This window comes from Lacisediminihabitans sp. (assembly GCF_043726815.1).
Taxonomy (GTDB): Bacteria; Actinomycetota; Actinomycetes; order Actinomycetales; family Microbacteriaceae; genus Lacisediminihabitans.
Genome location: NZ_JAYSJZ010000064.1, coordinates 1 through 54,871 on the forward strand (window position 1 = coordinate 1; position 54,871 = coordinate 54,871).

Consider the following 54,871-nt stretch of genomic DNA (forward strand, 5'->3'; position numbering starts at 1 on the left):
CGCGCTTCATGAACTCGTCGCTGATCCAGACCGCGGTGTTCGCGGTGCGAGTGCGCCGATACGGGTCGCCAGAGTTTTGACGCAGATCCAAAAACTCGGGGAAGTCGAGGTGCCAGTTCTCCATGTAGAAGCAGAGGGCGCCGAATTTCTTACCGCCGCGGCTGACCGCACGCAGGATCGAGTCGATCGTGTGCATGAACGGGATCGGCCCGGTCGACGTGGTGTTATTCGACCGGATCGGTGAGCCCTGGGCGCGCAGCTTCGTGACGGCGAGCCCGATGCCGCCGGTGCCCTTGGTGAGCCACATCACGTCGCGCGTGGTCTTAGCGATGTGCTCCATGTCGTCTTGCATTTCCATGACGAAGCAGTTCGCGAGCTGCGGGTAGACGGTGCCAGCGTTGACGAGAGTGGATCCGGCTGCCACGTATTCAAGGCTGGACATCTTCTCGTAAAACTTCAGCGCCGCCGCCGTGGGGTCGGCCTCGTTGAGGGACAACCCCATCGAGATGCGCATCCAGAAATACTGCGGTACCTCGAGCGCGTCACCGTTGCGGCCCTTGATGCCGTAGCGGTTGTTGAGCGTGACGACGCCGATGTACTTGAGAAGTTCGTCGTGGGCAGGCTCGAGCGCGTCGGCGAGCACGTCGAAGTCGAAGAGCTGGGTGAGGCGGGGGTCGAGCAGCTGCTCGTCGACGCCGCGTGTGACGTTCGCGGCGAAGTGCGCGCGGTGCAGCTCCTTGAGCTCCGCGGCCGTCTCGTAGTCGCCGAGCACGCGCTTGTAGATGGTCTTGAGCAGGAGCCGGGCGGCCACCGTGTCGAAGGCCGGGTCGTCCTTCACGTTCTGGAGCGCGACCTGGATCACGGCCTCATCCAGCTGCTGGGTGGTGATGCCGTCGAAGAGCGTCAGCTCGAGCTCGCTCGCGATCTGGGTCACCCAGGTGATGTTGTCGTCCAGGCCGGCACTCGCGTGCTCGATCGCCAGGTTGATCTTGTTGGCGTCATACTGCTCGCGTTGCCCGTTGCGCTTGACTACGGTGATGCCCACTTCTGCTCCCTTTGCGTTGTTAAAACGCGTCTACTGAAACCCACCCCGACCGGCGGTTTCTTGCCCCGAATGATCTCCGGCTGGTTCCGGAATCGACTGCGATACGCATCAGGCTGGGCCGCGCCGAGTGGGCGACCCAGGAGTTGCTCTCCCGCAGTTCCACCACTATATAGCGGGCATCCGACATTCCGGTAACCCCACATGTAGTGGGCGTGTCATCCACAACTGTGGATAAGTTCGCCGAGTTGTGCACAGCCTGTGGAGGGATCCGGCGCGCCCCGGAGCGCCGCGGGAGCGCCGCCCGACTCGCCCGGGAATACCCGCCGAAACGATAGGCTTGCACCCTTGTGAGCACCTATTTGAGCCTTCTGAAGACGCACGGCGTCGCGCGGCTCATGTCGGCCCAGCTCGTGGCCAGACTCCCCAACGGAATGCTGTCGCTCGCCTACCTCCTGCACATCGAGCAGCTTCACCATTCCTACGGCGCGGCCGGCCTCGTGCTCGCCGCCACGAGCATCGGCCAGGCCATCTCCGGCCCCCTGACGAGCCGCTGGATGGGCATCTGGGGAATGCGCCGCGTTCTGGTGCTCACGCTCGCGGTCTGCGCGGCGACGGTCGGCACCATCGCGCTCGCACCCACTCTTCCCGTGCCGGTCTACATGGCACTCGGACTCCTCGGCGGCCTGAGCACTCCGCCCATTCAGCCCGCTGTGCGCACCATCTATCCCAAGATGGTCAACTCGCGGCAGCTGACGCCCCTGTTCTCCCTCGACGCGTCGGCCCAGGAGATCATCTGGGTCGCGGGCCCCGTGCTCACCACCTTCGTGGCCACCCAGGTGAGCACGGTGGCGGCGATCCTGCTGGCCCTGTTCTTCATGATCGGCGGCGGAATCTGGTTCATCGCCTCGCCCGAGGTGGGCCGGGTGCGCATCCCGCGCAGTCGACGCAGCCTCGGCGTCGTGCTCAAGAAGCCGGCCGTGCTGCTCGCGACGGTCACCGGCTTCCTCCTCATCGGCGCGTGCGCCGCGATCGAGGCCGGAGTGGTCTCGGCGTTCGGCGAGAAGAGTCCGGAGTCCGGCGTGGTGCTGGCGATCTTCTCGCTCGGCTCGCTCATCGGCGGGCTCGCGCTCGGCCACATCCCGATCGGACCGTGGGCCATGGCCAGGCGGATCTTCATCGTCTTCGTGGGGATGTCCCTGGCCGCGTTCTCCCTCAACGTGTGGTGGCTCGCCGTGACGCTGCTCATCGCCGGCATCGGGATCGCCCCGGCCCTCGCGGTGATGTTCGCGATCGTCTCGTCGAGCGTGCGGTTCAGCGAGACCGCGGAGGCCTACGGCTGGGTCGGCACCGGCCAGCTCATCGGCGCCGCCCTCGGCTCCGCGGCCGCTGGGTTCCTCATCGACCGCTACGAGGCGCCCGGCGCGTTCTGGGTGGCCGTGACGCTCGCCGGCCTCGGGTGCCTCGTGCCGATGGTGTTCCGCCGGGCCCACCCCGACCTGCGCGGCCGGGATGCGAGCCCGATCCCCGACACCGAGCCGGTTCCGGTCCAGCCGAGCTGAGACCGCACCGCGGCCGGCCCGGGACCGCGGCGGCTATCTCAGGGGCACGAGCGCGCCGGCGAGCATGGTGAGTTCCGTCAGGACGCCGGAGAGAATCTCGTCCTGGCGCTGGGTGCTCACGAAGCGCCCGTCCTCCATCTGCTTGCCGGCGAACGAGATCTCCAGCGCTGCACCCGTCTTGACGAGGCCGAGCGCCACGATCACGTTCTCGATCGCGTTCACGCCGCGGCTCCCGGCCGAGACTCCGCCGTAGCTCACGAAGCCCACCGGCTTGCGCCACCACTCCGCGGAGAGGAAGTCGAGCGCGTTCTTGAGCGCGGGCGAGAAGCTGTGGTTGTACTCGGGGGTGACGAAGATGAAGGCGTCGGCGGCATCCACCCGTTCGCTCCAGCGGATGGTGTGCTCCTGCGTGTACTGCCGCAGCTTGGGGTGGTTCGGCTCGTCCATAAACGGCAGGCCGATCTCGGCGAGGTCGGCGAAGTCGATCTCGAACTCGCCCTTCTCCCGCACCGCATCCCGCACCCACTCCGCGATCGGCAGCCCGATGCGTCCCGGTCGAACACTCGCGACGACGATCATGAGCCTGGGCATGGTATCTCCTCTGTTTTGAATTCTCGCTGTATTCAATGTCTCAGCGCGGTGTTGAACCGATCCCGGGCTCCCGGCATTCCCGCTGGCGATCCGACCGGAAGTCCCGCCCACGCGACCGCGCAGGAGGGCATTCCCCAATAATGGAACGATGGCTACCCCCGAATCCCCCTCCCTCGCCCTGCTGGACGGCCACACCATCCCGCAACTCGGGCTCGGCGTGTACAAGGTGCCGGATGCCGAGGCGGCACGCGTGGTGGAGACCGCGATCGAGGCCGGCTATCGCCACGTCGACACGGCAGCCCTCTACGCCAACGAGCGGGGGGTCGGCGACGGGGTTCGGGCCTCCGGCGTGGCGAGGGAGGAGATGTTCGTCACGACCAAGGTGTGGGACGACGATCACGGCTACGACGCCACGCTGCGCGCCTTCGACGCGAGCCTCGCCTCGCTCGGGTTCGACTACGTGGACCTCTACCTCATCCACTGGCCCGTGCCGTCGAGGGACCTCTACGTGGACACCTGGCGCGCCCTCGAGGCGATCGCGCTGGGCGGCCGGGCCCGCTCCATCGGCGTCTCCAACTTCGCGCCGCACCACATCGACCGGCTGCTGGCCGAGACGCACACGGTGCCCGTGATCAACCAGGTGGAGTTGCACCCCTGGCTCCCCCAGCGTGCGGTGCGGGAGTACGACGCGGCACACGGGATCCTCACCGAGGCGTGGTCGCCGCTCGCCCGGGGCCGGCTCGTGGGCGACCCGGTGCTCGAGGCGATCGCGGCCCGGCACGGCAAGTCCGCGGCCCAGGTCGTGATCCGCTGGCACCTGCAACTCGGCAACGTGGTGATTCCCAAGTCGGTGACCGCGGAGCGTATTCGGCAGAACATCGACGTGTTCGACTTCGAGCTCGACGCCGACGACCTCGCGGCGATCGGCTCCCTCGAGACTGGCACGCGCACGGGCATGGACCCGGACGAGCACTAGTCCAGGAGCAGCCCCTCGGTCGGCGCGGGCTCGATCCGGTCGCCGTTGTCCACGTTCTCGGGGTTGGGCAGGCTCATCAGGAACCGGAAGAAGACGACGGCGGCGAGCGCGGATGCCGCCCCGCCGATGGTGAACGGCAGCGCGAGATCCACCCTGCCGATGAGACCGCCGATGATCGAGCCGACCGGCATGCTGCCCCAGAGAAGCGTGCGCCAGGTGCCGTGGACGCGCCCGAGAAGCCTGCCGGGGATGATGCTCTGCCGCAGCGACATCACCAGGATGTTCCACACCGTGACCGCGAAGGTCGAGACGAAGAAGCCGAGGCCGACCGCCCAGAGCACCGGCACGACGCCGGCGAAGAGCAGGGCGAGCGCATCGAGCAGCGTCGCGATCGCCATCGCGAGCCCGGCGCCGAGCCACGATCCCAGCCGGGAGGCGAGCGCGGCCCCGAGCACCCCGCCCGCCGCGCCGGTGAGCAGGAACACCCCGTAGAGCGCCTCCGGCAGGCCGAGCGGGCCGAGCAGGTAGAGCACGAAACTCGCGGTGGCCGCCGACACGCAGATACCGACGAAGGTGCTGAAGAACCAGAGGGTGCGCAGCATCCGGTTGGCGACGATGAAGCGGAAGCCGTCCACGAACTGTCGGTACCAGGCCACCGTCGGCTCGTCGCGCGTCGCCGCGAACTGCCTGCCGGAGGCCGCCTTCGGCAGCAGGAACGCGAGAACCACGGCCACGGCGAAGACGAGGGCGTTGGTGCCGAGCGGGATGAGCACCGAGATCGCGAAGAGGGCCGAGGTGAACGGCCCGGAGAGCAGGTTCTGCACGACGAGTTCGCCCGCCTCGATGCGGGAGTTCGCCCTGGCCAGGTCGGCCCGCCCGACGATGCTCGGCACCACCGCACGGATGGCCCCGTCGTAGAGGGTCTCGAACGTGCCGTAGACGAAGATCACGAGGTACAGCCACCAGATGGTGAGCGTGCCGGTGCCCGCGAGAACGGCGAGCGCGACGGCCAGCACCGTGCGCACCGTGTTAGCCAGGGCGAGGGCGCGGCGGCGGTCGATCCGGTCGATCAGGATGCCGGACGGGATGGCGAAGAGCAGCCAGGGAAGCAGCGCGAGGGCCGCGACGCCCGCGATGAGTACCGGATCGTGGGTGAGTCGCGCCGCGAGCAGGGGCGCCGCCGTGCGGGCGATGCCGTCGCCGAGGCTCGACGCGAGGTTGGCGGTGAAGAGGTTCGAGAAGGCCCCGCCGAGCCCCCTCCTGCTCACCATCGCCCGTGGACGGCCCCGCGGAAGTAGCGGTCGTAGATGTCGGTGACGCCGGCGGTGAACTCGGCGCCGAGATCCGCGGCGGAGCCCGCCGCGGCGTTGCTCTGCGCCTGTTCGACGTTCCGGGCCCCCGGGATCACGCTCGACACCCCGTCGAGCTGGGCGACCCAGGCGAGCGCCACCTGCGAGGTGGTGAGGCCCTGGGCGGCCGGCGTGCGCGCGGCGAGCTCCGCGAACTCTCGCGCGGCGATCACGCCCTGCTCAAAGTCGACCCCGGAGAAGGTCTCCCCCACGTCGAACGCCGAGCCGTCGCGGTTGTAGGTGCGATGATCGTTCGCGGCGAAGGTCGTGGTGGCCGTGTACCGGCCGCTGAGCAGGCCGGACGCGAGCGGCACCCTCGCGATGATGCCGACACCGGCGGCGATGGCCGCGGGCAGCACCGCATCGAGCGGCTTGAGCCGGAAGGCATTGAGGATGATCTGCACGCTCGCGACGCCGGGTCGCGCGATCGCGGTGAGGGCCTCGTCCGCCGTCTCGACGCTCACCCCGTAGTGGGCGATCGCGCCGTCGGCGACAAGGGTGTCGAGCGCGTCGTAGACCGCGTCGCTCGACAGCACGGAGGTCGGCGGGCAGTGCAACTGCACCAGGTCGATGGTGTCCACGCCGAGGTTCGCGCGCGACCGGTCGGTCCAGGCGCGGAAGTTGGCGAGGGTGAAGTTGGCCGGATCCTGCGCCGCGCGCCTGCCCATCTTGGTGGCGACGGTGATCGAGTGGCCGGGGTTCTCCGCCAGGTAGGCGCCGATGAACTGCTCGCTCCGGCCGTCTCCGTAGACGTCCGCGGTGTCGAAGAGGGTGACGCCCCCGGCGACGGCGGCGTCGAGCACCGCCCGGGCATCCGCCGCGCTCACCTCGCCCCAGTCCGCTCCGAGCTGCCAGGTTCCGAGACCGATGACGGACACGGTATGGCCGGTGCGGCCCAGGGTACGAGTTCTCATGCTTCCACCATACGGGTCGGGTCGGACACGCAAACGGACGGACGGGTCGCCCCGTCCGTCCGTCACGATTGCGGGCGCCAGGCCCGGGCGCTAGTCGCGCAGGTTCTCTTTGTACTCGTTCTTGGCCTTGGTGGCGTCGCGTTCCGCCTCGGCGTGCTTCACGGCGGACTCGGCCTGGGCCTCGTCCGCCTTGTCGCTCACGCGCTCCTTGGTGTCGTCGACCCACTCGCCGACCTTCTTGCCTGTCGCCTGCGCGGCGTCCTTGGCGTCGTCGATCAATCCCATGACTCCTCCTTCTTGTCGGTGTCGTCCCTGTCAGTGTCGCGAACGTGATGTCGCTGATGCCCCGCACGGTAGACCCGGAAGGCTCGGGAGCGGGGTTTCTCTCACCGATTTCCCAGAGTGCTCCGGGCCCGCTCCCCTCGGTGTGACGTTCGAATCGTGACGAACGTTGGGTAGTGGTGGCATCGGTCCGTGGCTACCGTGGTGACATGAGGCGAATTCTGATTCCCGCGGTGCTCGTGCTCGCGATGGTCGGCCTGGCCGGGTGCTCGGGGTCTAACTCGAGCAGCAGCGATTCCGGTGCGGCCTCCTCCAGCGCCCAGGCCCCGTCTGCCGTGCAGGGGAAGCCCTCGACCCAGGATTCGACCGGCGGCAAGGCCGAGGTCGGCACCGGGCGCCAGGTGATCACCAACGGCGACGTCTCCATCACCGTCGAACGCCCCATCGCGGCCGCCGACCGCGCGGTGGCCATCGTCGAAGCGTCCGGTGGACGGGTCGACGGACGAGTGGAACGCGCCCCGGTGGACGGCGATCGGGGCAGCGCCCAGCTGACCCTGCGCATCCCCTCGGCGAAGCTCACCTCGGTGCTCGACCAACTGAAGAGGCTCGGAACCGTGCAGAGCGTGTCGATCACCAAGCAGGATGTGACGAGCGAATCGCAGGACCTGGACGCCCGCATCACCGCGCTTCGGGCCTCTGTCGACCGCCTCCTCCAACTCATGGCCAAGGCCACGACCACGGCCGACCTCATCACCATCGAATCGGCGCTCTCCGACCGGCAGGCCAACCTGGAGAGCCTGCAGGCGCAGAAACGATCCCTGGTGGACCAGGTCGACCTCTCCACGATCACCCTCGCCCTCGGGTCCCCAGCCACCGCGCCGAAGAAGGTGCCGAACGACTTCCTCAGCGGCCTCGTCGCCGGCTGGAACGCCCTCGTCGGATTCTTCGCCGGGGTGATCGTGGTGGTCGGGGTGCTGTTGCCCTGGCTCGTGCTGGCCGCCCTTCTCGGCGGAGTCGTGCTGCTGCTGGTGCGGCGCCTCCGTCGCCGGCGCACCCCCGCGGCCGGGCAGCACGAACACCCGGACGAGTAGCCGGTCAGCGCTCGGTGAGGCGCCAGACGATCTTGAGACCGGACCAGTCATCGTCGATGGCCGCGACCTTGACGTCGACGAGACCGTGCGGCAGCACCGAGTCGCGGATGAGGTTCTCGGTGACGTCGCTCGTGTGGCCGGCCGCCCTCCTGGGCCACGCCACCCAGAGCGCGCCCGCCGGATGCACGAGCCGGCCCAGTTCCACGAGCAGCGACTCGAGACCGGCCGCCTCCCGAACGAAGACCAGGATGAGGTCGGCGCGGTCGCCGGGTGCGACCGTCTCGAGGGGAGGCGGGTCGTCGAGCGACCAGCCGGGAGGGGCGTCGAGAATCGAGACCCGCATCCCGGCCCTGAGGCCGAGCTTGCGGGCCTGCGGTGTCGGGGAGTAGCCGGCCACCCGCACACCTCCCGCCGCTGCACTTCCTAGACTGGCTCAATGATCTCAGCGAATTGGGCCGGAAACTACGAATACGTCGCGCGCGAACTCGCGACCCCCGGCTCGCTCGAGGAGCTGCAGGAGCTCGTGGCCGGTGCCGAGAAGGTGAAGGCGCTCGGCAGCCGGCACTCCTTCAACGACGTGGCCGACACGACGGGAGTGCAGGTGTCACTCGCCGGGCTGCCCCGGCTTGTCGAAATCGACGAGTCCGCGCGCACGGTCACCGTGAACGCGGGCGCGAAGTACGGCGAGTTCGTGGAGGAACTGGCCCGTCGGGGCTGGGCCATCCACAACCTCGCCTCGCTCCCCCACATCTCCGTGGCCGGGGCCATCGCCACGGGCACCCACGGCTCCGGCGACCGCAACGGGAGCCTCGGAACGGCGGTCGCGGCGCTCGAGATGGTGACGGCGAGCGGCGAGATCCGGCGGTCGAGACGCGGCGACCCGGACTTCGACGGGCTCGTCGTCTCGCTCGGCGCCCTCGGGGTGGTCACCTCCGTGTCCCTCGACATCGAACCCAACTTCGACATGCGCCAGGACGTCTTCGAGAACCTGGGCTGGCCGCAGCTGCTCGCCAATTTCGACCAGATCACGGCGAGCGCCTACAGCGTGAGCGCCTTCACCGACTGGGGCGACGGTGGTGCGAGCCAAGTCTGGCTCAAGAGCCGCGTCGACTCCGACATCGCCGCCGCGAGCCGGGCAGACCTGTTCGGCGCGCCCCGGGCGACACGGCAGCGTCATCCGCTGCCCGACGGACCGAGCGAATGGACCACCGACCAGGGTGGCGTGACCGGGCCGTGGTGGAAGCGGCTCGCGCACTTCAAACTCGAGTTCACCCCGAGCAACGGCCAGGAGTTGCAGAGCGAATACCTCGTGCCACGCGCGCACGCCGCCGGGGCGATCGAGGCGATGCGACGGCTCGGTCCGCGCCTGGCGCCGCTGCTCTTCGTGGGCGAACTGCGCACGATGGCGGCCGACGAACTCTGGCTGAGCCCCAGTTACGGCCACGACTCCCTCGGCCTGCACTTCACCTGGCGACAGGATGCCGCGGTGGCCGACCTTCTGCCCGAGCTCGACGCGGCCCTCGCTCCGTTCGACGCGAGGCCGCACTGGGGCAAGCTGTTCGCGACCACACCCGCCCGCCTCGACTCCCTCTACCCCCGGCTTCCCGACTTCCGGCGTCTCGCCAGGAACATGGACCCGGAGGGGAAGTTCCGCAACGCGTTCCTCGACCGCACGATCTTCGCCGGAGCCCCCGCTCCTCGCACCGCGCCCGTCGCCGTTGTGCAGGGCGGCGCGGTGCAGGGCGGCGCGGTGCAGGACGACCCGTCCTGAGGGGCCCGACCATGCGAAGTTGCGGTCTTCTGCTCTATCGCCGTACCGAGGCGGGCGTGCTCGAGGTGTTCATCGGGCACATGGGCGGGCCGTTCTGGGCGAAGAAGGACCTCGCGGCGTGGTCGATCCCGAAGGGCATCGCCGACGACGGGGAGCACGACCTCGACACCGCCCTGCGCGAGTTCGAGGAGGAGACCGGGCGGCCGGCTCCGCAGGCCGAGTGGCGCCCCCTCGGCGAGTTCGCCCAGCCGTCGCGCAAGGTCCTGGTGGTCTTCGCCGGCGAGTCCGATTTCGACGCCGAGCACATCGCCAGCAACCTGTTCGAGCTCGAGTGGCCGCCGCGGTCGGGGCGAATCCAGCGGTTTCCCGAGATCGACAGGGCCCGGTGGGTGCCCATCGACGAGGCCAGGGAGCTGGTGGTGAAGGGCCAGGTGGCCCCGCTGGACGCCCTGGCCGCGCTGCTCGCGGGGTAGTCGGCGCTAGCCGAGCGCGGGGGGACGAACCGACGCGTCCAGTCCGCGCAGCGCCATCGCCTCCAGGGCCGGCAGGGCCGCCTCGACCGCGGCGAGCTGCTCGGCGTCGAGCGTTGCGAGCAACTCGGTGACGAGCTCCGCGCGCGCCGAGCGCGCCCGCACGATGTAGTCGACCCCGGCCGGCGTCGCCTCGATCGAGAAGGCGCGGCGATCGCTCTCGTCGACCTCGCGACCCACGAGCCCTCGCGCCTCCAGGTCGGCCACGATTCGCGTGATGGAGGGCGCGGCGATGTCCTCGCGCTGGGCGAGTTCGCTGAGCCGGAGCGGACCGAAGCGCACGATGCTCGACAGCGCAGAGACGGTGCCATGGCTGAGCCCGGCGGTGGCCCGCAGCAGACGGCGATTGAGCCGACCCACGGCGAGTGCCAGCCGCGGCGCCGTGGCTTCGAGCCCGTCGGCGGCGGCATCCGGTTCGGTCACGTATCGGCCCCACTCGCTCGAAGTCGTCCAGCGGATCAGGGATGCCCTGTCGCTCCCACGACGATACCGCGCCCCGGCGAGCCGACCGGCCCGGTCGCGTGACTTTCGTCCCTGTCGCGACAGCACGGAGTTCCTAGGCTCGAATCCAGCCGGCACATCGTTCGAGATACCCCGGCGGAGGGGAACGGGCGAATGCACAACATTGACCTTCCGACTGTGGAGGACCTGACGAGACTCTCCGACATCCGCACCCCCGGCTGCGTGTCGATCTACGCCGAGGCCGTGCCGCAGTCCCAGGAGTCCGACAAGGCCCGGATCGAGGTGAAGAGCCGCCTGCGCGAGGCCGTCCAACAGTTGGAGGCGGCCGGTACGAGCGCCGACCTCGTCGAGTCGATCAACGCGGCGGTCGACGGGCTCCTCTCGGACCGGCACTTCTGGCGCCGCCAGTCGAACAGCCTCGCGGTCTTCGCGAACGGCAGCACGCTCACCACCTTCCGGCTCGCGAACCGGCTCTCCGGACTCACCGAGGTCTCCGATCGCTTCTCGATCACTCCGCTCCTGCGCGCGGTGACCGTCTCGCACTCCGCCCTGATCCTGGCGCTCTCGCAGAACTCGGTGCGACTCATCGACTCCTCGTCCTCGTCCGCGGCCACCGAGCTGGAGGTGCCCGGCCTCCCCACCGACCTCGAGACGACCGTGGCCCTCGACCTCACCAACGACCGGGACACGCTCGCCCACCTGCGCACCTCCGAGGACCCCAAGGTCCGCATGCGCGAGTTCTCGCAGGCGATCGACCGAGCGCTCCGGCCGGTTCTCGCCGAGTCGGATCGCCCGCTGATCCTCGCGGCCGCCGAACCCCTCGCGAGCATCTTCCGCTCGGTCTGCTCCTCCCCGCGGCTCGTCGAATCGACGATTGCCGGCAACCCGGAGGAACGATCGGCCGAGGAGTTGGCGGCGAGCGCGACACCGATCCTGGACGCCCAGCACTCCGCCGAGCTTGCCGCCCAGGTCGCCCGATTCGACGAGGGCACGTCCCGGGGGCTCGCCGTGGGGACCCTCGATCGTGTGGCCATCGCCGCGACGGCGAGGGCCATCGACACCCTCTTCGTCGACATCGAGCAGCGCATCCCCGGCTACGTCGACGAGGTCAGCGGCGCCATCACCCGCAGCGACGCCGACGACGCGGCCAACTACGACGTGGTGGACGAAATCGTTCGACGGGCGCTCGCCTCGGATGCCCGGGTGCTGGCGGTGCGAGGCCCCGAGGTGCCGGGTGACGGGCCGGTCGCCGCGATCCTGAGGTACGCGCTGCCCGCGTAGGAGAGGCCCATTGACGTGTTCGACAACCGCATCGACGCCGGTCGGCAGCTCGCCGCGCGCCTCGAGTCGCTGAGGGGCACCGACGCCGTGGTTCTCGGGCTGCCCCGGGGTGGCGTGCCCGTCGCCGCGGAGGTGGCCAAGGCCCTGCACGCCCCGCTCGACGTCATCGTCGTGCGCAAGCTCGGTGTGCCGTTTCAGCCGGAGGTGGCGATGGGCGCCATCGGCGAAGGCGGCGTGAAGGTGCTCGACGCCCGGGTGCTGAGAATGGCCAGGGTGAGTGACGCCGAACTCGCCGACGTCGAGCGCCTCGAGCGCGCGACCCTCGAGGCACGAAGCGCCCGATTTCGTCACGGGCGCGACCGCATCGACCTCACCGGCCGCACGGCGGTCATCGTGGACGACGGGATCGCCACCGGCTCCACCGCCCGGGCCGCCTGCGAGGTCGCGAGGCGGCTCGGAGCGACGCGGGTCGTGCTGGCGGTGCCGGTCGGGCCGAAGGACACCGTGGAGGGCTTCACCGAGGCGGACGAGGTCGTCTGCGTGTCGGCCCCGAGCCAGTTTCTCGCCGTGGGCTACCACTACCGGGACTTCTCCCCGACGAGCGAGGACGAGGTGATCGTGCTGCTGGATGCCGCGGCCCACCGCATGAAGGCCGGACTCGCCTCCGAGGCGGCGGACAGCGACGCCGACGTCATGATCCCGGTCGACGGCGTCACCGTCGAGGGGCGCCTGCACCTGCCGGAGCCCGCCGCGGCGGTGGTCGTGTTCGCCCACGGCAGCGGGAGCAGCCGACACAGCCCGCGCAATCTGTTCGTCGCCGACGTGCTCTACGAGGCCGGACTCGGCACGCTGCTGCTCGACCTGCTCACGCCGGCCGAGGAGGCGAACCGGGCCAACGTGTTCAACATCGAGCTTCTCGCCCGGAGACTCGGCGGCGTCACGGACTGGCTTGCCGCGCGCCAGGAGACCGCGGGGTGTGCCATCGGCTACTTCGGAGCGAGCACGGGAGCCGGCGCGGCGCTGCGGGCGGCGGGCGAGCTGGGTGAGCGCATCTCCGCGGTCGTGTCGCGCGGCGGTCGGCCCGAGCTGGCGGGCCCCATCCTCCCGGCCGTCACCGCGCCGACCCTCCTCATCGTCGGCGGCGCAGACACGATCGTGCTCGACCTCAATCGGCGCGCGCAGGCCGAGTTGCGCTGTGAGAACCGGCTGGCGGTCGTCGCGGGAGCCACTCACCTCTTCGAAGAGCCGGGCGCCCTCGCCGAGGTGGCCATCCTCGCCCGCGACTGGTTCGTGGTCCACCTGCTGTCCGACGGCGAAACGAATTCGAAGGGACCACACCCATGACCGACATCGGGCACATCGTCGTGAGCCACGACATCGTCGCCGACATCCTCGACCTGGCTCGTCCACTCCTCAGTGACAGCGATCTCGGCCCCCTCGTGAACCGAGTGGGAAGCTCGAGGTTCGTCTGCATCGGCGAGGCCTCCCACGGCACCCACGAGTTCTACGACTGGCGAGCACGCCTCAGCCGGCGCCTGATCGAGGAGCACGGCTACACCTGGATCGGGGTCGAGGGCGATTGGCCGGACTGCTGGCGCATCAACCAGTGGCTGCGCGGTCGGGGCGACCAGGATCTCGGGGCGCGGCAACTCCTCGGCCTGTTCGAGCGCTGGCCGACCTGGCTCTGGGCCAACGAAGACGTCGTCGACTTTCTCGAGTGGCTGCGCGACTGGAACTCCACCCGGCCGGAGAGCAAGCGGGTGGGCTTCTACGGCCTCGACGTCTACTCGCTCTGGGACTCCCTGGGCGAGATCATGGTCTGGCTCGAGAAGTACGCCCCGGAGGCGGTCGAGAGCGCGATGCAGGCCTGGCAGTGCTTCGTGCCGTACCAGGAGGATCCGCACCGCTACGCCTGGAGCACAAGGCTTGTGCCGCAGTCCTGCGAGGCCGACGTCGTCGCCCTGCTCATGGAGGTGCGCGAACAGGCCTCGCTCCGCGCGGGAGACGAGAGCGCGTTCGACGCCGAACAGAATGCCGAGGTGGCCGCCGGCGCCGAGCGCTACTACCGCACCATGGTGCGCGGCGACCGCGAGTCCTGGAACATCCGCGACATCCACATGGTCGACACCATCGACAGGATCGCCCGGCATCTCGGCCAGGACTCGAAGGGGATCGTCTGGGAGCACAACACCCACGTCGGAGACGCCAGGGCCACGGACATGGCCCAGGGCGGGCTCGTCAACGTCGGCCAGTTGCTGCGGGAGCGGCACGCGCAGGAGGGGGTCGCCTTGGTGGGCATGGCCTCCTTCCGCGGCACGGTGCTGGCCGGGGCGGAGTGGGGTGCGCCGGAGCTGGTGCTGCCGGTGCCGGATGCCCGGCCCGGCAGCCACGAGGACTTCCTGCACCGGGCGCTCGGCGAGCCCGCCGTGCTGATGTTCGGGGACGATCGGGAGCGGCCGTGGCTCGCCGCCCGGCTCGGACATCGCGCGATCGGTGTGGTCTACCACCCCGAACGGGAGTTCGCGAACTACGTTCCCACGACCATGGGCGGTCGGTACGACGCACTGCTCTGGTTCGAGCAGACCACCGCGCTGCACCCGCTTCGCCACGAGCCGCCGCCGCGCGAACCGGAGTTCGAGACCGAGCCGACCGGCTTCTGACCGGGACTAGCCTGATCGCATGGACGACGGCACGGCATCCGGAGCGAGTGTGCGCGTGCGCGTGATAGTTCGCGGGCGGGTGCAGGGCGTCGGCTACCGGTGGAGCGCGCGGATCGCCGCCGAGCGGCTCGCCCTGGGCGGTTTCGCCACCAACCGGCCGGACGGCTCGGTGCTCGTCGAGGCGGAGGGGCCGTCGGCCGACGTGGATGCCCTGCTCGACTGGCTGCGCCAGGGTCCGCCGGGCGCCCGGGTCACCGCGGTCGACGCGGAGTCGGTCCCGCCCGTCGGCGACACGGTCTTCCACATCGGCTGACCCGGTTCAGCTGGCCAGGGTCAGCGAGTCCAGGCCCAGGGAGAAGCCGGAACTCGCGGCGTTGCGGCCGACGACGGTGAACCCGATGCGGTGGGCGCCCGCCGTGTCGAACGTGACCGTGCCGAGCGGCACCGTCGCGAAGCCCGCGTCTGCCGAGTAGGTGTCGCGCGCGGTGCCCACCGCCAGGCCGTCCACCGACACCCGGAAGGTGCCTCGGTCGTCCGCCAGCTTCACCGCTGCGAGAAGCTCGTAGCCTCCCGCCACCGGCACAAAGACGGTGAACTCCGCCCGGTCACCCACCGCGGTGGTGTCGACCTTCACCAGGGACCCTCCGCTCGCCCGCGGATCGGCCACGAAGTACCACCGGAGGGAGGGCGGTACCCGGGGGTCACGCCCTCCGCCTCGACTCGCACGGGAATCACCGGCACGAGCTGCACCCGGTCGATGCCGAGGTTGAGGCCGGACCCGGTGGACCCGGTGACGGTGAACCGGATGCTCGACTGGCCGGGCGCGAGGGTCACCGTGCCGAGATCGGTCGTGCGGTAGCGCGAGCCGGCGGCGAGGTACGCGTCGTGCGTGTCGCCCAGGGCGGAGCCGTTCACCGACACCCGGTAGCGGGCGCGGTCGCTCGCCTCCTTCATGCGCACCTGCACCCGGAAGGTGCCGACGGCCGGCGGCAGCGCGTACTGGATGTAGTCGCCCGCCACGGCCCCGTCGAACCAGCTGTAGGCGGCACCGCTCGCGTCCGCCCCGGCCAGGTCGGCCGAGGTCGCCCCCGCGGACACGCTGGTGGGCAGGCTCTCCGCCTCGCCGTTCACCACCGGAGTGAGCACCACGAGCGACATCGCGTTCACGCCCAGGCGCACGGTGGTGCCGGCCGAGCGCGCGGCGGGCAGCACCGTGCTGTCGACGAGCTGCAGGCCGGCGCTCGTTCGATCGTGGCTGTAGTTGCTGTGCGTGGCATCGATGAGGTACCGCTCCACCCGGATCTGCCGCCCGGTGAAGACGGCCGGCAGGTGATCGACCGTGAGGGTGGTGTCGAAGGTCGCGGTTCCCGAGGTCGACTGGTAGTTCGTGGTGAGCACCGACACGCCGGAGTCGTCGGCCGTGGCGAGCGCGTTCACGCCGATCCCGTCGGCGCCGAGCGCGCTCGACACGGAGGCGACCCGGTCCCGTTTGAGCATCGACTGCATCCGCACGAGGTTGTAGTAGGGGTACGGCGCGCCGTCCTCGGCATCCACGAACATGGACTTTCGGTCGTTGCTGTCGTGGTCCCAGGTCCACGCGAACGACATGTCCATGCCGCCGCGCTGGTAGAAGTTGCCGAGCGTCGACATGGCCGCCGCGTCGGTGAGGGAGTCCGCTTCGAAGGTCGTGCCGCATCCGCTTCCCGGGCACGCCGCCCCCGGGAATACCCCGTACTCGGTGACGAAGATCCTCGGGCGCGTGCCGATTCCCGCGTCGGCGATCCAGCCGTCCAGATCCGACTTCTGCCGCTCGGCGTCGGCCGGATGCGTGCGCAGGCTGTAGCTGTGGAACGACACGAAGTCGAGGCGCTTCGCCGCGTCGCCGTCTGCGCTGTACAGGGCCAGGAAGTCCTTGATGTAGCGCACTCCGGAGTCGGTCGGCGTGGGCGTCTGGGTCGAGATCGAGCTTGTGGCCGGCCCGCCGACCCTCAGGGGAATCTGCGGCCGCAGCTCGGCGTTGAGCTGGTTCACCACGGAGTAGAAGACCCGGTACCAGGTGTAGTACTCGCCCACCGACAGCGCCGGCGGCATGTAGTTCGCCTCAGACTCGTTGAACACCTCGATGTATTCGATGCGCGGGTAACGCTCCTTGTAGTGGCGGATGCCGTCGATGAGCACCTGGCGGCAGGCCGCGGTGGACGACGGCGTCATCAGGGCGTCCGGGCAGCGGTAGACGTTGAGGAGGATGCGGTCGGAGTACCGGTCGGCCTGGTCGAGGTAGTCCTGCTGGTGGTCGCCTGCCATGTCGACGTAGTCGAAGTCGTAGGCCTTCGTGGCCGGGTCGTAGTACTCGGCGGGCTTCACCCACATGCGGGTGACCCGGGTGTCGAGTGCCGCGACCCCCCTGAGGTCGCCCGGTCCGAGCAGCGGGGCATAGTCGCCCTGGTCCTCATACCACGACGGGTTGTTGAGTGCGCCGAGGCCGGCCGAGGCATCGACGGTCACCGTGGCGGCCTGGGCGGCCGCGGCCGGCCCGGGCGCCCCGGCGATTGTCGCGCTGGTGATCGTTGCGCCGGTGAGGATTACCGTCGCGAAGACGGCGCTGAATCGTGTGCCCATGGTCAGACTTCCTTGTATGACGAGGAGTCCGACCGTTCATCGAGCGGGCGCGCCGATCAGCGCGCCGGGCGCAGGCGGGATTCCCGGCGCGACGTCGATGTCGCCGGGAGGCCGGGAGGCGACGCCTCGCGTCACCTCCGAGCCGTGCTGCTTCGCGGTCGCGACAGCAGCCATCCCTTCCCCATTTGCCTCAGTGCACCTGTGATTCCGCCCGGTGGACGGCCCCTCTGCACGCAGCGCGTCGACGGTGAAGTCGGGCTGGTGGGTCGAGTGTAGGAGTGCCAACCCCCGGTTTCAAGGAGTTGTCACTTCTTGCCATCGGGGCGGCGAACGCAGCGACGCCCCGCTCCCGAACCGCGGGAGCGGGGCGCCGTCTACGGCCGTGGGCTAGTCGTGCTGGGCGCTCTGGTGAAGCTCCCAGGTGACGTTGTCGCCGTGCTGCTGGGTCCAGAAGGTGCGCCAGCCGTCCGTGAACGCCTTCGGCAGTTGCGCACCGAGGATTCCGGCGGAGGACGGGTCGCCGTTGGACACGTGGATGCCGGTGATCTCGTTGTCGCCGTCGTTGTAGCCGGGGCTCGTGAAGTGGTCGTAGGTGGCCGACGCGTCACGGCCCTCCGCGAGCCAGCGAGTCGCGGTCGGAGCCTTCGCCCCGGTGCGGCCGACATCGATCACATAGCCGGAGTCGAGGGCGTCGCGCTGCGTGTGCAGCGTGTCGCCCGCGTCCTCGACCACGAGCAGCTTGTCCGGGGTCTGGAACTGGATGTTGTCGAGACCCGTGTGTGCCAGGTCGCCCACGAAGGCGGGAGACAGGGTGCCGGTCGTCGCGGACGGCGACGACTGGCTCAGGCGGAACACCGCGCCGAACGCCCCGGGGAGGGTGCTGGTCTTGTCGGTGTCACCGGTCTCGGTGAAGTAGAACTCGCCGAACTTGGTGCCCGGACGGAAGACGCCGTTCTCCGGACGCTTGAACGGGGTGGCCCCGGCCGCCGCGGCGGCGGCCGTCGCTCCGTTGTCCGCTCCCGGCGTCACGGTGACCCAGCGCGTGGAGAACGAGGAGCCGTAGGTGTGCAGGTCGGTGATGAACGGGTCGGACGGGTTGGCCGCGAGCTGCTTCGCCGTGACCGGGGTGCCGCCCTTCGCGCTCACCTGCAGCGCCTCCAGCTTTCCGGTGGAGAGGTCGGTGGGGGTGGTCGGGGTGAACCGGTAGATGTAGCTGTTGGGAACCTTGCCGCCGGACACCTTGGCGCCGCCGATGTCCTCCACCAGCCAGACGTTTCCGGCCGAATCGTTCTGCACGCCCTCGAAGCCGCCCGAACCGAGCGCCGGAAGCGGGATCAGCTTGCCGTCCACCGGGTCGCCCTTCGCATCCAGGCCCAGGGCGAAGACTCCACCCTTGGGCGCGGCGGACTCGGCGGTGAGCAGCAACTGCTTGGTGAACGGGTCCCAGGTGATGCCGTCGAAGTTGGGAACGGACGCGCCGTCGGAGCGCGCATCGGCGATGAGGGTGACGCGCTTGGCCGGGTCCTTCTCGTCGAGGTTGACGCGGGTGACGTAGCCCTGCGGCCCGCCCTCGTGGCCCTGGTAGAGGTAGTGGACGCCGCCGAAGACGAGGTAGACGTTCTTGTCCGGCTCGGTCTTGAATGCCTCGTGCGGGTCCTGGGTGAGCGGGCCGCCGTTGGCGGTGTTGTAGCCGTAGTGCGAGACGCCGCCGTGCGGGTTGGCCAGGGGGAGCTGGCCGTAGGCCACGGGGCTCTGGCTGAGGCCGCGAGCCAGGACGTTGTTCTGGATGCCGAAGGCGGCCGAGTTGGCCGCCACGGAATCGCGGGCGAATCCGTCCGAGTCCGACGCGGTGGCCGGCAGCGTGGCGCTGGCCAGAACGGCGAGGCCGAGGCCCAGGCCGATCGCGCCGGTGGCGCCGATCTTCTTGTGCAGGTTCATGGTTCCTCCTCTGGGCAGGACCGGCGTCCAGCCCGGCCACAACTCAACTCGCGGAGGGTGTCCGGCTGGTGACCTCGACCTGAACGTCCACCCCCCAAACGGGGAACATCCCGGGCGACGGTCGGTGGCCTCCGGTAGCGTGCGCGCATGAAGTCCCACGCCCGGTGTCTCGCCGACCTGCCCGACGGTGGACCCTGCCGGCGACCGGTCGACCCCGGCGCGCCCGGCGTCCTGTGCGACCGGCACCTCCTCGCGGCGTACGACTGGGTGGTGCGCGAGGTCGGCCTGACCGACCTGTTGCCCTCGCCCTGTCTGGCCTGCGGCGCGCGTCTCGGGGTGCGCTACCCGTCGGGCTGGCTCTGCGCGATCTGCGAGTGGCGGGTCGGCGACATCCCGGACGCCGGGGTGAGCGCGCTGCGGGTGGATGTCGTCTACTACCTCCGGTTCAAGGACCGGATCAAGATCGGCACGTCCGGCAATCCGCGCCTCAGGATCGCCGGCCTCCCCCACGACGAGGTGCTGGCGTTCGAGCGCGGCAACCGCCTGCTCGAGCAGCGCCGGCACTCTCAATTCGCGAGCCACCGCATCCCGCACACCGAGTGGTTCGAGGCGAACGACGAGCTCGCCGCGCACGTGAGTGGGCTGCGCGCCGGGGCGGAAGACCCCTGGGCCCAGTACGCCCTATGGCGAAGCCAGGAGCTCGCGTTGCGCGGCTGAATGACGAAGAACCCCACCCAGACTGTCGTCTGAGCGGGGTTCTCGGCACCGGTGTGGTGGACCCTAGGAGATTCGAACTCCTGACCTCCTCGATGCGAACGAGGCGCGCTACCAACTGCGCCAAGGGCCCTAGTGCGTAGCTACGTTATCACTTTCCGCTGCGCCGCCGAGACACCGGCACCCCGCCCGACTCGCGTTTCTCCGGAGGTCACCGCGCCCGCGGGGCACCAGCCGCAGAACAAGCCCGCCAACTCGGGCCACCGCGGCATCCGGTCTCTCGCTGCCGCCGAAAGCTCCGGAGAAACGCGTGCCGGGCCGGCGAACCGCGTGGCGGCGGGCATCACTGGCCGCCCGGGCGAACGCCCTCGGGGGCACCGCGCCCGACTCGCGTTTCTCCGGAGGTCACCGCGCCCGCGGGGCACCAGCCGCAGAACAAGCCCGCCGACTCGGGCCACCACGGCATCCGGTCTCCCGCTGCCGCCGAAAGCTCCGGAGAAACGCGTGCAAGAGAAACGCGTGCAGGAGAAACGCGCGCCGGGCGAGAAACGCCGAGCAGCGGACCGATCAGCCCGCCGCGGCGGTGCGGCGGCGGCGAAGTACGGCGTCGATGTCGGTCGTGGCGGCCTGCTGCTCGTCGATGATGCCCATCCGCGAAAAACGACTCGGGGTGGAGGCGGCGCGGATCGGCGTCACCTCGGGCTCCTGGTGCGCCTCGCGCAGAGCCCGCTCCGCGTCGGCCGCGGCCTGGCGCAGTTCGGCGGCCGCCTCGAGCGAGGCGGCGAGGGAACGCTCAGCGACCGGCATGGTCGCGTACAGCGGCTTCGGCACGGGCACGGGGGTCCAGGTGGACCGCACGGGCACCGCGGGGATGACGACCTGGCGCTGCACCTTCTGCACGACGGCCGGGCGGGACCGGATGGCGCGGGCCAGTTCGAGGCGCGCGCGACCGACCGCGGCCATCTGGCCGAGCATCACGAGGCTGCCGGCCGATACGAGACCGCCGCCGGCGAGCAGCGGCCAGGCCCCGGTCGTGAGCAACTGGGCGATGCCGATTGCGACTGCGGCGAGGGAGGCGAGGAGGATGAGGGAGGTGATGGCCCGGGAGCGACGCAGCCGACGGGAGGAACTCGAGGAGAGCGCGATGTCCGCGGCGATGGCCGGCTGGGACTCGGCGAGGCGCCTGGCTGCCGCCCGCGCCGCCGCGGCATCCTGGGCGCTGGCGACGGCGGCCTGCCGTTCCATCTCCTTCTTGAGGAGTCGCTCCTGCTGCGCGGCGCTGCGAGCAGAGAATTCGGCCCGCACCTCGGTCGGCACCTCGGCGGTCTCCGCCATGATTCGCAGCGTCTGCTGCAGGCGGATCGCGTTGCGTTCGGTGGCCAGGTATTCGCGCCGGCGCAGCCAGGTGGGCACGAGATAGACGAGCCAGAGCAGCGCGGCGGCCGCGATGATCATGCTCGATCCGAACCCGTCTGCTCCCATACCCATACGCTACGAGGGCGGCGCACGAAACACGCCGATTAGCGAGGGTGTGTTCCGGGCAGAAGTGCGGCATCCCGATCCGCCTGGGGCACCGTGCCGGCGCCCACGGGCACCCGCCCGTCCCGCCAGCGCCGCAGCACCCCGGACGGAACCTCCTCCGCCACCAGGGCGAAACAGAAGTGATCGCGCCAGTCGCCGTTGATGTGGATGTACCGCCGGCGCAGCCCCTCGTAGCGGAAGCCGAGCTTCTCCACCACGCGCAGGCTCGGGCCGTTCTCCGGCCGGATGCAGATCTCCATGCGGTGCAGGCCCACCTGGAAGAACGAATAATCGGTGGCGAGGGCGACCGCGGCGGGGGTGATTCCGAGGCCGGCGAAGCGCTCGGAGACCCAGTAGCCGACCGACGCCGACGAGAGCGACCCGTAGGTGATGCTCGAGACGTTCAGCTGGCCGGCGAGCTCGCCGTCGTACTCGATCACGAACGGCAGCCCGAAGCCGGCCCGTGCATTGGCCTGCAGGCTGCGGATGCTGGACCGCACGTCGAAACTCATCGCGCCGTGGGGATTGGTCGCCTCCCACTTGCGCAGCCAGCCCCGGTTGTCGAGAAGTTCCCGCTCGAGCGCCCGGGCATCCCGGAGGCGAATCGGGCGAATCGCCACGTTGCCCTCACGGAGCGTAGGTATCGGCGTCGCCACGGTCACCATTCTAGAGGCTGGCCGCCACGGCGCCCGAGCCGCCCGGGAGACCGGACGGCCGGGCGCGGACGACTACTCCAGGTCCTTGGCGAACTCCTTGAGCCACGGACGAAGGTCCGGACCCAGGTCTTCGCGCTCGACGGCAAGCTGCACGATCGCCTTGATGTAGTCGAGGCGGTCACCCGTGTCGTAGCGGCGGCCGCGGAACACGACGCCGTACACGCCGCCCGCGATGCTGGGGTTGGCCGCGAGGGTCTCGAGCGCATCCGTCAACTGGATCTCGCCGCCCTTGCCCGGCTTGGTGTGCTCGAGGATGTCGAAGATCTCCGGCTGCAGAACGTACCGGCCGATGATCGCGTAGTTCGACGGCGCGTTCTCCTTGGTCGGCTTCTCCACCAGGCCGGTCACGCGCACGACGTCGTCGGTCTCGGTCGCCTCGATCGTCGCGACGCCGTACATGTGCACGACGGACGGGTCCACCTCCAGCAGGGCGACGATGGTCGCGTTGCGCAGGCCCTGCTCCTCGATCATGCGGGCGAGCAGCACGTCGCGGTCGTCGATGATGTCGTCACCGAGCAGCACGGCGAACGGCTCGTGACCGACGTGCATCCTGGCCCGGAGCACGGCGTGACCGAGTCCCTTCGGGTCGCCCTGGCGCACATAGTGCACCTCGGCGAGGTCCGTCGCGTAGTTGACCTTGCGCAGGCGCTCGATGTCACCCTTCTGCAACAGGGTCGCCTCGAGCTCGCCGACACGGTCGAAATGGTTCTCCAGGGCGTTCTTGTTGCGGCCCGTGATCATGAGAACATCGGTGAGTCCCGCGGCGACGGCCTCTTCCACCACATACTGGATGGCTGGCTTGTCGACCACGGGAAGCATTTCCTTCGGCATGGCTTTGGTCGCGGGCAGGAACCGTGTTCCGAGGCCCGCTGCGGGAATGACTGCTTTTGTGATCTTAAACGACATGTGGACAAGGCTAACCTGTGCCCGTTTCGAGGGGGTTAACAAACGACACACACTTAGGATGTGAGCATGAGCGGGGATGTTGGCCACCATAAGCGGGCCCTGAGGGCCGAGATACGCGAGCATCGGCGCATCATGACCGCGCCGGAGCGGGAGCGGTCGACGACGGAACTGAGTCGGCACCTGATCGAACTCGCGACGAGACTCGGCGTGAAGACCCTCGCCGCGTACCTTCCCTCCCGTGACGAGCCGAACATCCGGCCGTTCCTCAACTGGGCGTCGGAGCACGGCGTGCGCATCCTCTTCCCGATCTCTCGCGACGACGGCCTCCTCGACTGGACAGTCGGAGACGGGGAGACCGAGATCGAGGGGCTCTTCGGAATGCCGGAGCCCGTCGGCGAGTTGTTAAGTCCATTCGCCATTAATGACGTCGACCTGATCATCGTGCCGGCCGCGTGCGTCGACCGAACGGGACTGCGCATGGGGTGGGGACGCGGATACTTCGATCGCACGCTCGGATCGATGGAGAAGTGCCCACCGGTCTATGCTGTGATCTTCGACCGGGAACTTGTCGACTCAGTGCCCAGCGAGGTGCACGACAAGCGCGTGGATGGTGCAGTCACACCGAACGCCCTCGTCACCTTCTGACTTTCACCCAGTACCGCCTACCGCACGGAGGACCGCGTGCCCACCTATTCGTACCGCTGCGCGAACTGCGACCACGCGTTCGACCAGTACCAGGCGTTCACCGACGACTCCCTCACGGTGTGCCCCAACTGCCACGAACCGCAGCTGCGCAAGGTCTTCAACTCGATCGGCGTGACCTTCAACGGCACCGGCTTCTACCGCAACGACGCCCGCGCGGATGCCAAGTCCAGCACGAAGTCGGCCTCCAAGGGGGCGTCCGGCGAACCCTCGGGCGGTTCGGCGACGAAGTCGGACACGAAGTCCGAGCCGAAATCCAAGCCTGACTCGGCCCCGTCAACTCCGGCAAAAGCCCCGGCTGCGGTATCGTCGAGCTCCAGCTAGTCCAGTTCGTCGCGTAGGGAGTCACGCAATGCTCAAGGGGTTCAGAGAGTTCATTCTGCGGGGCAACGTCATCGACCTCGCGGTCGCCGTCGTCATCGGCGCCGCCTTCACCGGCATCGTCAACACGATCGTCAACAGCGTCTTCAACCCGGCGATCGGCGCGCTCTTCAACGCCAAGTCGCTCGAGAAGGCCCTGCCGGTCTCGATCCCGACCACCGGCGGAGGCACGGCCACCATGCACTTCGGTGCGGTCATCGCGGCCGTCATCCAGTTCCTGCTGGTGGCGATCGTGGTCTACTTCGCCCTCATCGTGCCGATCAATTACCTCAAGCGCGTGTCCTTCCGCAAGAAGCAGGAGGAGCCGACGGCCGACGAGGAAGTACCGCCCACCGAACTCGAGCTCCTCGGCGAGATCCGCGACCTGCTGGCCAAGAGTCCGGCGTCGAGCGGCGCGCACTCCCAGCCCTCCGAGTAGCGCCGCCGGCAGCCCGCCCGGTCGCCTCGGCCGCCTCGGCCGCCGCGGCCACGGCGGCCACTCAACCGTCACCAACTGCTCGCCGGCAAGCCCCATCCGACACTTACTGACGGACGAGTGGACACCGGCCCGCCAAACCCCACTCAACCGTCACCAACTGCTCGCTGGCGGGCCCCAGCCGACACTTACTGACGGACGAGTGGACACCGGCCCGCCCAACCCCACTCAACCGTCACCAACTGCTCGCTGGCAGGCCCCAGCCGACAGTTACCGACGGTTGAGTGGGATTGCGAGCCGAGACGAGTGGGATGCTGAGCCGGCCTTCTCAGCCCCAGTGCGGCGGCTTGTCCACTCTCAGGCGCTCGTCGTTCTCGCCCTCGGCGTGGCGCTGCGGCTCGCTCGGCGGGCTGGGGTCCGCGCCGGGAACCGGCGTGGTGGTGACCCGGCGTCGCTTGCGCGGCGGCTTGCCGGGCGCGGGCTCGGTGCCATCCGTAGCGTCCGGCACCAGTCAGCCCCGCGGGGCGACGATCGGGATCGGCTCGGTCTTGGGCGCCGTGTCGAGGCCGAGCATGGTGACGATGCGATCGGCCACGGCATCCGGCTCGCTGAAGAGCTCGAAGGCGTGTACCCGAAGGTAGTGCCAGCCGAGCCGGCGCAGCATCTCGGGGCGCAGGCGCAGCGACTCGCGCAGGCTGGACCCTTGAAGCACGGTGTCGGTCTCGATCGTGAGGCACATCCCCTGGTGCGACGCCACGAGGCCGAGCTTGCCACGATGGCCGAGCGCGACCCGCAGACCGCGCACCTGAAGGCGGCGCGCCAGGTCGACGAGCATGGGCTCGCTGTCGTCCGGCACCGGCTGGATCGTGCTGCGGGCGCTCACGTCGGCGAGGATCTCCGCGAGGGCGACCGCGCCGTACTGCATGCGGCCCTCGTCGATGTCCTGCGGTTCGAAGCAGGTGACGATCACCATGGACCGACGTGCCCGCGTCATCGCCACGGCGAGGAGCCGTTCGCCGCCCGGCCGCCCGAGGGCGCCGAAGTCGCTGAGCACGCGACCGTGCGGGGTGCGGCCGTAGCCGATCGAGAGGATGACGCGGTCGCGGCTCTGGGCCACGGCCTGTTCGATGGTCATGACGGCGAAGGGCTCTGCCCGGTCGCCGAGCACGAACTCGCTCACCTCTGGACGCCCCACGGTCGCGGCGAGCACGGCCTGCTGCACCCGAACGGCGTGACGCGCGCTCGCGGTGATGATCATGAGCGACTCGTGCGGTCGGATCGTGGCGTGCTCGATCACGAGTTCCACCGCGCGGTTGACCTCGGCGTCCACGCTCTCCACTCCCCCGGATTCCGGATCGGGCATGCCCGAGCCGTCCGCGACGAAGTCAAGCCGGATGCTGCTGTGGCCGAGGAAGCTTCCGGCCCAGGGGAAGGACTCGATCTTGCCGGCATAGAAGCGGCGGTTGACGAGCTCGGCAAGATCCTCGCCGCCCGCACGGTAGCTGCGGGTGAGGGCCAGGGTCGGCAGCAGGGTTCCCAGCCTGGCGAGTGCGGACTCGGCGTGAAGCTCGTCGAGGGCGGCGGCGACGTCGTCGTCCTGCTCGTCCTCCGCATCCCCCAGGGCGATGTCGAATGGCGCCGGGGTCTGGGTCACGGGGTCGCCGAAGGCCACGGTCTGCTTTCCACGGCGGATCGCGGCGACGTTCTCGGCGAGCGTCGTGGCGCCCGCATCGACCAGGATCACGGTGTCGAAGTGCAGGGTGTCGGTGATCTGGGCCACCTCGTACGGCGACGCGAGCCAGATCGGCGCGACCGTGCGCGACAGGTGCGGGGCCGCCTCCTGCAGGACGCGGGCATCCATGCGCTCGGTGCGAAGGACGGTCTTGAGCTCCGCGGCCTCGTCCGGCCAGTCGACCAGGCCGATGCTCCAGCTCTCGGCGAGCTGCCAGGCCAGAAGTTGCGCGCTCCCGGCGGCGTGCGCCTCGTCGACGAGCCGGAAGTCGGCCTCGAGTCGGTCGAGCACGGAGGTGTTGGCGTTGAGCAGCGCCCGGTCGGTCTCGAGGAGGGACTCGAGGGCGGACTGCCACCAGGCGAGTTCGAGCTCGGCCGCGACCTGCTCCTCCGGCACGTGCCGGGAGGCGAGGTCTTCGAGCAGAGGGTCGAGCTGGAGGTCACGCAGCGTGGTGCGCAGGTGGGCCCGCTCCTGCAGGTTGTGCAGCACATCGGAGTCGGCGGCGAGGCCGGCGATCCGCTCAATGAGCACGTGGATGGGCAGGTAGACGAGCTGCGTCTCGCGCGTCACCGCGCCGAGCGGCTCGTCGAGGAAGGTCAGGTCCTGCGCCACCTGCTGGTACGCGACCTGCACGTCCGCGATTCCCACCGGCACCTCGGGGGTGACCCCGGCGGCGACGAATCGCTGCCAGAGGATGCGCTGCTGCTGGATGCGAACGAGCGCCTCGTTGAGGTCGCCCACGTGCACACCGGGCCGCACGTATTCGCGGGCGAGCCGCTTGAGCCTGCGTCGGTTCGCGCCGGACATCTCCGGGGAGTCCTTGCGGGATGACGTGGCCGCGATGAGCTCGCTGAGCGAGCGGTCGAAGACCACCGGCTGGAACTTGTCGAGGGTGTCGCGGATGTCGGTGAGCAGCCGCAGGTAGACGCCCAGCTCGTTGATCGACTCGAAGGGCCGCATCCGAGTGCCGGAGATGAGTTCGTTGGCGCGCTCGAGCAGGCGCGGCAGTTCGGTGTGGTGCAACTGCTGGGCGATGCCGTGGGCGCGGGTGGCCGCCTCGCTCGAGGAGAAGGTGGCGCCGTACCAGGGCGAGTCGCCCGGGCCGTACTTGAACTCGCCGAGGGTTGCCGCCTCGACCATGGCGGTCGCGGCGCGGGAGCGGTCGTCGGCCATCAGCTCGACCGACTGGCGGGAGAGGCGGGCGGTCGTCGCGGGAGGCGTCGGCAGGAGGGCGAGCCGGGAGAGCTCGGTGAGGCAGTCGAGCACCGACACGCGAAGGGCGGGGTCGCGACGGGCGACGGCGCCGCGGTAGTCGAGCAGAACCTTGCGCAGGCGCACGAGGGCGTCATCCACCTCGCCGACCTGGGGCGCCTTGGCCTTCTCGTTGCGGCCGATCGAGCGGATGAGGTCGCGGCGCAGCGTGGCCGGAGACACCGCGATGCCCGCGAGACCGATGTCGCCGAGGCGCTGGGCGATGCCGGTGAGCGAGGAGCGGCGAGCGCTCACCACCAGCACCCGCTTGTTCTGGCTCACGAGGCACCCGAGGGCGTTGACTATCGTCTGGGTGGCTCCGGTGCCGGGGAGGGTCTTCACGACCACGGAGTTTCCGGCCGCGATTTGGGCGATCACGTTCTCCTGCTCGGCATCCGCGTCCAGCAGCAGGGTGTCCGTCTCCGGCGTGCGCCGGTCAGGATTCTGCGGTTCGACCGGGGCGTAGCTCTCCTCGATCGTCCACTTCGCCGAGGGGTTGCCGGCGAGCGCGTCGAGGATGGGGTGCTCGAGGTCGGCGGCGTCCTCCACCATCGCGGTGCCCACGTCGGCGAACGACGAGACCACGAGTCGCGGCTGCACGTTGAACCAGTCGAGGTGGGAGGTCAGGCCACGCAGGCGGTCGATCACCGGGTTCGGCTTGAACGATCCGTCTTCCTCGGCGAGCGCCACGAAGGCGCCGGTGTCGAGTTCGATCTGGAACTGCTCAGCGAGGGCCTTCGCGAGCGCCGGGTTCAGGAACGGCGCCCCCTTGAGCTTCACCTCGAAGTCGCTGCCGTAGCGCCGGATGGCGAGCGGACGCAGCAGCACCGGGGCACGGTATTCGACGCCACCGTGCTGCCAGTCGGCGATTCCGATTCCCAGGTGGATGGAGTCGATGCCGCGGGCCGTGGCGAGTTCGAGGCCCTTCGCCGCGATCTCCCCGGCGGCGAGCTTGGCCGCGCGCAGGGCGACATCGTCGCGGATGAGGCTCGAGAGCAGGGTGCTCTTGCCGGTGATGAACTGGGCGAGTCCGCCCGGATGCGTCGCCCCGAGTTCGATGCGGGTGCGGGGCGAATCCACGAAGTGCAGAAGCGGCGACGGGCCGCCCACCGTCGCGAGCTGGCTGCGCCACTCGTGCCACACGGGCTCGGCGACATTGGCGAGCACGTAGTTCGGGTCACCGAAGGTCAGGGCATGAGGGGCGGTCACTTGCAGCTCCACGCGGGCACGGTCATCGCCAGGCTCGTCGAAGAGATCGTCCTGAGGTCTATTAGCACGCCACACACCGTTACCTTAAGCGTGCAACCCGTCAAAGCCGGGGAGATGCGGGGGAGTTTCGCTTCCGCGCTGCGGGAATCGGCCCTGGAGAGCCGTCGCGAGCAGTCAGTCGGCCGCCCCGGCGAGCAGCACGCAGGTGCACAGGGCATCGATGGCCGCCTCGAGTTCCGCGATCGAGGGGAAGGTCGGGGCGATGCGGATGTTGGAGTCCAGCGGGTCGTTGCGGTGCGGCCACGTGGACCCGGCCGGGGTCACCGCGACGCCGGCGTCCTTCGCGAGGGCGATGGCCGCGGCGGCGGTGCCCGGCGCGACGTCGAGGCTGATGAAGTAGCCCCCGGCCGGGCGCGACCAGGTCGCCACCCCGGTGAGTCGCCGCTCGAGAATGGCGAGCACGGCGGCGAAGCGGGGCTCGACGACGGCCCGGTGGGCGCGCATGTGATGGCGTACGCCATCCGCACTCTTCAGCAGCCGCACGTGGCGAAGCTGGTTGATCTTGTCGGGCCCGATGGTCTGGGCCGCGCTGTGCCGTCGGAACCAGGCGATGTTGTCCACCGAACCGCCGAGGAAGGCGACGCCCGCGCCGGGCAGGGTGACTTTGGAGGTCGAGGCGAAGACGAGTGGACGGTCGGGATGCCCGGCCGTCGCCGCGGCGCCCAGAACGTCGATCACCGGCGGCTCGTCGTCGGTGAGGTGGTGCACGGCATATGCGTTGTCCCAGAAGAGGCGGAAGTCCGGCGCGGCGGTGGGCATTCCGACGAGCGCGTCCACCTCCTCCTCGGTGTAGACGAGTCCGGTGGGGTTCGAGTACATCGGAACGCACCACATTCCTCGGATCGAGGCGTCCTCGGCCACGAGGCGGGCGATCGTCTCGAGGTCGAGCCGGCCGTCCACGAAGGGCACGGGGATCATCCGGATACCGAGCGACTCGCAGATGCTGAAGTGACGGTCGTAGCCGGGAACCGGGCAGAGGAAGGCCAGGTCCTCAACGTCGCGCCAGGGACCGCTGCCCCCCGGCACGCCGTGCAGGAGGGCGTTAACCACCGAGTCGTGCATCACGGCGAGGCTCGCGTTGCCGAGGGCGAGCAGCTGGGCGGCCGGCACGGCGAGGAGCTCGGCGAAGATCTCGCGCAGTTCTGGCAGGCCGTCCGCGCCGCCGTAGTTGCGCAGGTCGGTGCCGCTCGCGTCACGGTAGTCGTGCTCGCCGGGAAGGGAGAGGAGCGCGTTGGACAGGTCGAGCTGCTCGGGCGACGGCTTGCCGCGCGTGAGATCAAGAGTGAGGTTGCGCTCTCGGAGGCTGTCGTACTGGCGCTCAAGGTCTGTTCGTGTTTCGCTCACCCGTCAAAACTAGCGTGTGGATCCGCGCGATCCCAGTCGCGTGGGGTAGGCTCCTCAAGGTCACATTCTGGTAACGCAACGCGATATGGAACTTCTCGGATCTTGGCTTCTCACCTCGGCAGGCACTCGGCCCCCCGCACGCAACGTCCCACCATCTCCCTGCGACGGGCCGCCGCCACCGGCACGGCCATGGTCGTGGCCCTCGGTCTCGCCGCGACGATGGCCATCCCGGCCGTCTCTGCCTCGGCGACGGATGCCGACGCGCAGGTCTCGTCGATGATCGAGCGTTCGCAGCACCTCACGGTGAGCAGCACGGTCGAGACCGACGACGTGGTCCGCGACAAGTCGAGCGTCTAGTACGCGGCGACGCGGATCGCGCTCGGCGTGTACGGCGGCGGCGCCCTGCCAGCGACGCCCCTGTCGGTCGGCGCGAACATGTACATCAACCCGCCGGACCTCCAGGGCGGCGGGCCGGCCGTGGTGCAGTACGCGATGCAGTTCGTGGGCATGGTGCCGTACATCATGGGCGGCAACTCGCCGAGCACTGGCTTCACCTGCGACACCTTCGTGCGGTACGTCTACGCGCAGTTCGGCGTTCACCTCACCGGCAACGCCGTGGCCGAGGCGGCCCAGGGCACGGTCATTCCGCGCTCGGAGGCCGTGGCCGGCGACCTCGTCTACTACCCGCACCAGCACATCGGCATCTATGACGGCAACGGCGGAATCGTCGACGCGCCGAAGCCCGGCAAGGACGTGTCGCACCGTCCCATCTGGGGCAACCCGGAGTTCATCCGCCTGTAGCCGTTCGGCGGTCGGCGCGGTCAGACGACGATCAGCGCCGGCAGCGGCCGGGAGTAGACCCAGCGCCGGAGGATGTCGTCGACCGCCTCCCCGCCCCCTGACGCCGCGACGAACGCGGCGAAGTCGCGCGGCGTGACCGTGCGCCAACGGTAGGCGAGGGTGTAGCCGCGGAGGGCGGCGAAGAACGACGCATCGCCGAGGTGCCGCCGGAGCGCGTGCAGCGCGAGGGCGCCGCGCTTGTAGACCCGGTCGTCGAACATGGCCCGAGGTCCGGGGTCGCCGATCTCGATGTTCTTCGGCAGCTCGTCGAGGCGGTCCCACGCCTCCCGGGCGCTCTGCTCGGCGGTCGCCCCACCGCTAGCCTCCGCCCACAACCACTCCGCGTAGCAGGCGAAGCCCTCGTGCAGCCAGATGTCGCGCCAGGCGCCCGCGGTGAGGCTGTTTCCGAACCACTGGTGGGCGAGCTCGTGGGCGATCAGGCGGTCGCTGCCGTGCGCCCCGTCCACGTGGTTGCGGCCGAACACCGCGGTGCGGTGGGCCTCGAGCGGGATCTCCAGCTCGTCCGGGGTCACGATCACCGAGTACGTCTCGAACGGGTATGGGCCGAACAGTCTCGAGAACAGGCCGATCATCTCGCCCAGGCGCTCGAAATCCGTCGCCACGTTCCGCGCGAGCTGCGGGGGGAAGTGGATGCGCGTGGGCACCGGCGCCGCGAGCACGTCGAGAGTGCGGTAGCGGCCGATCTGCACGGTCGCGAGGTATGTCGCCATCGGCTCGGTGGCCGCGAACAGCCACCGGGTGCGCCCGGAACGCGTGGTCTGCGAGACGAGGGTGCCGTTGGAGACCACGGCGTATGACGACTCGCACGCCACGGCGAGGGTGAGCGTGGCCTTGTCGCTCGGGTGGTCGTTGCAGGGGAACCACGACGACGCCCCGGACGGCTGACTGGCCACGAGCACGCCGTCGGCAAGCTCCTCCCAGCCGATTTCGCCCCACTGGCTGCGGATCGGATGCGGGCTGCCGCGATAGCGCACCACCACCTCGAACGCCTCGCCGTCGGCCAGCGGCAGCGCGGGGGTGATCACGAGCTTGCGGGCCGTCTGGGAGACCTTGCGTGGGCGCTCGCCCGCCACCGTGATCCGGTCGACCACGAGGCCGGCGAGGTCGAGGCTGAACCGCTCGAGCGCCTGGTCGGCACGGGCCGAAATGACCGCGGTCGCCACGAGGCGATTGGTGCTCACCCGGTAGTCGAGGTCGATGTCGTAGTGCTCGACGACGTAGCCGCTGTTACCGCTCGTCGGCAGGTAGGGGTCTCCCGCGGACGGGGAGCCGTAGGTCGATCGCGGGGACTGGGGCATGACTGCCGTCAAGTATTCCATGGCGGCGACGGCCAGGGCGAAATGGGGTTGCCCGCCCAGAGCGAGCCGGGCGGCACCCGTTCGCCCCGCATCACGAGCGAGCCAGGGCCCACCGAGGCGCCCTCGTCGATCGATGCCGCCGGCAGGATGACGCTGTTCGGGCCGAGTGTCGCCCCGGTGCTGATCCGCACGGTGTCCAGTTGCATGATCCGGTCGTGGAAGAGGTGGGTCTGCACGACGCAGCCTCGGTTGACGGTCACGCCGTCGGCCAGGGTCACGAGGTCCGCCTCCGGCAGCCAGTAGGTCTCGCACCACACCCCGCGGCCGACCCGCGCGCCGAGGCTGCGCAGCCACCACGCGAGCGCCGGGGTGCCGGTGGCGTTCGCCGCGAACCACGGGCGCGCGACCATCTCCACGAAGGTGTCCGAGAGCTCGTTGCGCCACACGAACGACGACCAGAGCGGATGCTCGCTCGCGTCGATCCGCCCGGCCACGAGCCACTTGGCGCAGGTCGTGGCGGTCGCCGCCGCCGCGCCGGCGGCGAGCATCACAACGCCGGAGAGAACGACGCACCACACCCCGCCGGCCACGATCCAGAGCGACTCGAGGGAGCCGAGAACCCCGAGCGCGATCCACGCCGTCACGAAGACCGGCACGATGCGCAGGGCCTCCCAGGAGCCGCGGGCGATCCGCAGGGCGACGCTCGGCTCGAAGGTGCGCCCCTCGTCCACGTCGGTGACGGTGCGGCGCAGTCTCAGCGGCGGGTTGCCGATCCAGGGCGACCCGCGCTTCGCCTTGCGCGGCGTGGCCGAGAGCACGGCCACGAGACCGTTCCGCGGCACCGTGCGGCCGGGCCCCGCCATGCCGCTGTTGCCGAGGAACGCCCGTCGGCCGATCTTCGCCCGGCCGATGCGCATCCAGCCGCCGCCGAGTTCGTAGGTGGCCACCATCGTGTCGTCGGCGAGGAACGACCCGGGCGCGATGGTCGTGAGCGAGGGGATCAGGAGCACCGTGGATGCCTCGACCCCGCTGCCGACGGTGGCGCCGAGCATGCGCAGCCAGACCGGCGTGAACAGGCTCGCGTAGAGCGGAAAGAGCAGGGTCCGCGCACTGTCGAGCACGCGCTCGGTCGACCAGGCCTGCCAGCCGATGCGGCTGCGCACCGGGAAGTACCCGTCGCGGAGCCCCACGCCGAGGGCGCGCACGGCGAGGAGCACGAGGAACGCGTAGCTCGCCCCGCTCACCAGAACGGCGAGCGGCACGGCGACGGCCGCCCGCAGGAGCGCGACCCCGAGGGTGGACGCGTCGCCGATGGTCGAGCCGACGACGAGCGCCCCCAACGCCAGGCTCACGGCGGGCATCGCGGAGAGGGCGACCGACCCGGCCCCGTAGACGAAGAGCCAGCGCCGGCCGCGCGGCGGCCGTTCGATCGGCCAGGCGTGTCGTGCGGAGCCCACGCGCGCGGCGGGCGACCCGGCCCATCGCTCGCCGGCCGGCACGCGCGCGAAGACCGCGGCCCCCGGTTCCACCTCGGCCCCTCTCCCGACGCTGGCCCCGCCGAGAAGGGTGCTCCGCGACCCGATCACCGCGTCGGCGCCGATGTGCACGTGGCCGAGGCGCAGAACGTCGCCGTCGATCCAATAGCCGGCCAGGTCCACCTCGGGTTCGATCGCCGCGTGCGGGCCGATCGACAGCATCCCGGTGACCGGCGGAAGCGAGTGCAGGTCGACCCCCTCGCCGATCTTCGCGCCGAGCGCCCGCGCGTAGTAGCTGATCCAGGGCGCGCCGGCGAGGCTCGCCGGACCCACGAGAAGCGACACCTGCTCGGCGAGCCAGAGCCGCAGGTGCACAGAGCCGCCGCGCGGGTAGTCTCCCGGCCGCACCCCGGCGAGCAGGAGCCTCGCGGCGACCACGGCGATCGTCATCTTGCCGAGCGGGGTGATGAACAGCACGAACCCCACGGCGATCCACCACCAGGACACGGTGGGCACGAAGGAGACCCCGAAGACGAGGGAGAGCAGGTTGTTCGCCACGGCGAGGTAGACCAGCCAGCGTGCGCCGACCAGCACGTGCAGCGGGATGCCCAGCAGGGTCTGGGCGAGCTGGCTGGCGAGCGGGGTGCGCGCGACCTTCCTCGTCGCGGCGGGGGCGGCTGGCGCACGAGCGTCGAGCTCGTCGGCGAGCGACCCGATCCGCGGGTGGTCGTAGATGTCTGAGACCCTGGTCTGCGGATGCCGCTCCCGGATCGCCGAGACCAGCTGGGCGGCGGAGAGCGAGCCGCCACCCTGCGCGAAGAAGTCGTCGTCTGGGCCGGCCACCGGGGCTCCGAGGATCGCGGTCCAGCGCTCGGCGATCCAGGCGGCGGTGGGCGACAGCTGCTCGGCCGCGGGCTCGTCGGAGGCGGGGAGCGGCCAGGGCAGGGCGGCGCGATCCACCTTGCCCGAGGTGCGGGTGGGCAGCTCGTCCACCACGGCGAGGAGCGGAACGAGGGCGGCGGGGAGGGCATCCCTCAGGGCATCGCTCGCGACAGCGCGATCGAAGCCCACCACGCCGTCGACGAGGGCGAGGTAGCCCACGAGCACGTGGTTGCCGGCCGGGGTTGTCTGCACGGCGGCCGCGGCGCCGGCGACCCCCTCGAGCGACTGGAGCGCCGCCTCCACCTCGCCGAGCTCGATCCGGCGGCCGCCGAGCTTCACCTGGTCGTCCGCGCGCCCCACGAAGACGAGGCCCTCGCTCTCGAAGCGCACGAGGTCCCCGCTGCGGTAGGCCCGATCCCAGCCCAGTCCGGCGTGGGGCGCGAACTTCTCCGCGTCCTTCAGCGGGTCGAGGTAGCGGGCGAGCCCGACCCCACCGATGATGAGCTCCCCCGTCTCCCCCTCCGCCACCCGCTCCCCCGCGGCATCTACAACCGCGAGATCCCAGCCGTCGAGCGGAAGACCGATGCGCACGGGTCCCGCGCCCCCGAGCGGCGCGGCGCAGGCCACGACGGTGGCCTCCGTGGGGCCGTAGGTGTTCCACACCTCGCGACCGCGGGCCGAGATCCGCGCCGCGAGCTCGGGCGGGCACGCCTCGCCGCCGAAGATCACGAGTCGCACCAGCTCGAGCGACTCCTCGGGCCAGAGCGACGCGAGGGTGGGGACGGTCGAGACAACGGTGATGCCGTGGGCGATGAGCCAGGGGCCGAGGTCGACACCGGAGCGTACGAGCGACCGCGGTGCCGGAACGAGGGACGCCCCGTTGCGCCAGGCCAGCCACATCTCCTCGCAGGACGCGTCGAAGGCCACCGAAAGGCCGGCGAGCACCCGGTCGCCCGGTCCGATCGGCTCGCCCCGCAGAAAAAGCCGGGCCTCCGCGTCCACGAAAGCGGCCGCGGAGCGGTGCGTCACCGCGACCCCCTTGGGCACACCGGTCGACCCGGAGGTGAAGATCACCCAGGCGTCGTCCTCCGGGCGGGGAGCCTCGGCGGACGGCTCATCGGTCGACTCGCCGTCGGTGACGGAACCGCGCGTGCCGATGGCCGAGCCGATCGGCTCGAACACGCCGCCCGCCCCGATCACGCCCACCACGGCCGCCTCCTGGAACACGAGCAGCGCCCGCTCCTCCGGATCGTCGGCATCCACCGGAACGTAGGCCGCGCCCACCACGAGCGTCGCCAGGATCGACAGGTAGAGATCCCGCGTGCCCGAGGGGATGCGGATGCCGACGGCGTCTCCGCGGCGCACGCCGGCCCGGCGAAGCGCTCTGGCCTGCTCGTTGACGAGCCGCAGCAGCCGGCGGTAGCTGATCGCGCCGTCCGGGTCTTCGAGCGCCACGGCATCCGGATTGTCCCGCGCGGTCTCGGCGAGGATCTGCACGAGCGTGCGCGCCTGTGCGCGCCGAGAACCGGCCTCGAGCACGCTCTGGCCGGGGGCCGACTGGATCACTCACGCTCCTTGCGTGGTGCCCCACGCGATCTGTGCGGCTAGCTGGCCTCGCGCTGCTGCAGCGGGATCGACCCGGTCACGATCTTCGCGAGGGCGTCGCGCTCGGCCTCCAGCGACGCGACCGTCGCCTCATCGAGCCCGGGACGCAGAACGTCGTTGAACGGGCTGTCCAGCCCCGTTTTCGTGTAGACCGCCACGGAGTACGCACTCGCGGCTGCCTGGAGCTTCGCCGCGGCACGCTGGGACTTCTTGAGCGACGCGTTTCGGCCGCCAACGACTTTCGCGTGGTTCTCGAGGGCCTTGATCAGGTCCTTCAGAGTCGCGTCGATTTTCTTGGACATGGCTCTCATTCTCCACTACGTTTGCGGTCGCTCGCTAGGAGCGCCCGCGTCGCTCCGGTCGGAGCTCGCTCAGAGGTTGATGCCGCGGTCGCGGAGGTACGGCACCGGGTCGCGCGCCACGTTGTTGGAGCGCACCTCGAAGTGGAGGTGGCAGCCGGTGGACCACCCCGTGCTGCCGACCCGCGCGACCTGCTGGCCGGCGCTCACCGTCTGGCCGACGCTCACGAGGATGCCGCCGTTAACGATGTGGCCGTACCCGGTGGAGATTCCGCTTCCGTCGCTGTTGGCGATCTGCACGAAGTTGCCGTAGCCACCGTAGGGGCCGGCGTAGATGACCCGGCCGGAGTGCGCGGCCCAGATCGGCGTGCCACAGCCCGCCCCGAGGTCGGTGCCGGAATGCAGGGCGTTCCGGTGGGTGTACGGGTCGAGCCGGTAGCCGTAGACGCTCGTGATCCGACCGCCGGCCGGCCTGGCCCATCCGCTCGAGACGGTCTGTCCACCGCCGCCACCGCCGCCTCCGCCGCCTCCGCCGCCCGCTGCCGCCGCCGCCGCTGCCGCCGCCGCCCGGGCCGCTGCCTCGGCGGCCGCCTTCGCCGCCGCCGCGACGGCGACTCCGGTGCGATAGCCGGCCTCGGTCTGCTGGGTGTTGTTCACGAGAAGCGCGAGCTGGGCGTCGAGCTCCGACTTGTGGGCCGTCTGCTCGGCCAGCGCGTTGGTGGCGTTCGTCGCCGCAGTCTGGGCCTCGTCGAGGGCGACCTGGGCGGCCTCCGCGAGCGCCTTCAGCGCGGTCTTGGCGAGGGTGCTCTGTTCGGTGAGGGACTGCGCGCTGTTCTGCTCCTGCACCGCCTTCTCGTACAGGCCCTTCGACTGGTCGGTCACCTTGCTGGCGAGGCTGAGCTGAGACAGGAGGTCGGCTGCCTTGCCGCCGTTGAACATGAGGGTGGCGACGACCTCGGTGTTGCCGGAGCGTGCCATCTGGGAGGCCATGGCGCCCGCCCGCTCGCGCGACGTCTTGGCGCGTGCCTTCGCAGCATCCGCCTGGGCCGCGAGGGCGTCCGCCTTGACCGACGCGTCGTCGAGCTTCTGCTGGGCGACCTGGAGTTCGGTGCCCTTCTTCTCCGCCTCGGCCTGAGTGGCCTGTACCTGGGCGCTGAGGGCGTTCAGCAGGCCCTGGAGGCGGGCGATCTGCGCGTTCTTGGCACCCTCGTTGGCCCGAGCGGCCTGAACGTCGCCCCAGCTGGGGTAGGTCGTGGCCCACGCGGCCTGGCCGGACGCCACTGACCCGGCGGCGAGCAGGGCGAAGGCGATGAGCCCCGCGACCAGTCGGAGACGGGCCTTATCGGCGCTGCGCGGCATGGCGCTGGCGTGTTCGGTGTGGCTCATGATCCCCATACATGACGTGCGACCAGGTCGCGTGTAACACCAGTAACACTGGCAACATTCACCACATTAGCAACGACTGGCCCCCGATAGCGAGGATCCGGCGGATCTTGCTGCGGTCGGCGGCGGCCGCTCGGCCAATGTTTCGCTGGGTTACGGGCACGGGTGACTCTTCGCGCCGCCTCCCCTAACGTGAAGTGACCGGCGCCAGTTCGGCCCGGCTTCCCCCGTGATGAGGCCAGAATGTCCCACTCTCCCCAGCCCGCGCAGCAGCTCTCGGCATGCCAGAGCGAGCACGCGATGGGCTGCGAGAAGATCGGGCCGGGGCACGCGATGCACCTCATCCAGCAGCGCGTGGTCTCCGCGACGCCGAGCAAGTGGCTGGATGCCGTGGTCGGCGCCCCGATCGGCGACGGCTGGGTGCGTCTGCACCTCCTCGACGGCAGCGCCGTCACCGTCTGGCACCACGAGGCGCTCGAAAACCTCGCGACCGCGGGCGAGCCGGTCGGCATCCACGGCGTCTACAACGTCGTCGCGGTAGGCGATCGCTGGTTCAACGTGCTGGTCGAGGGTGACCTCGCGCCCTGACCGGGTTCAGTAGCCCCTGGTCTCAGCTCATCGACATCGACTTCATCGAACCGAGCATCGCCTCGCAGGCCTTCTGGCACTCCATGCAGGCCTGAGCGCACATCCGGCACTCCTCGCGCATGTCCGCGTGCGCCATGCACTCGGCCGCGCAGGCCATGCACATGGCGATCGTGGTCTCGAGCATCGACATCATCGCGGGCATGTCGTAGCCCGCCGGGCGCATCATCATGCGCATCATCGTGTTGCAGACGTCCGCGGTGCTCGCGCACATGCTCGCGCAGCGTGGCATGTCCATCATGCCGTCGGCGCACACGGTACAGGCCTGCTCGCACGCCGAACAGGCCTCGATGCAGGCCTGCATGCCCGCCATGTCCATCTTCTGGGTGTCCTTCATGTCCTTCATCGACATGGACATCATTTCGGCCATCATGCTCATCGCTCGCCACCCATCGTCCCCACCGACGACCGGCACGCTGCCCGGTTCACGTTGACGGCAGAGAATCTCTGGTACAAAATGTTACGCCGATTGAGCCGCCACGTACCCGATGATTCCGGGCGAATTTCTCCCCCGGCTAGCCCACCAGGTCGCGCCAGTTCGCCGGCACCCGATCGCGCGGACCGGGAGCCGTCTCGTCGACCGGGCGGTGCGTGGGCGGCGCCAGCGCCGGGCCGCTGATCATTGCGGACGTCCGGTAGTCCCAGAACCAGTCCTCGCCGGGCTCGAAGCTCTGAATGATCGGATGCCCGGTCGCCGCCGCGTGGTCCGTCGCGTGCTTCGCCGGTGAGGAGTCACAGCATCCGATGTGGCCGCATTCCGCGCACCGCCTCAGGTGCACCCACCAGCCACCGGCGGCGTCGCACTCCACGCAGCCGCTGCCGCTCGGCGGAACGGTCACGTCGATTCCGGTCGACTCCGCGCCGGTCATGCCGCCTCCAGGTCCTTGGTGAAGGAGTGGATCACGATCGCCTCAGCGCTGAGCGCGGGGTCGAACAGCGGGGTGTAGCCGGTGGCGAGGTACAGCCGCACGGCCTCGGGCTGGCGCGGACCGGTGCTCAGCACGACGGTGCGGAAACCGCGTCTGCGTGCCTCCGCCTCGAGTTCGGCGAGCACGAGCCTGGCGAGCCCCTGGCCGCGATGGTCGGCGTGGGTCCACATTCGTTTCACCTCGACCGTCGACTCGTCGATCGTCATGAATGCTCCGCCCGACACCGCCGCTCCGTCACGCAGCAGCAGGGCGAACGTGCCGCCCGGCGCGGTGAAGGCCTCGGCCGGGTAGCGGGAGATCTCCTCCGACGCCGGCTGGCCGAACATGGTGCCGTAGCGTCCGTCGTACTCGCGCTCGAGGTCCTCGAGGAGCGGCGCCACGAGCGGGTCGAGCGGGTCGGTGTGCACGAACCGGTCCCCCGGCTGGAGCGTCGGGGTGGATCGGTTGCCTGACTGCGTCACGATGGTGCTTCTTTCCTACGGTGTGGGGTTAATCGTGCCACCTCTCGGCGCCCCCTGCTGTTTCCCGCGGCCTGTTATGGTGCGCGGCATCGTCCATCGGTCGGAGGGAGGACCCCGCAGTGCTCGACACGACACACATCCGACCCGCGGAGGTCGTGGCGACGACCGGATTCCGGGCAGACATTCAGGGGCTGCGTGCTGTCGCGGTCGCGCTGGTCGTGCTGAACCACGCGGGCGTTCCCTGGCTCGCCGGCGGCTACGCGGGCGTCGATGTCTTCTTCGTCATCTCGGGGTTCCTCATCAGCGGTCATCTGGTGTCCGCCCTGCGCGACAACGGCCGCATCGACTTCGCGCGCTTCTACGCGGCGCGGGCGCGCCGCATCCTGCCCGCCTCGCTCGTCGTGATCGTCGCGACCACGGTGGCTGCCCTCCTGCTGCTCTCGCCGCTTCGCATCGCGACGATTGTGCGAGACGGGATCGCGTCCGCCCTCTACCTGCCCAACCTGCTGTTTGCGACCGAGAAGACCGACTACCTCGCCGGCACCACCCCGTCTCCGTTCCAGCACTTCTGGTCGCTCGGGATTGAGGAACAGTTCTATTTGTTCTGGCCGCTGCTGCTCCTCGCCCTGTACCTGGCGGCGAGACGCTCGACGGGGCGGCTCGCTATCGGCATTTCTCTCGTCGGGGCGCTGTCCTTCGTGGCCTGCCTGCTCGTGGCCAACACCTCCCAGCCGTGGGCGTTCTTCTCGCTGCCCACCCGAGCCTGGGAGCTCGCGGCCGGCGCGCTGGTCGCCTGTGCAGCGCCGGCACTCGCGCGGGTTCCGCCGCTGACCGCCCGGCTACTGGCGGCCACCGGGCTCGCCACGATCCTCGCCTCCGCGGTTCTTTTCGGCGCCGGGACGAGCTACCCGGGCTGGGCCACCGTGGCGCCGGTCGCCGGGGCGGCGCTCGTCCTCGGATTCGGCCGCCGCGTCGCGCGCGGCGGCGTTCTCGGCGCCCGCCCTCTCCAGTTTCTCGGTGCCCTCTCGTACTCCCTCTACCTCGTGCACTGGCCCATGCTCGCGATCCTGCACGAGAGGCTGCCGGCGGGAGAGCCGCTCCCCCTCGCCACCGGGCTGCTCGTTTCCGCCCTCGCGGTGCCCCTCGCCTATTGCCTGTTCCGTTTCGTCGAGACGCCGATGCGTGGCCGCTCGAGCATTCACCACCGTCGTGTCGTCGCCGTCGGCGCCGCGGCGTCGATCGCCCTGGCGGTCTGCCTGGCCGGGGCGGGCGCTGCCGCCTCCACCCTGCTTCCGCTGCACTCCGGCCGCGCGGCGCCGGCGACGGTGCTGTCGGCCCTCCCGGTGGGCACCGGCTTCGTGCCATCCGGCGTCTCACCCACCCTGGCCGCCGCTGTCGACGACACCGGCAAGCTCTACACCGACGGCTGCCAGCAGGGTCTCACCGGGTCCGCGGTCATCCGCTGCAGCTTCGGCGACCGCGGCTCGTCGACCGTCGTGGCGCTCTTCGGCGACTCGCACGCCGGCCGCTGGTTTCCGGCCCTCGAGGCCGCCGCCACCCGCCTCGGCATCCGGCTCGACACCTTCACCAAGTCCGGATGCCGTTCAGAAGACACCGACGGACTGTGGGACCGTACCGGCCCCTGCTCCACCTGGCGCGGCGCCGTGGTCACGGCGCTCAACGCCCACCCGCCCGACCTGATCGTGCTGGCCAACCACCTCGGCCCGCGCCCCGACCGGGACGCGGCCAGACAGCAGCGCGACTGGGAGGCGGGAATCGACCACGCCATCGAGCGGCTGCCCGCCGGCTCGCGAGTGCTCACCCTGGCGGACTCCCCGCAATTCGCGACATCGCCGGTGCTCTGCCTGGCCGAGAACCTCAACGACACGTCCGGCTGCGCGGTGTCGCGGGCGGAGGCCTTCAACCCGGCGATCGCCGCGGCGCAGAGGGCCGTGAGCGCACGCACTGGCTCCGGGTATCTGGACCTCGGCGACTACTTCTGCGACCGCACGACCTGCCCGCCGATCATCGGGTCGACGCTCGTCTACTCGGATTCGCACCACCTCACCGCAACCTACAGCCGCGCCCTCGCGCCGGTGCTCGAGCGGGAACTCCCCGCCTACCTGCCGAAGACCCGCTGACCGGGGTCGGGCCGAATCGAGATTCACGCCTCCCGCACAGCCGCAATTCATTCTCCCGTTAGCAACCGGGCGCAGGCTAGGCGGCATGCTCGCACTCACGGCGACCGTTCGCCCCACCGATTCGCCCCTCCCACTCGTGCTTCTGCGGGAGCGCCTCAACCGCTTCGAGCACGTTCCTGTCGCCTCGAACGGCACCATGGTCTTGATCCAGGGCGTGGGCCGGGTGCTCGTGCGTGACGAGGTGATCACGCTGCGACTGGATGCCGTGGCCAGCTACGAAGACATGCTGGACACGATCCGGGCCGTCATCACCAAGGAGGTGGCCGAGGCCGTCCGCCCGCAGAGTCGCGACGGGCTGACCCTCGCCTGGGAGCGACCGCAGACGGTGCCGGTGGAGCTGCGCTGATCGGCGGCCCGTGCTCACCCCCGCGAGGCGTGCCGGGGCGTGCTCGCGAGCCGCTGCCCCACCAGGTGAGCCTGCTCGAGAAGCAGCCGCCCCAGCTCCGGCTGCCGTTCGGCGCGAAACCGCGGCTCGATCCCGGTGATGCTCAGCGCCCAGGCCGGCCGGCCACGGTCGTCGAAGATCGCCGCCCCCATGCCCCAGCTTCCCTCGAGGATGAGCCCCGGATTGACCGCGAAGCCCGTCTCGCGGGTGAGCGCGATTCGCTGCCGGATCGCCTCCCCGGAGTGCTGCGGTCCCCAACTCGCCTCGAGCGGAACCCGCGCCAGGTATCGGTCGATCTCGTCGTCGGCCGAGAACGCGAGCATCGCCAGTCCCGCCGACGCCACGCCGAGAGGAAACCGCACCCCCTCGTACAACACGAAGGACCGCACCGGAAAGCTGCCCTCCTCGCGCACCAGGCACACCGTCTCGTTGCCGCGGCGGGCGGAGAGGAACGCGCTCTCCCCGGTCTCCCGCGCGAGGGCCTGCACGCTGTCGCGGGCGACATCCGTGATGTCGTAGCGTTCGGCGGCGAGGGAGCCGAGAACGTACAGCTCGGGACCGAGGTGCCAGCGAGCACGGCCGCTGTCGTTATCGAGCAGCCCCTCGGCGGCGAGCGAGGACAGGAGGCGATGGGCCGTGGGCCTGGTGAGCCCGGCCCGCCGCGCCACGTCAGCCGACGACACTCCGTCGGCGTTCTCGCTGACGATGCGCAGGATGCTGCTCGCCCGCGAGATCACCTGCCCGCCCTGGATCGGTTCCGCCATCGGCTTCTCCCTCGCTGACCACTATGTGGATAACTTTAGCGCGGCTGACCACGCTGTGATCGGATTCTTGGCTAACGCCCGGCAACTTTGACAGAAACAGATTGAGAACACTAGCGTGGGGTGCGGGCGTCTTCTGACCACTTTGTGGTCGAAAAAGCCCGGGCAATCACACGAGGGAGTGTTCATGTCAAAGGTCTGGCCATCCGCAGCGGAGGCGCTGCGCGACATCGTGCACGACGGGGCCACCATCGCGGTGGGGGGCTTCGGGCTGAGCGGCAACCCGTCCGACCTCATCGAGGCCCTGCGCGACACGGGGGCCACCGACCTCACCATCGTCTCGAACAACATGGGCGTGGACGGGAAGGGCCTCGGCGTCCTGCTCGAGAACCACCAGGTGAAGAAGGTCGTCGCCTCCTACGTCGGCGAGAACAAGCTCTTCGCCCGGCAGTACCTGGACGGCGAACTCGAGGTCGAGTTCGTGCCGCAGGGCACGCTCGCCGAGCGACTGCGGGCGGGCGGGGCGGGCATCGCGGGCTTCTACACGAAGACCGGCGTCGGCACCCCGGTGGCCGAGGGCAAGACGCTCACCGAGTTCGACGGCGAGACCTACCTGCTCGAGCGCGGCATCGTCGCGGACATCGCGCTCGTCCACGCGTTCAAGGCCGACCGCGAGGGCAACCTGATCTTTCGCCACACCGCGCGCAACTTCAACCCGGTGGTCGCCACCGCGGGCAGGATCACCATCGCCGAGGCGGAGCAGGTGCTCGACGCCGACTACCTCGATCCAGACGCCATCGTGACGCCGGGCATCTTCGTTCAGCGGCTCGTCGAGTCTCTGCCACGGACGAAGGACATCGAGCAGAGAACCCTGCGCCCCCGCGCGACGGTCGCTGACTAGAACTCCGCGGGAGGAGACGAACATGGCATGGACTCGGGACGAGATGGCAGCGATCGCCGCGCGGGAACTGCGCGACGGCGAATACGTGAACCTGGGGATCGGCATCCCGACCCTCGTGGCGAACCACCTGCCGGAGGGGGTGCGGGTGACCCTGCAGAGCGAGAACGGCCTGCTGGGCATGGGGCCCTTTCCGTTCGAGGGTGAGGAGGATGCCGACCTCATCAACGCGGGCAAGCAGACCGTGACGCTGCTTCCCGGCGGCAGCTACTTCGACTCGACGACCTCGTTCTCGATGATCCGCGGCGGGCACGTGCAGATCGCGATCCTCGGGGCCCTCCAGGTCTCCGGCCACGGGGACCTCGCCAACTGGACAATCCCCGGCAAGCTGGTCAAGGGCATGGGCGGCGCCATGGATCTCGTCGCCGGCACCCCGCGCGTGGTCGTGGTGACCGAGCACACGGCCAAGGACGGCAGCCCGAAGATCGTGGCGGAGTGCGACCTGCCCCTCACCGGCAGTCGGGTCGTGCACCGCATCATCAGCGATCTCGCGGTCTTCGACGTGACCCCCGACGGTCTCGTGCTGCGCGCCGCGACACCGGGCACCTCGGTCGACGACCTGCGCGCCTCGACCGGCGCCGGCTTCACCGTGGACCTCGACGAAGGCATCGTCTCCGGGGTCCAGGCGCCGAAATCATGAGCGCCGGCTTCGAGCCGATCCGACTCGCCGCCAACCAGCCGGCGGATCGGTTCTACCGGGGCGGTACCCGCATCTCCGACTTCCGGTCGGCGCCTCCGGCCGCCCCCTTCACGCCGGAGGATTGGGTGGGCTCCACCACGAGCGTGCGCGGACACGCCCCGGAGGGCCAGACTCGGCTTCCCGACGGCGAGCTTCTCGCTGACGCGGTCTCCCGCGAACCGATCGGCTGGCTCGGAGCGGCCCACCTCGAGCGGTTCGGCGCGGACACGATGCTCCTGGTCAAGCTGCTCGACGCCGGGCAGCGGCTGCCCATCCACGCCCACCCGGACGGCGGGTTCGCCGCCGAGCACCTCGCCGCCGCCCATGGCAAGGCGGAGGCCTGGTACATCCTCACCCCCGGGACCGTCTACCTGGGCCTTCGCGAGTCCATCGACCCCGCCGAGTTGCGCGGCCTCGTCGACGGCCAACAGACCGAGCGCATGCTCGGCCTCCTTCACGCGATCGACGTCGCGGCGAACGACACCGTGTACGTGCCACCCGGGATGCTGCACGCGATCGGCCCGGGCATCCTGCTCGCCGAGGTGCAGGAACCGGAGGACCTGTCGATCCTGCTCGAGTGGACCGGCTTCGAACTCGACGGCGCGGCAGACGGACACCTCGGGCTGGGCTTCGAACTCGCGCTCTCGGCGGTCGACACGAGCGGCTGGTCGCGCGACGCGATCCTCTCGCTCGTGAGGCACGTCGACTCGGACGGGCCGGCGCTCACGCCCGCCTCGGCGCGCTACTTTCGCCTCGATCGGGTCTCGACCCCGCAGTCACTGCCCGCGGGCTTCACGATCCTCATCGCGCTCGACCGATCGATGTCGCTGACGACGGCGCACGGAGCGACGCTGGAGCTGGCCCGCGGAACCACGACGCTCGTCCCGTTCGCCGCGGGCGCGCTGTCGATCGTCGGCCCGGGACTCGTCCTGGTGGCGCGGCCGCCCGAGGCGCGCTGAGTCGGTAGCGAAACGCAGACTGCCCCGCCAGTCTCGCTCACCACGAGATCGGCGGGGCAGTGAATGCCCTCTGGGCTAGACCAGCGCGAGTTCGCGCTTTCTGCGGATGACGCGCGCTGCCGCGAGCAGCGAGAGTCCCGTGAGCAATGCGAGACCCGCGAGCCCAGAGACCCCGGCCGCGTCATAGGACACACCCGTGGATGCGAGACGCAGCGCCGCGGGGTCCGCCTTGGCCACGGCGAGCCAGCCGACGACCGCCCCGGCCTGGTTCAGCACCACGAGGTGGTGAGAGCCGCCCGGCAGCGACGAGTAGTCCACCACGATCTGCTTGTTGGCGTCGAGCACGTACCAGCCGAGCCCGGTCGGTGTGGAGAAACCGTAGACGTAGACGTGGTCGCCGGGGTTTCCCGACGGCACGGTGATCGTTGCGGAGTTCTTCGCGGTCGTTCCGGTGACGCTCCCCTGATTCGCGGCGGAGATGCCCGCGTCGGAGGTGAAGGGTGCGGTCGGCACGGCGAACGGGATGGTGGTGGAGGTCGTGAGCCGGATCGGGTCCGAGATCTCGTCGCCGTTGTGCGCGGTGACGTTGACCACCACGGTCAACCCCATGTCGGCCGTGGTGACCGTGTGCGTGGGGCCGGTGTCTGGCAGGGAATCGCCGAACTCCCCGCCGGAGACGCCCCAGTCGTAGGTGTCGGTCGCGTTGGGCGAAGACCACGTGCCCGGCGTGACCGTGAGCACGCTGCCGACGGTGAGGTCGCCCGTCAGGGTCGGGGCCAGCACGCTCGAAATGGTCGCGTGCACCACCGCGGTCGGGGCGCTCCACGTCCAGACGTCCTCGTAGCCGTCGAGGACCGCGACGATCTTTACCAGTACGGTCGTGCCGAGTTCGTTCGCGGTCAGCTTCAACGTGCGGGCCGTCGCTCCGTCGATCGGGTAGAGAACCTGGTTCTGTTCCTGGAACCACTCGTAGGTGACGCCGTCGTTCTCGAGGGAGTAGTCGCCGACGGTCGCCGTGAGAGTCGACCCGACGGTTGCCGTTCCCGAGATCGTGGGGGAGCTCAGGCTCTCGAAGTCCGGCACGATCACGAAGTCGGTGGGGTCGCTGACCCCGACGGCCGGCGTGCCAGCATCGGTGCCGGTGATCTGCACGAAGATCTGTTTGTCTCCCAGGTCCCGCGTAAGGAGCAGAGTGGCCCCCACGGCGCCGGCGATTGCCGAGCCGGGATCCGTCGAACCCGCGAACCACTGGTAGGTAACGTCGGTGGTGGGCCCCGAGAACGTGGCCGCCGCGGTCAACGTGGATCCCACGATGGCGTCACCCGAGATGGTCGGGCCGGACACGAAGCCGAGCGGAGCCATGACGAACGCCATGGGCCCGAATGGAAAGCCGATGAGCTGTGGGATTGTCGGCACGAGAACCGGGGTCGGAGCAACCGGTACGACGGGCGTCGAGACGACCGGTTCCACGGGAACGGGCGCGACCACCTCGTCGGGGGCAGGAGCTGCCACCTCCGGCGCGGGAGCGACGGAGGCCACCGGCGCGGGAGCAACCGGCGCGGTGTCAGCGGGCGCGGTGTCAGCGGGCGCGGCGGCGACATCCGTCACGGCAGTCGGGTCGGTGACTGGGGCGTCAGCGCCCCACGCCGAGGTGCCCATCGTGCAAGATGCCACGATGATTCCCGCCGCGGCGAGCATTGCCAGCGTCGGTCGGAGTCGGCTGGTGGCATAGTTCGGCTGGTCTTTTGGCGTTATCACTAACGTCCCCCTGGGAGCTGAATTGACGTGAAAAATGGATGAGTGAGCGAGCCGAAGTCACGGGTCGTCGGAGTGTGTCCACGCTCATCCGAGATGCGGGCCCCAGCCCCAACCTCGACAAATGAGAATCTTTTCTTATCCTAGGGTTGACGGCTTCTCGCCCGGCGGAGGTTGCTGGCCCCAGTCCGGGGAAGAGTCGCAAGCTCGCGGCCGACCGGAGACGTACGATGCCTCCATGACCATCCTCGCCATCCCATCGCCCGACGCCCGCGTTACGGAGGACTGATCGAGATGCCGAGCACGCTCTCGCTCAAGGCGATGGAATCCTCTCACCGGTTTCTGCAGTGGATCACTCGTGGCAGGGTCGGCTGGACGATCTCGGACATGCCCGTGATCGAACTGACGACGATCGGCCGCCGGAGCGGCGAGGCTCGGGCGACGATGCTCACGTCTCCGCTCAAGCAGGGCGACGCCTACGTGGTCGTGGCGTCCCGCGGTGGGGACGACCGGCATCCGGCCTGGTTCCTCAACCTCCGGGACAACCCGCACGTGGAGGTCGTGGTCGAGGGCCGCCCCCGAGTGTCGATGCTCGCGCGGGTCGCCGCCCCCGAGGAGCGCGCCCGCCTCTGGCCGATCATCACGGCCCGGTATGCCAACTACGGCGGCTACCAGGAGAAGACGAAGCGGCAGATCCCGCTCGTGCTGCTCGAACCGATCAGTCCCTAGGGCCGACGAGGCGATAGCCGGCCTCGGCAAGGCTGCGCGCCATGTGCTCGGCATACCACTTCGGCCACTCGACGTCGAACACGCCGCCGAGATCTTCCTTCTCGTGGATTCCGTGCGCGGCCGCCGCGCGCTGGAGCGCATCGAGCAGAACGTCGGTGGTTGTCGGTTCGCTCATCGGCCCGGCAGCCTCACCTTGATCTCCTGCAGCACCCAGCCGTTGCCGTCCGGGTCGCTGAACGAGGCGAAGGAGCTGTAGTCGGGGTGTTCTGGATGCGGCCCGGGGAGCCGCGCCTCGCTCCCGGCGTGGTGGAACACCCCGGTCGCGTCGTGAAAGATCTCCGTCACATCGATGCCGCGACCGATGAGATCGGAGCGCGTCTCCTCCAGGTCGTAGACCACCAGATGCAGCCCCTCTGTCGATCCCGGGCGGGCGGAGGTGAGTCCGGTGCCGAAGACGATCGATGTCGGCGATCCCGGCGGCGTGAACTGCACGACCCGATAGTCGTCGCTCACCGCGAAGTCCGCGTCGAGCCTGAATCCGGCATTCTCGTAGAAGGCCTTCGCGCGGTCCACGTCGGAGACGGGGAGTACCACCACCTCAAGTTTCAAATTCATGACCGTTCTCCCGTCTGGTGCTGGTCACGGAAGGGGTGTCGTGGAAATGGCCCGCGCGGGCGCCGAGGCCGGATCGCACGACGGAGGATCCTACAGATCCGCGCTTCCCGCGGCCGACAGGGAGGCATCTCACCTCTCGTGGGGCGAATTTACTCCCCCGCCGACCGCCAGTCCAGAGGCTTTGGTCCGCAACGCAGCCTCCCGGCTCACGTTCACGCCACGGCGCCGAGCTCGCCCCGCAGCCGCAGGGCTCCCCCGGCGATGGCACCCGTCGGCTGCCCGTCGTCGATCGCGAAAACTCCATTGACGAGCACGCTCCGGATGCCCTCCGGGGCACGCTTCGGGTGGTCGTAGGTCGCCACGTCCCGCACCGTGAGCGGGTCGAAGAGCACGAGGTCGGCGGCATACCCCGGGCGGACCAGCCCGCGCTCGCTCAGCCGAAGCCGGGAGGCGGGCCGTCCGGTGAGGTGATGGATGCACTCCTCGAGGCTGAACAGCCCGAGGTCGCGGCAGTAGTGGCCGAGATAGCGCGGAAAGGTGCCCCAGCCGCGCGGATGGGGCAGTCCGCCCACGAGGATGCCGTCGCTTCCGCCGGTGTGCGCCCGATGCCGCATGATCAGCCGCAGGTTTGATTCGTCGCCCACGTGCTGGCGGATGGTCGTGGCGAGCGAGTCGCGCAGCAGCAGCTCGAAGAAGACCTCGACCGGGGCACGGTCCGACGTCTCGGCGAGCCGGGCCACCGTCTGGCCGACGAACTCCTCGAGGCTCGGGTCTGCCACGCCAGCCACCTCGATCGTGTCCCACTCCACGGTGAGCCCGTGGCATCCGTCCGACCCGGTCACGTTCACGGCCAGGCCGATCGCGCGCCGGTCCGCCGGGTCCCGCAGCCGCGCGAGGGTGGCATCCACTCCCCCGGAGGTGGACCACGCGGGAAGCAGCGCGGCGAGCGTCGTCGCCCCCGACGTGTACGGATACGAGTCGAGGGTGATGTCGCAGCCGCGGTCGAGGGCATCGTCCACGAGGCGCAGGAACTCGCCGGCTCGTCCACGGTTCACGGCGAAGTTCATCGTGGCGTGGGTGAGGTGCAGCGCGCAGCCGGCCCGCTCCGCGATTTCGATGGCCTCGGCATAGCTTTCCAGGGCACCGAGGCCGTAGGACCGCGTGTGCGGGGCGAAGAATCCCCCGTGCTCGGCCACCGTCGCGCAGAGCGCCACGAGCTCGTCGGTGTCCGCGTACATGCCCGGCGTGTAGCTGAGACCGCTCGACAAGCCCACCGCGCCATCGCGCAGGCCCCGGTCGAGCACGCCGCGCATGCGGTCGATCTCGAGGGGTGTCGCGCGACGATCGTGCGGCCCGACGACCATGAGCCGCAGGTTGCCCTGCGGCACCAGGCAGGCGACGTTCGTGGCGACGCCCCGATCGAGCCGCCCCAGATAGGCGGCCACCGTGCCCCAGTCGAGGTCGAGTTCGGTCGCGGCGCCGTTCCAGCCGGCGATCTGACGGCGCACCTGGGCGATCGTGCGATCGTCGGCCGGCACGTAGCCGAGGCCGTCCTGGCCCACCAGCTCGGTGGTGACACCCTGGCCGATCTTGGGATGGTGGCCGGGCTCGATGAACACAGCGAGGTCGGAGTGCGCGTGCATATCGATGAAACCCGGAGCGAGAACGAGACCACGGGCGTCGATGACCCTCGACTCGGGCCCCGCGCTCGAGGGCGCGACGGACTCGACCCGCCCGTCGCGAACCACCACGTCGGCCACGAACCGGTCGGCGCCGGTACCGTCGATCACCGTGGCGCCCCGGAAGGCGACCGCGCCCGTCATCGGCAGACCGGACCGGCCACCAGAAGCCCGGCCACGAGAAGCCCGGCCACTAGAAGTAGGTCCTGACCGCGCCGACCACGGTCGGCAGGGCGGCATCCGCGTCGTCGATCAGAGGGATGAGACGCCACTTGTCGAGGGCCGTGCAGGGGTGCGAGAGGCCGAGCCGCAGCACGCTGCCGACCGGCAACGCGTCGGCCGGCGCGTCGTCGCGCAGACGGAGGAAGCCGTGCTGGTCGTTGAGCGCGGTCACCCGGCTCCCGCGCAAGATGCTCTCGCCCGCGTCGACGTCGGCGCCGCTCACCCGTTGCGCCTGGGGCATCCCCTCGTCGAACGGCAGGTCGCGCCTTCCCCCGTCGAAGATCACGAGTCCCGGTTCGGGGCGCGACACGACACGCACCCAGGCGTGCATCGCCGACCGGAACACGGGACCGCGGTCGGAGCCCGCCCCGGAGGGCGTGATGCCGCGGTAGAACCCGTCGTCGTGCACGAGGTAGGCCCCCGACCGCAGCACCACCGTGGTGTCGACGCCCGGACCGGTAGGCGAGCTCGCCAGCCCGCCCAGCCGATCGACGACGAGATCGAAGTAGGCGCTGCCGCCCACCGTCACGATCGCCTCACCGTGGCGGTAGAGCCCCGACGCCTCGAGTTCGAGGTGCAGCCGCGCCACGTCGTCCAGGTAGCCCACGTCGCGGGAGACCGCCTCCGCGCTCCGGTCGTGGGCGAGGGCTCCCTCGTACCCGCCGCAGCCGGCGAGGGCGAGCGCCGGCGAGGCATCGACTGCGCGAGCCACCTCCAGCGCCTCCCCCACGGTCCGCGCGCCGGTGCGGCCGCCCTCCGCGCCGAGCTCCACGATCACCCGCACCGGGCGATCGGGTCGCGCGTCGCCGAGCTCGGCCACCATGCGCTCGATCGACTCCACGCTGTCCGCCCAGCAGATGAAGGAGAACTCCGGATGCGCGGCGAGCTCCGCGGCGACCCAGCGGAGGCCGACCGGGTCGACGAGGACGTTGGCCAGCATCACGCGCTCCACCCCGAAGGATCGCGCCACCTGCACCTGCCACGCGGTCGCCAGCGTGATCCCCCACGCCCCGGCGTCAAGCTGCCGCCGCCAGAGGTCGGGCGCCATCGTGGTCTTTCCGTGGGGCGCGAGCGCGACACCGGCGTCCCGCGTCCATCGCGCCATGGCCTCGACGTTCGAGGCCATGGCGCTCGAATCGAGGGTGAGGACGGGCGTCTGGAAGCGGTGGAGGGGGAGCCCGGCCGCCGCGAGGTCGGTCTCCGCCAGGCCCCAGCTCGCCGGAGGAAATGACTTGTCAAGAGTCGAGACGGCCACGATTCATCCCCTCCGCGACCCTCGCGGTCGCGGTCGTCGTGCCCCGCAACCCGTGTCGAGTCGAGAGACCGCGCGCTCGGCGCTGCTACAGGTCTAGCACGCCGCTCGGGCGACTCCGCACGGCCCCCGGCCTCGCTTGTACACACCGTGTCGCTAAAGCGCAACCCCCCGCGGCGGCCGAATTCACGCGGTTAGCATCAGGTGTTGCGCAGCGGTGCTTCATTTCGCGACACGGAATGTCTAGGGGACGACATCACTATCCATGAACTTCAGCAGCCCGAGACACCGACCGTGGACGAGCTCCTCGAGCTCGTGGGTCTGGGCGATCGACGCGCCTTCGGCCGCCTCTACGACCTCGTGGTCCCGCGAGTCTTCGGGGTCGTGCGGCGCTGTCTTGTCGACCACTCGGAGTCCGAAGAGGTGACCCAGGAGGTGTTGCTCGAGATCTGGAAGACGGCGCCTCGATTCGACCGGGGAAGGGGCCACGCGTTGTCGTGGATCCTCACGATCGCCCATCGCCGCGCGGTCGACCGGGTGCGCGCCAGCCAGGCGAGCCACACCAGGGATCTCGTCGTGGGCATCCGGGACCTGGAGATCGAGTACGACCACGTATCGACTTCGGTCGAGGTGCGCCTGGAACACGCCCGGGCAATGGGTGCCCTGGCTCGACTGACGCCCCTGCAGCGCGAGTCGATCGATCTCGCCTACGTGGGCGGGCTCACCACCAAAGAGATCGCCCTCCGGCTCGGCGTGCCGGTGGGAACGGTGAAGACCAGAATCCGCGACGGCCTCGCGAGCCTGCGTGACAAGCTGACCGCCTGAGCTCTGGCGCTGCGCTGGTCACAGCCGCAGGATGCTGACGCGGTCCCTCCCGGTCGTCTTCGAGCGGTACATCGCGGCGTCGGCCTCGGCCAGCAGGTCGTCCACGGTCGGGGGTGTGCCGCCGTTGCCGGAATAGGCCGCCACTCCGATGCTGGCCGTGATCGACTGCGGGATGTCGTCCAGGGGTCGGCGCACCGTGTCGCCGATGCGTGCGGCGATCGTCAGTGCCGCGTGCTCATCGGCATCCTCGCAGATGACGACGAACTCGTCGCCACCGAATCGCCCGACCACGTCGTCGGCGCGCACGGCTTCATGGAGCCGGTGCGACACCTGCCTGAGCACGGAATCCCCGGCAATGTGCCCCCGCTCGTCGTTCACGGCCTTGAAGCCGTCGAGGTCGAAGAAGATGATCGCGAGGGGTCGGCCGCTCAGGTGCGCCGACCCGATCGCCTGGCCGAGCCGCTCGGTGAACAGGGTGCGGTTCGCGAGGCCGGTGAGTTCGTCATAGAGCGCGAGCTGTTCCAGCCTGCGCTGCAGCCGCACACGGCTCAGCACCTGGGCGGCCTGGCGGGCCAGGGCATCCTGCAATTCGAGTGCGCGTTCGTCGAATTCGCGTGCCCTGCCGAAGAAGCAGACGAGGACTCCGAGCGGCTTCCCCTCGTCGAGGAGCGGCGTCACACTGAGCGCCTCGAGCCGGTGGGTGCGCAGGGCCTCCGCAACGGCGGGATAGCGGGCACGGGCGTCGTCGAGACCGGAAATCGTGACCCCGCGATCGCTGGAGATGGAGTCCGTCTCGGGTCGCGGCGCGCCATCGGCGATCGCGCCGAGAAGAGGGTGCACCCCCGCGACGAGCTGCAGCGAGTATGCCTCGCCCACGAGCATCACCGCCGCCGCGGTCGCCGAAAACGCGGATCGCGCCGTCTCGACGAGGGCCGAGGCGAGGGCCTCCTCCGTGTGCGCGTCGCCGAAGGCGGTCGAGGCGCCCTGCAGCACGCGCACTCGCTCCTCCGAGCTCTCCGCCGACCGCCGGGCCGCAAGCAGCTCCCGCTCGTAGTCCTGCCGCCCGGTCGAATCGAAGATCGCGGTGCGAACCAGGCGCGGGCCGTGCGGGCCCGCGACCATCGTCGAGTTGACGAGGGCGGGAAGCGTGCCTCCCTCCGCCCGACGCAGGGTCAACGCCACCTCCCTCACCTCGCCCTGGAGTCGGAGCACCGGCATGTACCGCGTCTCGTAGAAGAGCTGGCTCCCCACCGTGAGGAGGTGCAGCATCGTTGTGCCGACCACCTCCTCGCGGCTGAACCCGGTCCAGGCCAGGAAGGTGTCGTTCACCTTGACGACCACGCCGTCGACGGTCATGGACAGATACCCGCACGGGGCGCTCTCGTACAGTTCCTCGAACGAGTCCTCGGCCGACTCGGGCGCGGGAATCGTCACGCGAGGAATTTCCGGATCTCCCTGGCGAGCTCGTCGGGGCCAGACAGGTTCGGGCAGTGCCCCGTTGCCGACAGCTGCACCAGGGTGCTCCCCTGGATCTGGCGGTGCACGTACGCGCCGACGGGTTGCGGCGCGATGATGTCGTCCGTGCACTGAAGCACCAGAGTTGGCGTGCTCACGAGAGAGAGATCGCGGCGGTTGTCAGACAGGAAGGTGACGCGGGCGAAGTGCCGGGCGATGGCCGGGTCGGTGCTGCAGAAGCTCGATGTCAGTTCCTCGGCGAGTTCCGGCCGGTCGTGGTTTGCCACCATCGCCGGCGCCATCACCGTCGACCAGCCGAGGTAGTTCGAGTCGAGTTCGTCGAGCAGGGAGTCGATGTCTTCCTTGTCGAATCCGCCCGTGTATCCCGCCTCGTTCACGTAACGCGGCGATGGACCGGCGAGCACGAGCGCGCCGAAGCGTGACGGATCGCGGGTGGCGGCGAGTACCCCGACCATCGCGCTCACCGAGTGCCCGACGAAGACGGCGTCGCGCAGATCGAGGTCGGCCAGGATCTCGAG

Annotated in this window: 55 protein-coding genes and 1 tRNA gene (1 of these 56 cut by a window edge); 23 read left to right on the forward strand and 33 right to left on the reverse strand. The window is 70.0% G+C overall.

From position 1 onward, the window contains the following. Positions 1–1,045 (reverse strand): ribonucleotide reductase N-terminal alpha domain-containing protein (locus ACHZD8_RS08930; RefSeq protein ID WP_394769918.1); only part of this gene is annotated, 1,045 nt, incomplete at its 3' end. A gap of 347 nt (positions 1,046–1,392) precedes the next feature. Here ACHZD8_RS08930 and ACHZD8_RS08935 point away from each other — a divergent pair. Then, positions 1,393–2,604 carry an MFS transporter gene (locus ACHZD8_RS08935; RefSeq protein WP_394769920.1) on the forward strand — a complete coding sequence of 404 codons (1,212 nt, stop codon included), beginning with the start codon at positions 1,393–1,395 and terminating at the stop codon, positions 2,602–2,604. Between the two features lie 33 nt (positions 2,605–2,637). Here the strand turns inward: ACHZD8_RS08935 and ACHZD8_RS08940 are convergent, their stop codons facing one another. Continuing rightward, positions 2,638–3,195: an NADPH-dependent FMN reductase gene (locus ACHZD8_RS08940; RefSeq protein WP_394769921.1), complete on the reverse strand. Its 558-nt coding sequence runs from the start codon at positions 3,193–3,195 to the stop codon at positions 2,638–2,640. 148 nt (positions 3,196–3,343) lie between these two features. On the opposite strand from ACHZD8_RS08940, the gene ACHZD8_RS08945 reads away from it, so the two are divergent. Next, positions 3,344–4,171 carry an aldo/keto reductase gene (locus ACHZD8_RS08945; RefSeq protein WP_394769922.1) on the forward strand — a complete coding sequence of 276 codons (828 nt, stop codon included), beginning with the start codon at positions 3,344–3,346 and terminating at the stop codon, positions 4,169–4,171. Here the strand turns inward: ACHZD8_RS08945 and ACHZD8_RS08950 are convergent. The 3 genes from ACHZD8_RS08950 to ACHZD8_RS08960 all read right to left on the reverse strand — a co-directional run bounded on the left by ACHZD8_RS08950 (position 4,168) and on the right by ACHZD8_RS08960 (position 6,719). Next, entirely contained in the window at positions 4,168–5,442 is a 1,275-nt protein-coding gene (locus ACHZD8_RS08950) for an MFS transporter (protein WP_394769923.1), read from the reverse strand. The genes ACHZD8_RS08945 and ACHZD8_RS08950 overlap by 4 nt on opposite strands. Then, complete coding sequence (locus ACHZD8_RS08955) at positions 5,436–6,434, reverse strand: aldo/keto reductase (RefSeq protein ID WP_394769924.1); 999 nt, start codon at positions 6,432–6,434, stop codon at positions 5,436–5,438. Before ACHZD8_RS08955 ends, ACHZD8_RS08950 begins: the two co-directional genes overlap by 7 nt. A 90-nt stretch (positions 6,435–6,524) precedes the next feature. Further along, positions 6,525–6,719 carry a hypothetical protein gene (locus ACHZD8_RS08960; protein WP_394769925.1) on the reverse strand — a complete coding sequence of 65 codons (195 nt, stop codon included), beginning with the start codon at positions 6,717–6,719 and terminating at the stop codon, positions 6,525–6,527. Positions 6,720–6,925: 206 nt separating this feature from the next. Between ACHZD8_RS08960 and ACHZD8_RS08965 the strand changes: the two genes are divergently transcribed. Next, positions 6,926–7,807 (forward strand): DUF4349 domain-containing protein, encoded by an 882-nt coding sequence (locus tag ACHZD8_RS08965; RefSeq protein WP_394769926.1) that lies wholly within the window; start codon positions 6,926–6,928, stop codon positions 7,805–7,807. A gap of 4 nt (positions 7,808–7,811) precedes the next feature. On the opposite strand, the gene ACHZD8_RS08970 is transcribed toward ACHZD8_RS08965, so the two are convergent. Then, positions 7,812–8,204 carry a DUF3052 family protein gene (locus tag ACHZD8_RS08970; protein WP_394769927.1) on the reverse strand — a complete coding sequence of 131 codons (393 nt, stop codon included), beginning with the start codon at positions 8,202–8,204 and terminating at the stop codon, positions 7,812–7,814. Between the two features lie 39 nt (positions 8,205–8,243). Here ACHZD8_RS08970 and ACHZD8_RS08975 point away from each other — a divergent pair, with 39 nt between their 5' ends. Both ACHZD8_RS08975 and ACHZD8_RS08980 read left to right on the forward strand, forming a co-directional pair. After that, complete coding sequence (locus ACHZD8_RS08975) at positions 8,244–9,578, forward strand: FAD-binding protein (RefSeq protein WP_394769928.1); 1,335 nt, start codon at positions 8,244–8,246, stop codon at positions 9,576–9,578. An 11-nt stretch (positions 9,579–9,589) separates the two neighbouring features. After that, the gene (locus ACHZD8_RS08980; RefSeq protein WP_394769931.1) at positions 9,590–10,051 is read left to right on the forward strand and encodes an NUDIX domain-containing protein; all 462 of its coding nucleotides are present in this window, start codon (positions 9,590–9,592) and stop codon (positions 10,049–10,051) included. 6 nt (positions 10,052–10,057) lie between these two features. Here the strand turns inward: ACHZD8_RS08980 and ACHZD8_RS08985 are convergent, their stop codons facing one another. Next, positions 10,058–10,657, reverse strand: a complete 600-nt coding sequence (locus tag ACHZD8_RS08985) for a MarR family winged helix-turn-helix transcriptional regulator (RefSeq protein ID WP_394769934.1) — start codon at positions 10,655–10,657, stop codon at positions 10,058–10,060. A gap of 66 nt (positions 10,658–10,723) precedes the next feature. Between ACHZD8_RS08985 and ACHZD8_RS08990 the strand changes: the two genes are divergently transcribed. From ACHZD8_RS08990 to ACHZD8_RS09005, 4 genes are read left to right on the forward strand one after another with little or no spacing between them, the layout of a single operon-like run. Continuing rightward, positions 10,724–11,851, forward strand: a complete 1,128-nt coding sequence (locus tag ACHZD8_RS08990) for a hypothetical protein (protein ID WP_394769936.1) — start codon at positions 10,724–10,726, stop codon at positions 11,849–11,851. 15 nt (positions 11,852–11,866) lie between these two features. Then, a complete protein-coding gene (locus tag ACHZD8_RS08995) occupies positions 11,867–13,195 on the forward strand; it encodes a phosphoribosyltransferase family protein (RefSeq protein ID WP_394769939.1) in 1,329 nt (442 codons plus the stop codon). Beyond that, entirely contained in the window at positions 13,192–14,511 is a 1,320-nt protein-coding gene (locus ACHZD8_RS09000) for an erythromycin esterase family protein (RefSeq protein WP_394769941.1), read from the forward strand. Before ACHZD8_RS08995 ends, ACHZD8_RS09000 begins: the two co-directional genes overlap by 4 nt. A 19-nt stretch (positions 14,512–14,530) precedes the next feature. After that, positions 14,531–14,824, forward strand: coding sequence for an acylphosphatase (locus tag ACHZD8_RS09005; RefSeq protein ID WP_394769942.1), 294 nt, complete (start codon positions 14,531–14,533; stop codon positions 14,822–14,824). A 6-nt stretch (positions 14,825–14,830) separates the two neighbouring features. Here the strand turns inward: ACHZD8_RS09005 and ACHZD8_RS09010 are convergent, their stop codons facing one another. The 4 genes from ACHZD8_RS09010 to ACHZD8_RS09025 all read right to left on the reverse strand — a co-directional run bounded on the left by ACHZD8_RS09010 (position 14,831) and on the right by ACHZD8_RS09025 (position 19,068). Next, a complete protein-coding gene (locus tag ACHZD8_RS09010; RefSeq protein WP_394769944.1) occupies positions 14,831–15,145 on the reverse strand; it encodes a hypothetical protein in 315 nt (104 codons plus the stop codon). Beyond that, on the reverse strand, positions 15,142–17,130 hold the full coding sequence (locus ACHZD8_RS09015) for a hypothetical protein (protein WP_394769945.1): 1,989 nt from the start codon (positions 17,128–17,130) through the stop codon (positions 15,142–15,144). The genes ACHZD8_RS09010 and ACHZD8_RS09015 overlap by 4 nt, the downstream gene beginning before the upstream one ends. Positions 17,131–17,166: 36 nt before the next feature. Continuing rightward, positions 17,167–17,304 carry a hypothetical protein gene (locus tag ACHZD8_RS09020; protein ID WP_394769947.1) on the reverse strand — a complete coding sequence of 46 codons (138 nt, stop codon included), beginning with the start codon at positions 17,302–17,304 and terminating at the stop codon, positions 17,167–17,169. A 213-nt stretch (positions 17,305–17,517) separates the two neighbouring features. Continuing rightward, entirely contained in the window at positions 17,518–19,068 is a 1,551-nt protein-coding gene (locus tag ACHZD8_RS09025) for an alkaline phosphatase PhoX (RefSeq protein ID WP_394769948.1), read from the reverse strand. Between the two features lie 147 nt (positions 19,069–19,215). Between ACHZD8_RS09025 and ACHZD8_RS09030 the strand changes: the two genes are divergently transcribed. Beyond that, on the forward strand, positions 19,216–19,785 hold the full coding sequence (locus ACHZD8_RS09030) for a GIY-YIG nuclease family protein (RefSeq protein ID WP_394769949.1): 570 nt from the start codon (positions 19,216–19,218) through the stop codon (positions 19,783–19,785). 54 nt (positions 19,786–19,839) lie between these two features. On the opposite strand, the gene ACHZD8_RS09035 is transcribed toward ACHZD8_RS09030, so the two are convergent. The 4 genes from ACHZD8_RS09035 to galU all read right to left on the reverse strand — a co-directional run bounded on the left by ACHZD8_RS09035 (position 19,840) and on the right by galU (position 22,925). Then, positions 19,840–19,915 (reverse strand) — tRNA-Ala (locus tag ACHZD8_RS09035). Between the two features lie 434 nt (positions 19,916–20,349). Continuing rightward, entirely contained in the window at positions 20,350–21,264 is a 915-nt protein-coding gene (locus tag ACHZD8_RS09040) for a hypothetical protein (protein ID WP_394769950.1), read from the reverse strand. Between the two features lie 38 nt (positions 21,265–21,302). Next, positions 21,303–21,968, reverse strand: coding sequence for a GNAT family N-acetyltransferase (locus ACHZD8_RS09045; RefSeq protein WP_394769951.1), 666 nt, complete (start codon positions 21,966–21,968; stop codon positions 21,303–21,305). Positions 21,969–22,031: 63 nt separating this feature from the next. Beyond that, on the reverse strand, positions 22,032–22,925 hold the full coding sequence (galU, locus tag ACHZD8_RS09050) for a UTP--glucose-1-phosphate uridylyltransferase GalU (protein ID WP_394769952.1): 894 nt from the start codon (positions 22,923–22,925) through the stop codon (positions 22,032–22,034). A gap of 66 nt (positions 22,926–22,991) precedes the next feature. On the opposite strand from galU, the gene ACHZD8_RS09055 reads away from it, so the two are divergent. Genes ACHZD8_RS09055 through mscL form a run of 3 tightly spaced genes read left to right on the forward strand, consistent with a single transcriptional unit; the run spans position 22,992 to position 24,426 of the window. Further along, on the forward strand, positions 22,992–23,570 hold the full coding sequence (locus ACHZD8_RS09055; RefSeq protein ID WP_394769953.1) for a 5-formyltetrahydrofolate cyclo-ligase: 579 nt from the start codon (positions 22,992–22,994) through the stop codon (positions 23,568–23,570). A 36-nt stretch (positions 23,571–23,606) separates the two neighbouring features. Beyond that, positions 23,607–23,951, forward strand: coding sequence for an FmdB family zinc ribbon protein (locus ACHZD8_RS09060; protein ID WP_394769954.1), 345 nt, complete (start codon positions 23,607–23,609; stop codon positions 23,949–23,951). Positions 23,952–23,979: 28 nt separating this feature from the next. Further along, on the forward strand, positions 23,980–24,426 hold the full coding sequence (gene mscL / locus ACHZD8_RS09065; RefSeq protein WP_394769955.1) for a large conductance mechanosensitive channel protein MscL: 447 nt from the start codon (positions 23,980–23,982) through the stop codon (positions 24,424–24,426). 325 nt (positions 24,427–24,751) lie between these two features. Here mscL and ACHZD8_RS09070 read toward each other — a convergent pair whose 3' ends face one another. From ACHZD8_RS09070 to ACHZD8_RS09080, 3 genes are all read right to left on the reverse strand, one after another. Beyond that, a complete protein-coding gene (locus tag ACHZD8_RS09070; protein ID WP_394769956.1) occupies positions 24,752–24,931 on the reverse strand; it encodes a hypothetical protein in 180 nt (59 codons plus the stop codon). Between the two features lie 3 nt (positions 24,932–24,934). Then, the gene (locus ACHZD8_RS09075) at positions 24,935–28,690 is read right to left on the reverse strand and encodes an AAA family ATPase (RefSeq protein WP_394769958.1); all 3,756 of its coding nucleotides are present in this window, start codon (positions 28,688–28,690) and stop codon (positions 24,935–24,937) included. A gap of 99 nt (positions 28,691–28,789) precedes the next feature. After that, positions 28,790–30,019 (reverse strand): aminotransferase class I/II-fold pyridoxal phosphate-dependent enzyme, encoded by a 1,230-nt coding sequence (locus ACHZD8_RS09080; RefSeq protein ID WP_394769959.1) that lies wholly within the window; start codon positions 30,017–30,019, stop codon positions 28,790–28,792. Positions 30,020–30,121: 102 nt separating this feature from the next. On the opposite strand from ACHZD8_RS09080, the gene ACHZD8_RS09085 reads away from it, so the two are divergent. Further along, on the forward strand, positions 30,122–30,376 hold the full coding sequence (locus ACHZD8_RS09085) for a hypothetical protein (RefSeq protein WP_394769961.1): 255 nt from the start codon (positions 30,122–30,124) through the stop codon (positions 30,374–30,376). Between the two features lie 27 nt (positions 30,377–30,403). Further along, positions 30,404–30,820 carry a C40 family peptidase gene (locus ACHZD8_RS09090; protein WP_394769963.1) on the forward strand — a complete coding sequence of 139 codons (417 nt, stop codon included), beginning with the start codon at positions 30,404–30,406 and terminating at the stop codon, positions 30,818–30,820. A gap of 20 nt (positions 30,821–30,840) precedes the next feature. On the opposite strand, the gene ACHZD8_RS09095 is transcribed toward ACHZD8_RS09090, so the two are convergent. The 4 genes from ACHZD8_RS09095 to ACHZD8_RS09110 all read right to left on the reverse strand — a co-directional run bounded on the left by ACHZD8_RS09095 (position 30,841) and on the right by ACHZD8_RS09110 (position 37,825). Further along, complete coding sequence (locus tag ACHZD8_RS09095; RefSeq protein WP_394769965.1) at positions 30,841–32,178, reverse strand: M1 family metallopeptidase; 1,338 nt, start codon at positions 32,176–32,178, stop codon at positions 30,841–30,843. 8 nt (positions 32,179–32,186) lie between these two features. Beyond that, the gene (locus tag ACHZD8_RS09100; RefSeq protein WP_394770025.1) at positions 32,187–36,098 is read right to left on the reverse strand and encodes a Pls/PosA family non-ribosomal peptide synthetase; all 3,912 of its coding nucleotides are present in this window, start codon (positions 36,096–36,098) and stop codon (positions 32,187–32,189) included. Positions 36,099–36,139: 41 nt separating this feature from the next. Continuing rightward, positions 36,140–36,442, reverse strand: coding sequence for a hypothetical protein (locus ACHZD8_RS09105; protein ID WP_394769967.1), 303 nt, complete (start codon positions 36,440–36,442; stop codon positions 36,140–36,142). Between the two features lie 69 nt (positions 36,443–36,511). Further along, a complete protein-coding gene (locus tag ACHZD8_RS09110; protein ID WP_394769968.1) occupies positions 36,512–37,825 on the reverse strand; it encodes a peptidoglycan DD-metalloendopeptidase family protein in 1,314 nt (437 codons plus the stop codon). Between the two features lie 240 nt (positions 37,826–38,065). On the opposite strand from ACHZD8_RS09110, the gene ACHZD8_RS09115 reads away from it, so the two are divergent. Further along, positions 38,066–38,410, forward strand: coding sequence for a hypothetical protein (locus tag ACHZD8_RS09115; protein ID WP_394769969.1), 345 nt, complete (start codon positions 38,066–38,068; stop codon positions 38,408–38,410). Between the two features lie 22 nt (positions 38,411–38,432). On the opposite strand, the gene ACHZD8_RS09120 is transcribed toward ACHZD8_RS09115, so the two are convergent. The 3 genes from ACHZD8_RS09120 to ACHZD8_RS09130 form a co-directional block, all read right to left on the reverse strand. Beyond that, the gene (locus ACHZD8_RS09120) at positions 38,433–38,846 is read right to left on the reverse strand and encodes a hypothetical protein (RefSeq protein ID WP_394769970.1); all 414 of its coding nucleotides are present in this window, start codon (positions 38,844–38,846) and stop codon (positions 38,433–38,435) included. A 136-nt stretch (positions 38,847–38,982) separates the two neighbouring features. After that, the gene (locus tag ACHZD8_RS09125) at positions 38,983–39,336 is read right to left on the reverse strand and encodes a UBP-type zinc finger domain-containing protein (RefSeq protein WP_394769972.1); all 354 of its coding nucleotides are present in this window, start codon (positions 39,334–39,336) and stop codon (positions 38,983–38,985) included. Further along, a complete protein-coding gene (locus tag ACHZD8_RS09130) occupies positions 39,333–39,857 on the reverse strand; it encodes a GNAT family N-acetyltransferase (RefSeq protein WP_394769974.1) in 525 nt (174 codons plus the stop codon). The genes ACHZD8_RS09125 and ACHZD8_RS09130 overlap by 4 nt, the downstream gene beginning before the upstream one ends. 119 nt (positions 39,858–39,976) lie before the next feature. On the opposite strand from ACHZD8_RS09130, the gene ACHZD8_RS09135 reads away from it, so the two are divergent. Further along, complete coding sequence (locus tag ACHZD8_RS09135; protein WP_394769975.1) at positions 39,977–41,998, forward strand: acyltransferase family protein; 2,022 nt, start codon at positions 39,977–39,979, stop codon at positions 41,996–41,998. An 85-nt stretch (positions 41,999–42,083) separates the two neighbouring features. Continuing rightward, positions 42,084–42,404, forward strand: a complete 321-nt coding sequence (locus tag ACHZD8_RS09140) for a hypothetical protein (protein ID WP_394769976.1) — start codon at positions 42,084–42,086, stop codon at positions 42,402–42,404. A gap of 14 nt (positions 42,405–42,418) precedes the next feature. On the opposite strand, the gene ACHZD8_RS09145 is transcribed toward ACHZD8_RS09140, so the two are convergent. Next, complete coding sequence (locus ACHZD8_RS09145) at positions 42,419–43,207, reverse strand: IclR family transcriptional regulator (protein WP_394769977.1); 789 nt, start codon at positions 43,205–43,207, stop codon at positions 42,419–42,421. A 184-nt stretch (positions 43,208–43,391) separates the two neighbouring features. Between ACHZD8_RS09145 and ACHZD8_RS09150 the strand changes: the two genes are divergently transcribed. From ACHZD8_RS09150 to ACHZD8_RS09160, 3 genes are read left to right on the forward strand one after another with little or no spacing between them, the layout of a single operon-like run. Then, entirely contained in the window at positions 43,392–44,105 is a 714-nt protein-coding gene (locus ACHZD8_RS09150; RefSeq protein WP_394769978.1) for a CoA transferase subunit A, read from the forward strand. 22 nt (positions 44,106–44,127) lie between these two features. After that, positions 44,128–44,802, forward strand: a complete 675-nt coding sequence (locus ACHZD8_RS09155; protein WP_394769979.1) for a CoA transferase subunit B — start codon at positions 44,128–44,130, stop codon at positions 44,800–44,802. Beyond that, positions 44,799–45,800 carry a class I mannose-6-phosphate isomerase gene (locus ACHZD8_RS09160; RefSeq protein ID WP_394769980.1) on the forward strand — a complete coding sequence of 334 codons (1,002 nt, stop codon included), beginning with the start codon at positions 44,799–44,801 and terminating at the stop codon, positions 45,798–45,800. The genes ACHZD8_RS09155 and ACHZD8_RS09160 overlap by 4 nt, the downstream gene beginning before the upstream one ends. Before the next feature lie 75 nt (positions 45,801–45,875). Here the strand turns inward: ACHZD8_RS09160 and ACHZD8_RS09165 are convergent, their stop codons facing one another. Continuing rightward, positions 45,876–47,558 (reverse strand): hypothetical protein, encoded by a 1,683-nt coding sequence (locus ACHZD8_RS09165; RefSeq protein ID WP_394769982.1) that lies wholly within the window; start codon positions 47,556–47,558, stop codon positions 45,876–45,878. 291 nt (positions 47,559–47,849) lie between these two features. Between ACHZD8_RS09165 and ACHZD8_RS09170 the strand changes: the two genes are divergently transcribed. Continuing rightward, a complete protein-coding gene (locus ACHZD8_RS09170; RefSeq protein ID WP_394769983.1) occupies positions 47,850–48,284 on the forward strand; it encodes a nitroreductase/quinone reductase family protein in 435 nt (144 codons plus the stop codon). Here the strand turns inward: ACHZD8_RS09170 and ACHZD8_RS09175 are convergent. The 4 genes from ACHZD8_RS09175 to ACHZD8_RS09190 all read right to left on the reverse strand — a co-directional run bounded on the left by ACHZD8_RS09175 (position 48,274) and on the right by ACHZD8_RS09190 (position 52,055). Then, a complete protein-coding gene (locus tag ACHZD8_RS09175) occupies positions 48,274–48,459 on the reverse strand; it encodes a hypothetical protein (protein WP_394769984.1) in 186 nt (61 codons plus the stop codon). The two genes, ACHZD8_RS09170 and ACHZD8_RS09175, sit on opposite strands and share 11 nt — an antisense overlap. Next, entirely contained in the window at positions 48,456–48,899 is a 444-nt protein-coding gene (locus tag ACHZD8_RS09180) for a VOC family protein (RefSeq protein WP_394769985.1), read from the reverse strand. Before ACHZD8_RS09180 ends, ACHZD8_RS09175 begins: the two co-directional genes overlap by 4 nt. A gap of 212 nt (positions 48,900–49,111) precedes the next feature. Beyond that, a complete protein-coding gene (locus ACHZD8_RS09185; protein ID WP_394769986.1) occupies positions 49,112–50,722 on the reverse strand; it encodes an amidohydrolase family protein in 1,611 nt (536 codons plus the stop codon). Between the two features lie 49 nt (positions 50,723–50,771). Beyond that, a complete protein-coding gene (locus ACHZD8_RS09190; protein ID WP_394769987.1) occupies positions 50,772–52,055 on the reverse strand; it encodes an amino acid deaminase in 1,284 nt (427 codons plus the stop codon). A gap of 252 nt (positions 52,056–52,307) precedes the next feature. On the opposite strand from ACHZD8_RS09190, the gene sigK reads away from it, so the two are divergent. Next, a complete protein-coding gene (gene sigK / locus ACHZD8_RS09195) occupies positions 52,308–52,877 on the forward strand; it encodes an ECF RNA polymerase sigma factor SigK (RefSeq protein ID WP_394770027.1) in 570 nt (189 codons plus the stop codon). 18 nt (positions 52,878–52,895) lie between these two features. On the opposite strand, the gene ACHZD8_RS09200 is transcribed toward sigK, so the two are convergent. Together ACHZD8_RS09200 and ACHZD8_RS09205 are read right to left on the reverse strand one after the other, a co-directional pair. After that, a complete protein-coding gene (locus ACHZD8_RS09200) occupies positions 52,896–54,311 on the reverse strand; it encodes a diguanylate cyclase (RefSeq protein ID WP_394769988.1) in 1,416 nt (471 codons plus the stop codon). Continuing rightward, a protein-coding gene (locus tag ACHZD8_RS09205) for an alpha/beta fold hydrolase (protein WP_394769989.1) crosses the window boundary here: on the reverse strand, positions 54,308–54,871 show its 3' portion. Its footprint extends 255 nt past the window's final position; only the last 564 of its 819 coding nucleotides appear in the window; its start codon lies beyond the right edge, outside the window; its stop codon occupies positions 54,308–54,310. Before ACHZD8_RS09205 ends, ACHZD8_RS09200 begins: the two co-directional genes overlap by 4 nt.

Excerpts from the sequence above, each read along its gene's own strand:
- ACHZD8_RS08940 (WP_394769921.1), bottom strand. The coding sequence starts at position 3,195 with ATGCCCAGGCTCATGATCGTCGTCGCGAGTGTTCGACCGGGACGCATC.
- ACHZD8_RS08945 (WP_394769922.1), top strand. The coding sequence starts at position 3,344 with ATGGCTACCCCCGAATCCCCCTCCCTCGCCCTGCTGGACGGCCACACC.
- ACHZD8_RS08950 (WP_394769923.1), bottom strand. The coding sequence starts at position 5,442 with ATGGTGAGCAGGAGGGGGCTCGGCGGGGCCTTCTCGAACCTCTTCACC.
- ACHZD8_RS08955 (WP_394769924.1), bottom strand. The coding sequence starts at position 6,434 with ATGAGAACTCGTACCCTGGGCCGCACCGGCCATACCGTGTCCGTCATC.
- ACHZD8_RS08960 (WP_394769925.1), bottom strand. The coding sequence starts at position 6,719 with ATGGGATTGATCGACGACGCCAAGGACGCCGCGCAGGCGACAGGCAAG.
- ACHZD8_RS08965 (WP_394769926.1), top strand. The coding sequence starts at position 6,926 with ATGAGGCGAATTCTGATTCCCGCGGTGCTCGTGCTCGCGATGGTCGGC.
- ACHZD8_RS08975 (WP_394769928.1), top strand. The coding sequence starts at position 8,244 with ATGATCTCAGCGAATTGGGCCGGAAACTACGAATACGTCGCGCGCGAA.
- ACHZD8_RS08980 (WP_394769931.1), top strand. The coding sequence starts at position 9,590 with ATGCGAAGTTGCGGTCTTCTGCTCTATCGCCGTACCGAGGCGGGCGTG.
- ACHZD8_RS08990 (WP_394769936.1), top strand. The coding sequence starts at position 10,724 with ATGCACAACATTGACCTTCCGACTGTGGAGGACCTGACGAGACTCTCC.
- ACHZD8_RS09000 (WP_394769941.1), top strand. The coding sequence starts at position 13,192 with ATGACCGACATCGGGCACATCGTCGTGAGCCACGACATCGTCGCCGAC.
- ACHZD8_RS09005 (WP_394769942.1), top strand. The coding sequence starts at position 14,531 with ATGGACGACGGCACGGCATCCGGAGCGAGTGTGCGCGTGCGCGTGATA.
- ACHZD8_RS09015 (WP_394769945.1), bottom strand. The coding sequence starts at position 17,130 with ATGGGCACACGATTCAGCGCCGTCTTCGCGACGGTAATCCTCACCGGC.
- ACHZD8_RS09020 (WP_394769947.1), bottom strand. The coding sequence starts at position 17,304 with ATGGCTGCTGTCGCGACCGCGAAGCAGCACGGCTCGGAGGTGACGCGA.
- ACHZD8_RS09025 (WP_394769948.1), bottom strand. The coding sequence starts at position 19,068 with ATGAACCTGCACAAGAAGATCGGCGCCACCGGCGCGATCGGCCTGGGC.
- ACHZD8_RS09030 (WP_394769949.1), top strand. The coding sequence starts at position 19,216 with ATGAAGTCCCACGCCCGGTGTCTCGCCGACCTGCCCGACGGTGGACCC.
- ACHZD8_RS09040 (WP_394769950.1), bottom strand. The coding sequence starts at position 21,264 with ATGGGAGCAGACGGGTTCGGATCGAGCATGATCATCGCGGCCGCCGCG.
- ACHZD8_RS09045 (WP_394769951.1), bottom strand. The coding sequence starts at position 21,968 with ATGGTGACCGTGGCGACGCCGATACCTACGCTCCGTGAGGGCAACGTG.
- galU (WP_394769952.1), bottom strand. The coding sequence starts at position 22,925 with ATGTCGTTTAAGATCACAAAAGCAGTCATTCCCGCAGCGGGCCTCGGA.
- ACHZD8_RS09055 (WP_394769953.1), top strand. The coding sequence starts at position 22,992 with ATGAGCGGGGATGTTGGCCACCATAAGCGGGCCCTGAGGGCCGAGATA.
- mscL (WP_394769955.1), top strand. The coding sequence starts at position 23,980 with ATGCTCAAGGGGTTCAGAGAGTTCATTCTGCGGGGCAACGTCATCGAC.
- ACHZD8_RS09095 (WP_394769965.1), bottom strand. The coding sequence starts at position 32,178 with ATGCCCCAGTCCCCGCGATCGACCTACGGCTCCCCGTCCGCGGGAGAC.
- ACHZD8_RS09105 (WP_394769967.1), bottom strand. The coding sequence starts at position 36,442 with ATGTCCAAGAAAATCGACGCGACTCTGAAGGACCTGATCAAGGCCCTC.
- ACHZD8_RS09110 (WP_394769968.1), bottom strand. The coding sequence starts at position 37,825 with ATGAGCCACACCGAACACGCCAGCGCCATGCCGCGCAGCGCCGATAAG.
- ACHZD8_RS09115 (WP_394769969.1), top strand. The coding sequence starts at position 38,066 with ATGTCCCACTCTCCCCAGCCCGCGCAGCAGCTCTCGGCATGCCAGAGC.
- ACHZD8_RS09120 (WP_394769970.1), bottom strand. The coding sequence starts at position 38,846 with ATGAGCATGATGGCCGAAATGATGTCCATGTCGATGAAGGACATGAAG.
- ACHZD8_RS09125 (WP_394769972.1), bottom strand. The coding sequence starts at position 39,336 with ATGACCGGCGCGGAGTCGACCGGAATCGACGTGACCGTTCCGCCGAGC.
- ACHZD8_RS09140 (WP_394769976.1), top strand. The coding sequence starts at position 42,084 with ATGCTCGCACTCACGGCGACCGTTCGCCCCACCGATTCGCCCCTCCCA.
- ACHZD8_RS09145 (WP_394769977.1), bottom strand. The coding sequence starts at position 43,207 with ATGGCGGAACCGATCCAGGGCGGGCAGGTGATCTCGCGGGCGAGCAGC.
- ACHZD8_RS09150 (WP_394769978.1), top strand. The coding sequence starts at position 43,392 with ATGTCAAAGGTCTGGCCATCCGCAGCGGAGGCGCTGCGCGACATCGTG.
- ACHZD8_RS09155 (WP_394769979.1), top strand. The coding sequence starts at position 44,128 with ATGGCATGGACTCGGGACGAGATGGCAGCGATCGCCGCGCGGGAACTG.
- ACHZD8_RS09160 (WP_394769980.1), top strand. The coding sequence starts at position 44,799 with ATGAGCGCCGGCTTCGAGCCGATCCGACTCGCCGCCAACCAGCCGGCG.
- ACHZD8_RS09170 (WP_394769983.1), top strand. The coding sequence starts at position 47,850 with ATGCCGAGCACGCTCTCGCTCAAGGCGATGGAATCCTCTCACCGGTTT.
- ACHZD8_RS09175 (WP_394769984.1), bottom strand. The coding sequence starts at position 48,459 with ATGAGCGAACCGACAACCACCGACGTTCTGCTCGATGCGCTCCAGCGC.
- ACHZD8_RS09180 (WP_394769985.1), bottom strand. The coding sequence starts at position 48,899 with ATGAATTTGAAACTTGAGGTGGTGGTACTCCCCGTCTCCGACGTGGAC.
- ACHZD8_RS09185 (WP_394769986.1), bottom strand. The coding sequence starts at position 50,722 with ATGACGGGCGCGGTCGCCTTCCGGGGCGCCACGGTGATCGACGGTACC.